This is a genomic window from Flavobacterium sp. F52, assembly GCF_000278705.1.
Lineage (GTDB): Bacteria > Bacteroidota > Bacteroidia > Flavobacteriales > Flavobacteriaceae > Flavobacterium > Flavobacterium anhuiense.
Genome location: NZ_AKZQ01000030.1, coordinates 57672 through 115342, shown reverse-complemented (window position 1 = coordinate 115342; position 57671 = coordinate 57672). Strand labels below are relative to the sequence as shown.

Here is a 57671-nt window from a genome sequence, read left to right as displayed (position 1 = left end):
GTCGGTTCAAAATTTCGTTAAGGACAAAGCCATTGCCTATCTTGAGGGTAAGATTAGAACCAAAGTTTCTCTCGATAAAATTCTAATTAAATTTCCCAAAGATGTAGTTCTGGAAGGTTTTTATTTTGAAGATCAAAAAAAAGATACTTTACTGGCTGGTAAACGATTAGAGGTTGATGTTGATCTTTTTAAACTCGTAAGCAGCGAACTCGAAATCAATTCGGTTTCATTAGAAAATGTAAAAGCCAATATTTCCAGAAACAAAGACGGCGTTTTCAATTTTGATTATATTATAAAAGCATTCGAATCTAAAGAACCAAAAGTAGAAGATCCTGATGCAAAACCGTTTAAAATTTCTGTAGTAAAAGTAAATCTCGATCAGGTTAAATTTAATTTTAAAGATGATTTTTCGAAGAATGATATCAAACTCAATTTGACGCATTTTGATACCAAATTCAAAAGGTTTGATCTTGATAAAATGGACTTTAATATTCCCACAATTAATTTAAATGGATTGAAGGTAGTTTTAGATCAAGATGTTGTAGAGAAAATTGCTGAAGTTTCAGTCAAAACAGTAGATACAGTTTCGAAACGTCCAGATTTTAAATTGGCATTGGATAAAATCACTTTATCTAAAATAGATATTTTATATGATAATAAAGACTCGAAATTAAATTCGGGTATTAGTTTAGGAAATTTAAATTTAGTAGTAAATGAGATCAATCTTAATGAACAGTTTTTGGATTTTAATACTTTTGAAGTTAAAAATCTTAAAGGAAATTTACGTCTTGGTGCAAAAGATAAGCAGATTCAAACCCCTGACTTAGATTCAACAGCCATAAAACAAGCAGGCTGGAAAGTAAAACTCAAAGAAACCAATCTAGAAAACATCGCTTTCAAGTTTGATGATGAACAGTCAAAACCTAAAACAAAAGGAATTGATTATGCACACTTGGATTTGGATAAATTCAATTTTAAAGCAGAGAATTTATATTATGGAAATGATACGATTTCAGGAAATATTAAAACGCTAAACGTAAACGAAAAAAGCGGTTTGCAGATTCAGTCTTTCAAAACCGATTTCTTTTACGGACCGAAAAATGCTTCGCTGGAAAACCTGTATTTAAAAACACCGCAGACTCTCGTTCAGGATAAAGTTAAAGCGCAATATACATCACTTGAATCAATTCAGAAAGATTTAGGAAATCTTGCCCTTGATGCCAATTTGAAACAATCTAAAATTGGTTTTAAAGACATTTTATTGTTTGTTCCCGATCTTCAAAATACAAATCCTTTCAAAAGTAACCCGAACGCTATTTTGTATGTAGATAGCCGTGTGAGCGGAAAAGTAAAAGATTTGAATATTTCGAAGTTTGAAATGAGCGGAATTGGCGCTACAAAAGTTTCCCTTTCGGGGAAAATTGCTGGATTGCCAGATGCACAAAAAGCGTATTACGATTTGGATATCAAAAAAGCTTCGACGACTTCAAAAGACATTAATATGTTTGTGCCACCAGGAACAATTCCGAAGAATATTCAGTTGCCATCTCAATTAAGTTTGCAAGGAAAATTTAAAGGTTCGGTTCAGAATTTTAAAACCAATATGGCTTTGACGAGCAGTTTTGGAAATGCAAAAGTCGATGCTTTATTTGATCAGCGTGTTAAAAAAAGAGAAAAATACGATGCGCAAGTTTACTTGTTGGATTTTGATTTAGGGCGTTTAATTAAAAACGATTCAATCGGAAAAATTACGCTTAAGGCGAAAGTTAAAGGTAACGGCTTAGATCCTAAAACCGCAAATGCAGCGATTGATGGTTTGGTGCAGAAAGCAGTTTTTAATCGATATACTTATAGAGATTTAGCATTAAAAGGAAATATCGAAAACGGTTCTTTTGCAGTAAAATCTGGAATGCAAGATCCAAATTTGAATTTTAATTTAACGGCTTCCGGCGACACAAAAGATAAATATCCGACAATAAAGCTAAAACTGAATTTGGATATTGCCGATTTAGAAAAACTAAATCTGCACGCTGGACCAATGAAGCTTCGCGGAAATGTCGATGCAGATATTGCCAACAGTAATCCTGATTTCTTAAACGGAAAAGTGTTTCTTTCAAACATTCAAATTTTGCAAGAAGCAGAACCAATTGTTTTAGATTCTGTTCGAGTTTTGGCTTTTGCAGATAAAGACAGCAATTCGATCAAAATTTCGTCTCAATTTTTAAAAGCCGAAATGATCGGAAAATATAAATTGACAACTGTGGCAAATTCAGTCCAGAAATCATTATCAAAATATATTGACCTCAAAAATCCAAAAATCAATGCAGAATCAGACGAGCAACGATTGGCTTTTATGCTCAAAGTAGACAATGATCCTGTTCTTTTTAAATTGTTGCCAAAATTAACTGGATTAGAGCCTTTTACTATAAATGGAAATTATAATAATAAAACAGATTCTTTAACTGTAAAAGGAACGATTCCAAGAATTGTTTATGGAGGAAACACCATTTCAGATGGGAAAATCAATATCGAAGCCAAAGAAAATGCGCTGGAATATTTAGTTTCTGTAGCGACAATTGAAAGCGGTTCTTTAAAAATTCCGTTTACAAGTTTGAGCGGAGAAGTTCAAAACAATACTTTGACCTATGCGCTTGAAGTTCAAGATGCAAAACAAAAACAGCAATATTTTATTGGGGGCGAATTTAAAGCTGAAGATTCTAAAAATATTGTAAAACTAGATGCAGACAGCTTTATTTTAAATTATGATAAGTGGAATGTTGATCCTGAAAATGCAATCGAGTTTGGAGAAAAAAGACTTTATGTCAATAAATTCAATTTGAGTAATAATGGAAACGAATTGAAAGTTCAATCGAAAGGAAATCAGGATAATGCGCCTTTACAAGTTGATTTTGTCAACTTCAAAATCGAAACCATTATGAACATGGTTAAAAAAGATGAATTATTGATGCAAGGCTTGATTAACGGAAATGCGTTGGTTGAAAATGTGATGACAAATCCAACTTTTACATCCGATTTGAAAATTGATGATTTTACTTTTAAAGGTTCAAAAGTAGGAGATTTAGAAATAAAAGTTGACAATAAAACTGCCAATACACTTGCCGCAAATGTAGCCTTGAGCGATGAAGGAAATGACTTAAAACTTACGGGAGATTATCAGTTAGATTCAGGAAATTTTGATTTTGATGTAGCCATTAACAAATTGTATATCAAAAGCGTTCAAGGTTTCAGTATGGGAAATATTACTGAAGGACAAGGCTTTCTTTCAGGAAATTTCAAGTTGACAGGAAATACTTCTGCTCCACAAATTAAAGGAGAATTGAATTTTAATGACGCTGGTTTTAGAGTCACACAGCTCAATTCGTACTTTAAAACCAAAAACGAAAAAATCACTTTCAATAACGAAACAATTTCATTTGATAAATTCTCTCTTTTTGATGAAAATGACAATGAACTGTTTGTAAACGGAACCATTCAGTCGCCAGATTTTGTGAAGTATAATTTCAATCTGCTGGTTGAGGCAAACGATTTTAGAGCGATTCACTCGCAAGCAAAAGACAATGATTTATTTTATGGCGATTTGTTTTTAGATACAAAACTAAATATCAAAGGAAATCTAGACAGTCCAGTGGTTGACGGAACGATCAAAATTAATAAAGAAACCAAGTTTACAGTCGTAATGCCGCAGTCAGATCCGTCAATAGCAGACCGAGAAGGAATTGTAGAATTTGTTGACGAAGATAATCTGTACTTGAAGCAAACGGTTGATATGCAGAACAAACTAAATCAGTCGGAATTGAAAGGCATGGATGTAAATGTAGCTATTTCGATTAATAAAGAAGCAGAATTGACCTTGCTGATTGATAAAGGAAATGGCGATTATTTGAATTTGAAAGGAGAAGCAGAATTAGTTGGAGGAATCGATCAATCAGGAAAGACAACTTTGACTGGGAAATATGAATTTTCAGACGGTTCTTATCAAATGAATTTCAACGGAATTAAACGAAAATTTGATATTCAAAAAGGAAGTTTTATCACTTGGAATGGCGAACCGACAATGGCAACTTTAAATATTACAGCGATTTATAAAGTAAACACAGCGCCAATTGATTTATTAGGAAATCAGCTAAAAGGACAGTCTCAAGCGGTGCAAAACACCTACAAGCAAAAGCTTCCTTTTCAGACCTTATTGAAAATGAATGGAGAATTGCTGAAACCAGAAATCTCATTTGGAATAGTACTTCCTGAAGGAAATTATAATGTTTCTACAGATGTCGTAGAAATGACTCAGACAAAACTGAAACAGCTGGAACAAGATCCTGCCGAACTGAACAAACAAGTTTTTGCCCTTTTATTATTGAACAGGTTTGTGGGCGAAAATCCTTTTGCAAGCGAAAGCGGCGGTGTAAGTGCAGAATCTTTTGCCAGACAGAGTGTGAGCAAAATACTTTCGCAACAATTGAATAATCTGGCTGGAGATCTTATTGAAGGATTTGAAGTCAATTTTGATTTAGAATCGACAGAAGATTATACAACAGGAACCATGCAAAACCGAACCGATTTAAATGTCGAAGTTTCTAAAAAATTACTCGATGATCGATTGAAAATTACTGTTGGAAGCAGTTTTGGAGTAGAAGGTCAGGAACGTGCCAATGAAGAATCTACCAATATTGCGGGTGATGTCGCTTTAGATTATCAATTAACAAAAGATGGCCGTTACATGATTCGCGCTTATCGTAAAAATCAATATCAGGTTGCGGTTGAAGGTCAGGTAATCGAAACAGGAGTTGCATTTGTAATTACAATGAGCTACAATAAATTTAGAGAGCTTTTTCATCGCACAGAAGAAGAAAAAGAGTTGATAAAAGAAGAAAAAATTCGCAAGGAAAAAGAAAAGCAAAAAAAGAAAGAGGACAAAGAAAAAGAAAAACTGCAAGAGAACGAAGACGAAAAAACTATTGAAGGAAATGAGCAAAAAACATAATCATAGAAATATATATTTAAAGTATATCGCGCTGCTTTCCTTATTTTTTGTTTTAGGATGCAGCAATACAAAGTATCTTCCTGAAGGCGAGTTGCTTTATACAGGCGGTTCTGTTACCATAAAAGATTCGATTATGAAGAAGAAAGATCGAAAAGCGTTGGAAAATGAACTAGAAGGCCTGCTTCGCCCAAAACCGAACAAACAGTTTTTGGGTCTTCGACCTAAATTATTGATATACAATCTTGCTGGGGAACCTAAAAAAGATAAGGGAACGAGATATTGGCTGCGTAACAAAGTGGGAGAACCGCCGGTACTTTTCAGCCAGGTTGATTTGGATTATAATGCTTCGGTTTTGCGAAATTTTACAGAAAACCGAGGATATTTCAAAACCCGTGTCAGCGCCGATTCAACTGTTCGAAATAAAAGAGTAACCGCAGAATATATTGTGACACCAAGAAAACAGTATATTATAAAAAGCGTAACTTTTCCAGACGATTCTCTTAAAATGTCAAAAATTATTGCGAGAAGCCATAAAAGAAGTCTTCTTAAAGTTGGAAATCCTTACGATTTAGATGTCATAAAGGCAGAAAGAGAAAGAATTGATGCAAGATTAAAAGAAAAAGGCTATTTCTATTTTAATCCAGATTATATTTTGGCAAAAGTAGACAGCAGTAAAGGTGATCACGAAGTACGAATTAGATTGGTAATAAAGGATGATACACCTGTAAAAGCCTTGACCGCTTATAAAATTGATAAGATTTTTGTGTACCCAAATTATTCGCTTACCAATGATAGTACAGTTTATAGAAAAAGAAATATCACGCAATACAAAGATTTTACCATAATTGATACAGCAGATACTTTTAAACCAAGAATTTACGATCGAACAATTTATTTTAAAAGAGGAGATGTTTACAATCGAAAAGACCACAATTTAACCTTAAACCGATTTGTAAATCTTGGAACTTTCAGTTTTGTGAAGAATGAATTCAAACCCTCAGATTCAATTCCTAACGCTCTAGATTCGTACTACTATTTGACTCTTTTGCCTAAGAAGTTTATTCGTGTAGAAGTTATCGGAAAAACCAATTCTGCGAGCTATACCGGTACAGAATTAAATCTAAACTGGAACAACAGAAACTTTTTGCGAGGTGCAGAATTGTTTACCGCTTCTGTTTTTGGTGGCGCCGATTTTCAGTTGGGAGGAGTTAATAAAGGGAAAAACATTTACAAACTGGGAGCAGAAGTTAGTTTGACTTGGCCACGATTTATAACGCCTTTTCATATTGAAGGGAACAGCGAATACGTGCCAAGAACCAAAGCAACGCTCCGTTATGAATATCAAAAACGAACGCAGTTATATGCTTTGAATTCTTTTAATACTTCTTTTGGGTATATGTGGAAAGAAAATATTCGTAAGGAACATCAATTAAATGTTGTTGATGTGACTTATGTGAGTCCGAATCACGTTACACCAGAATATCTCGCAGACATTGACGAAGATCCAGCTTTGGGAAAAGTAATTGAAAAACAGCTGATTTTTGGCCCAACCTATAATTATACGTATACCAATACGATGCAGAAGCGTAAGAAGCATACCATTTATTTTAATGGTGAGTTAGATTTAGCTGGAAATTTAACAGGGTTATTTACTGGAGCAGATTATCCAAATAACGTTAAGACCATATTTGATGTTCCGTTTAGCCAATACGTAAAAATTAGATCCGATTTCAGACATTATTTAAAACTCGGAAAAGAAAGCGAATTAGCCAGCAGATTAATTGTCGGTGCGGGATTTGCTTACGGAAATTCAAACACGCTTCCGGCATCGAAACAATTTGTAGTGGGAGGAACCAATAGTATTCGCGCGTTTAGGGCACGAACTTTAGGGCCAGGAAGTTATGTTATTCCGCCACCAACAAACAATAATTACACTCCCGATCAATCAGCTGATTTGAAACTGGAATTCAATACCGAATACCGTGCAAAGCTTTTCAGCATTGTAAGAGGTGCAATATTTTTAGATGCTGGTAATATCTGGCTTTTACATGCCGATCCAAATAAACCTGGAGCGGAAATTTCAAAAGATTTTATGAAAGAAATCGCCGTTGGAGCCGGAGCTGGTTTACGTTTCGATTTGTCGTTTTTGATTTTAAGAACCGATTTAGCTATTCCGCTACGTAATCCTGCATTGCCAGACGGACAACGTTGGGTGATTGACGATATTAATTTCGGAAGCAGTTCCTGGAGAAAAGACAATCTAATTCTGAATATCGCTATCGGTTATCCGTTCTAATTTTTTAGCCACGAATTCACGAATTATTATAATCTATAGTGTTGCTTATAATTGAATTAAAGGGATTTTTTAATTTGTGAAATTGGAAAAAATAATAGACAAAGAATTAGCGAAAATTCGTGAATTCGTGGCAGGAAAAAAGAATAAAAAGAAGTAAATTGGTCTAAAATATTTTAGAGGAATGCAAAACTTGATTAAAAGAATTATAGGTGTTGGAGTTATTGTTTTAGTAATTGTTCTGGGGTTTAAATATTGTCAGTTCAAAAAAGACGACGATTCAGATATTCAATACAATACCAATTTAATTCAACAGCAGATTCTTAATGTTGGAAAGCTGGTTGTTACCGAAGGACATTTTTCAGAAGTCATTACCTATAAAAATCAGCAGAAGTATTTGATGGATATGATTTCTTTTGAGAAAAAAGCACTCATTGTGGTCAATGCCAACGTAACGGTGGCTTACGATCTCCATCAAATGAAATATGACATTGATGAAAAAAACAAAACCATCACAATTTTAAATATTCCGAAAGAAGAAATTACCATAAATCCAGATATTCAATTTTACGATGTTGAACAAAGCAAACTGAATCCGTTTACGGGAGACGATTACAATAAAATCAATAAATCGGTAAAAGCGAATCTGGCTAAAAAAATCGAAAATTCTACTCTTAAAACCAATGCCCAAAATAGACTTATTAGCGAATTGTCTAAGATTTTAATCATGACCAATTCAATGGGCTGGAAACTGCAATACAACGGAAAAACTATTGAATCTGAAACTGAATTAAGTAAGGATTTGGGATCAAAGTTGTAAAAAAGAATCTCGCAAAGACGCAGAGTCGCAAAGAATTTTTGCCACAGATTAAAGGATTAAAATGATTTAATACCAAATTCTTGGCTAGTTTTCATAAACAGATTTTCCACAATTTTGTCATTTCGACGAAGGAGAAATCTCCACGAGAAGCTCGACAAAGATTGGATTCTCGTTGCGGAGTTACTTGCGGAGATTTCTCCTTCGTCGAAATGACAAATATTATGTTATTTACTTAATAAAAAACTTCGCATTTTAGTCCCGATAGCTATCGGGATTGTGGCAAATTATCAAAAACCAAATCCAGTCCACCAGCAATCAAATGCGCAATTTCAGGACGTTTGATTTTCAATTGATCTAAATGAACTAGAACTTCCTGTAAAAGCTGTTTTTCATCAGAATCTTTTAAAAGCTCAGCAATTTCAACAGACAGTAACCAATCGTTTTGATGATTATTTTTAAGCTTTTCAAAAACATTTTTCAGTTCCGTTTTAGCACCTTTATTCGTTCTAATATCTCTAACAGTTGCGTATAAATGTTCTAATTCGTCACGCTCATCAGTATGTTTGGCTTTGATGGTTTTGGTTGACGGAACAATATTAATTAAGTCAAAACTGTTCACATCGGCTGGACCAGAGAAAGCAGAAATGACTTTTTTGCCAATTGCCATATCATAATTGCCCCATTCAGGTTGGAATAAAACCGTCTCGCCATGAGTAACCGTGCAATTTTTGAAACTAATTAAAATAATTTCTCCGTGAAGATTTCTAGAACCTGTAATAATTTCTCCTTCAACAATAATATTGCCTTCGAATTCTAATTTTATTTTTTCGCCTTCAATGATATTATAAGCCTGTAAATCTTTGGGACTCATATCTTCAATCGCAAGATTAAAACCTTTCAATTTTCCAATCGGACTTCCAAATCCGTGTGGATGCGTTAAAGTTCCATGGCCAACTAATTCTTTTTCACGATAAGCCAAAGCTGTTTTTCCTGTTGTTTGGATGTAAACTGGTTTTCCTTCTTCTTCAATGACATTGGTAAAAACTCCTGAAATTTGCAGACCAGTGCTCAATTCAATAGTTCCCAAAGCATTTGATTGAATTAGTTTTTTAATTCCGGAAAGACCTCCAGTTCTCAGAGCCATTTTATTGGCAAATTCTTCTAAAATCAAACTCAAATGAGAAAAAGTTGGCGTTACATAAAGCTGTGGCTGTAATTGTGTAATATCAAAATTCTGATTGGCTGCCGAAATATCGTAAGGGATTTTCTTCACATTATCAGTCATGCAATGGGCACTTTCGCCAATTGAAGAAAGCAATCCCGCACCATATATTTTCGGATTTTCAACTGTTCCAATCAAGCCATATTCAACTGTCCACCAATGCAGATTTCTAATTTGAGCCATTTCAGACAATTCGCCCATATCATTTTGCAAATCGGCTACTGCTTTTTCGGCTTCATCAATTTTTTCTTGTGGAGTATCTTCAGCTTCTTTTAATATAGAAAGCAAACGAATCGCTTCATACATTTGATAATCTTTGTGAGAAGAAATCGCTTTACAGCCAATTTCGCCAAAACGTCTCAAATATTCAGCATATTCAGGATTGGCAATAATCGGAGCGTGGCCAGCACCTTCGTGAATAATATCTGGAGCAGGGGTATATTCAATATGTTCTAATTGTCTGATATCAGAAGCAATAACCAAAACATTGTACGCTTGGAATTCCATAAACGCATTTGGAGGAATAAATCCGTCAACGGCAACCGCTGCCCAGCCAATTTCGCTAAGAATTCGGTTCATTCCGTACATGCTCGGAATAGAATCAATTTCGATACCAGTTTTACGCAAACCTTCCAGATAAGAATGATGTGCAACTTTAGAAAGGTAATCTACATTTTTGCGCATCACATATCGCCAAACCGCCTGATTGATAGGAGTGTAATCGCTATAATCTTGAGGTTTAATAAATTGCTGTAAATGTTTAGGCAATCGCTCTAATAACGGATTGGTTTCAATATTTGGATTCATTTCGAAAACGTTGTAGATTTAAAATGTAAAATTACGAATTTATGCCTCGATTTTTTACCATCCATCACAAAATTTTTATTCGAAAGTGAGTTTTATTGCATTTTTGTAGATTTTATAAAGATAAAAGAAATGCTGTTTAGCAGTCATTATTTTCATAATTCACCTTTTCCATAGTCTTTTCGAAATTTTCAATTTCTTTTTTAGTCATTGCAGCTTCTTTGAGATCAACTTTTAATTGTTTCTTAGTGTCTGGACTAATCCATAAACCGGTAAATGTATTTCCATTTTTCTGCAAAATTAAAACACCGCTAAAGCCATGTTCTACCATAACAAATTCGTTTTCTTTCTTTTTGCCCTGAGTAATATTCAGCTGAATCCAATTGTTAGATTTATTATAGCGGTACATTGAAGTAAACATTAAATCTGCAGTACAGGGATTTTCTTCTGTTTTAATGTAAACTGTTATGGGAGTTTTTCCGTCAACAGTTCCTTTATATAAATTAGAAACTGAAGTTTGAGATTGTGCTGATAATTGATTTAAAAATGAGAAGCAGATTGCAATAAAGAAAATTACTTTTTTCATAAATAGATTTTGGGTTGATTCATTTAATCAAATATAAAATTCTGCTTTGTATTTGAAAGAAATTCTTTAAGATTTTTTTACTGTATTTCTCATTTCATTTTCTGCATTTCTAAAATATTCAATTTTATGGCTGAACATAAAGGCCATATTCGTAGCACGCATTTTAGCTTCTTCTGTTATTGGTCCCGCAAATTGCGAATCAATTGTTGAATTAAAAATAGCAATCCAGCGGTCAAAGTGTGTTTTGTCTACAGGTAATTGTTTATGCGGCGGAAAAGGTGTTCCAGAATAAGCGCGAACATCAAATAAAATGGTTTGCCAGAAATTGTACATTTTTTGCAGATGAGGTTCCCAGCGATCTTGTAATTTATCATTAAATATTGGCCCGATTAGATCATCCTTTCTAACATTTGCATAAAAGCTATTAACCATTTGCTGGATGTCTTCTATTGTCGAAATATCTTTTAAAGCTGTCATTTTATTGTATTTTAAATAAACTGCAAAAATACAATATATCTTTCTTTTGCTTTCCTGATAATTGTCATATGCCCTTTATTTGCTAGGCAAAATCATGTTTTGTAAGGAATTGTATAGATTTTACATTTTATGATGAGTTATTTCGATTTTGACAAGTAAGTTTTTTATGATTTTTAATTTTCTAAAATATTGTTTTTCAATGTATTGTAGAACAATAAGATGAGTTTTTGTTATATCTGTTTTTTTAATTTGATGTGTATTTGTAAAGTTAAAAAATTGATAATTTTGTAAAAATACTCATAATATTGTGTTGTTTTAGTAAAATAAAACTGAATAAATAAGAAAAAACTAATTATCAAACCAAAACCACAAAAGAATGCACAAAACTACTCAAACACCTACAATTCGGGTACGTAAAGCGTTAAAACTATTATGTTGCAGTACGCTTTTATTCATGAACAGCTTAAATGCTCAGACGGTAACTCCGTGGATGACTACAGGAGATCAAAGTAAATTATTACAGCAGCAGGCAACTGTAAGCTTCGGAACCAATTCGGGAACAAATGCTTCAACCGTAACAGTAAATGCAGGAACGACCTATCAAACCATGGACGGATTCGGTTATACACTTACCGAGGGAAGCTGTGAAGTTATTTCTGGAATGGCAGCGACTCAGCAAAACCAATTGTTGAATGATTTATACAATCCGACAACAGGATTAAATGCAAGCGTTGTTCGTATCAGTATTGGAGCTTCAGATTTAAGCAGTTATTCCTACAGTTATAACGAAACTTCGGGAGATACGAACATGAACAATTTCAGTTTGAATGGACCTGATTTAACCTATTTAGTTCCAATTCTTAAAAAAATCCTGCTAATTAACCCAAACATCAAAATCTTGGCAACACCTTGGTCTGCACCGAGGTGGATGAAAACCAATGGTTCTTGGGTTGGAGGATCTCTACAAACGCAATATTATGCAGCGTATGCAAAATACTTCGTAAAATATTTTGATGCAATGAAAGCACAAGGTATTAATATTTGGGCAATCACACCGCAAAATGAACCAGAAAATCCGCATAATGAGCCAAGTATGCTGATGAATTCTACCGAACAAAAGAATTTCATCAACCAGCAGCTTGGTCCGCAAATGGCTGCCGCTGGTTACGGAAACATTAAAATCATTGCCTTTGACCACAATTGTGATAATACGGCATATCCTATTGATGTTTTAAACAATAGTTCTTATGTAGATGGAGCGGCATTTCACTTATATTTAGGGAATATCTCCGCAATGTCAACAGTAAAAAATGCTACTAATAAAAACGTTTATTTTACGGAACAATACACGGGTTCTGGCGGAAGTTTTAGCGGCGATTTTGGCTGGCATATGCAGAACGTTGTTATTGGAAGTACCAATAACTGGTCTAAAACAGTTTTAGAATGGAATGCTGCCAACAATTCAAGTTTAGGACCACGCACTCCAGGAGGATGCAGCACTTGCTTAGGTGCTATTACAGTAAATAGCAGCACAAGTTATACTAAAAATGTAGCGTATTATATTATTGGTCAGATTTCAAAATTTGTGAAACCGGGTGCTGTGCGAATTGGGGCTTCAAGCACAAACAGCAGTATTCAGTCTGCTGCTTTCAAAAACCCTGACGGGTCAACTGCACTTGTAGTATACAATTCTGGCGGCTCATCAAATACAATAAAAGTGGTTTCAGGATCTTCGGCATTTAATTATGCTGTTCCAGCTTCATCAGCAGTTACTTTTACTTGGAGCTCTGGAGCGCCACCTACTACCGAATTTCCTGGATATTATAACATTATTTCAAGAAACAGTAACAAAGGTTTAGATGTGGCTGACAATGCCACTACGAGCGGAAGTAGAATTCAACAGTATGATGTAACGAATGGTGGAGGAAGTAATCAGCGTTGGAAATTTGTTTCTGACGGAAGCGGTAACTATTACATTATCGTAAAATCGACTGGAATGTATTTGGCTGTTGAAAATAACGGAACAGCTGATGGATTAAAAGTACAGCAGAAAACATTCTCGTCTTCAAATGAATTCAAATGGACGGTAACAAGTCTTGGCACAGGTTATTATAAAATTATAAACGTAAACAGTGGCAAATCGCTTGATGTTGAAAATGTTTCTACAGCAAATGGTGCTAATATTCAGGTTTGGTCTTATACAGGAGGGTTAAATCAGCAGTGGCAGTTGGTGCAGGTTGAATCTTCTACAGCAAAAAGTGCTTTAGCAGCACAAACGACTGTAGTTGAAAATACAAGCTCAAATGATATGACTATTTTTGTGAATGAAACAGATGATTCTCTAAAAATTGATACGAATCATGAAGGAGATGCTGAAGTGCAAGTTTTCAATATTACTGGACAGCCAGTTTTAAAGAAGAATGTAAAATTTGTAAAAGGAAATCAAGCAGAAGTAGAGATTTCTCGATTGCCAAAAGGCGTTTACATTGTGAAAGTTAACGATAGTAAAGGTTCGTATTCGAAAAAAATCTTGAAGCAATAATTACATCCACAATTCAATTAGTAATTTGTATTGAATTTGAAAAGGCTGTCATCCCATCTGACAGCCTTTGTTTTTTATTTTATCCAATTAATTGCGTAAACAAATCCTGATTGTCGTTCAGATATTGAAACTCAAAACCATTTTCGGTCATTTTCAATTTGATTGGCATAATGTCGTTTTTGTTTTTCAATTCTAAACCAACCACAACAGAACCTACTTCGCGACTATTTTTCTTAGCAAACTGGAAATACGTGATGTCGTCATCTGGACCTAAAATATTATTGACAAACTCTTTTAAAGCTCCTGGACGTTGTGGAAACTGAATCATAAAATAGTGCATTAAACCTTCGTAAAGTAAGGAGCGTTCTTTTATTTCTGCAGTTCTTTCAATATCATTATTGCTTCCACTTACGATGCAGACCACATTTTTGTCTTTAATTTTATCTTTATAAAAATCCAAGGCAGCAATTGTTAAAGCCCCAGCAGGTTCAACCACCATGGCTTCTTCATTATACAATCTTAAAATTGTGGTGCAGACTTTTCCTTCTGGAACCAGAATAATATCTTCTAAGTTGTATCGGCAGATTTCAAAAGTCTTGTCTCCAACTTGTTTAACTGCTGCACCATCAACAAATTTATCGATTGTTTTTAATGGCGTATTTTTGTTTTCTTCGATTGATGTTTTCATCGAAGGAGCACCTTTTGGTTCAACACCGATTATTTTGGTATGTGGACTTAAATGTTTAAAAACTTCAGAAAGACCAGAAGCCAGTCCGCCTCCGCCGATAGGAACAAAAACATAATCGATTGGTTCTTTAAAACTTTCTAAGATTTCTAATCCAACAGTTCCTTGTCCAGCGATAACTTTTTCATCGTCAAAAGGATGTATAAATGTTTTATGATTTTTGATGGCATCGGCAGTTGCAGAAGCGTAAGCATCATCAAAAGTATCTCCAGTTAAAACAATTTCAACAAACGATTTTCCGAATAGTTGAACTTGTTTTACTTTTTGTTTTGGAGTTGTTTTTGGCATGTAAATTTTGCCATGGATCTTTAAGAGATTACAGGAATAAGCAACACCTTGAGCATGATTCCCTGCGCTGGCACATACAATTCCGTTTGCTTTTTCTTTTTCGTTTAACGAAGAAATCTTATTATAAGCGCCTCTAATTTTATAGGAACGAACAATTTGTAAATCTTCTCTTTTTAGTAAAATAGTCGATTCAAATTCGTGTGAAAGATTCAAATTTTGCGTTAAAGGCGTTGCGGCCACTACATTTTCAAGATGCTTTTGGGCATTAAGTACTTCTTCAAATAAACTCATGATGTTTTGTTTTTTTGCCACGAATTCCCGAATTATTTTTTATATCCTTTGAACAGATAAATTTTCGAATTCGTGGCGACTTTTTAATTATCCTTAAAATAAAAAACCTCCCAATTGGGAGGTTTCTATAAATTATATTTTACAAACTTATATAGCACCTCGCCATTATTGCTGAATTGCAATAATGCTAATAATAGCGATAATGTTGTTAAAGTTTGTCATTTTTTTTACTGATTGAATGACAAATGTAAAAAATTATTTTTTTACTGGCGGATATTGAGCTAAAATTTTGCCTACAAACTCAGCAATTTTTTCATCTTTTTTGTAGATGTTTCTTGTCAAAGTTCCAATTCCTTCACCTTGCCAAATCATTTCTTTCTTTTTAGCATCGATCAAATCAATGTATAAAGTTCCTTCAGTAGAAGTAGAAACTGTAGTTTGTCCTCCATACATCATGTAAGGATTCCAACCCCAACCCCAGCCATAACCCCAGCCAGCGGTAAATTGGTTTACATCAACTTGCTCTCTTGACTTAGTAAAGATGTTTACTAACAAATCTGGATTATCGCTTTTTGTAAAACCTTTAGCTTGCATTTGATCATCAATTGCACGTAGAATTCTTCTTTTGTCTAAATCTGATATTTCGACCTTGTCAATTCCGGGCTTAAAATAGGCGTACGTTTTATAAGGCGTAAAATCGACAGTTTTGTCATAATCAGAATAAACAGTCACGGTACTGCAAGAAGTAAGTATCAGCAGTAGCAAAAACGGAATTAACTTAAGTGTTTTCATATTTCTAAGAATTAATGTTCTTTTTTAAGTCTGTCAGGCTGAGTAGAGTCGAAGCCCTTTCATTTCTATAAACCTTCGACTTCGCTCAGGATGTTATGTTATTTTAAAGCAAACTTTCATCAACTAAATTAGGCAAAGTTACTTTCAATAGTGGCTCAACTTCCATAGCTCTTTTTATGGCAAAAACAGCACCTTCATTTCTTGCCCAGCTTCGTCTTGAAATTCCGTTGTTAACATCCCAGAAAAGCATTGAAGCTAAACGCTTTGAAGCCTCTGTAGAACCATCAAGAACCATACCAAATCCGCCATTTATAACCTCTCCCCAGCCAACTCCGCCACCATTATGTATTGATACCCAAGTTGCTCCTCTAAAGCTGTCTCCAATCACGTTATGAATTGCCATATCGGCTGTAAAACGAGAACCGTCATATATGTTTGAAGTTTCTCGATAAGGAGAATCTGTTCCAGAAACGTCGTGGTGATCGCGTCCTAAAACCACAGCACCAATTTCGCCTTTTGCAATCGCTTGATTAAAAGCTTCGGCAATTTTAATTCTTCCTTCGGCATCAGCATAAAGAATACGAGCTTGAGAACCTACAACCAATTTATTTTCCTGCGCACCTTTAATCCATTTGATATTATCCTGCATTTGCTGCTGAATTTCATTTGGAGCAGTTTCAGCCATTTTTTCTAAAACTTCGCAAGCAATGGCATCAGTTTTTAATAAATCTTCTGGTTTTCCAGAAGTGCAAACCCAACGGAAAGGGCCAAATCCGTAATCAAAACACATTGGTCCCATAATATCCTGAACGTAACTAGGATATTTAAAATCGATATTATTTTCTGCCATTACATCAGCTCCAGCCCGCGAAGCTTCTAATAAAAAGGCATTTCCGTAATCGAAAAAGTAAGTTCCTTTTGCAGTGTGTTTGTTAATAGCATCTGCGTGACGACGTAAAGTTTCCTGAACTTTTTCTTTGAATAATTCCGGATTATTTGCCATCAAATCATTTGCTTCTTCAAATGAAATTCCAACTGGATAATAACCACCAGCCCACGGATTATGAAGAGAAGTTTGATCTGAACCTAAATCAATTTTGATGTTTTCCTGATCAAAACGTTCCCAAACATCCACCACATTTCCTAAATAAGCGATTGAAACCGTTTCTTTGTTTGCTTTCGCTAAAGCAACTCTGGCAACCAATTCGTCAGTAGAAGTTACCACTTCATTAATCCATTCTTGTTCGTGACGGATTTTAGTGATTTTCGGATTTACCTCTGCACAAACTGTAATACAACCGGCAATATTTCCAGCTTTTGGCTGTGCGCCCGACATTCCGCCAAGACCAGAAGTTACAAATAAACTTCCTTCTGGATTTTGTTTTATTTTTCTGAAACCATTTAAAACTGTAATGGTTGTTCCGTGTACAATTCCTTGAGGACCAATATACATATAACTTCCAGCTGTCATTTGCCCGTATTGCGAAACCCCTAAAGCGTTCATTCTTTCCCAATCGTCAGGTTTTGAATAATTCGGGATTACCATTCCGTTTGTAACCACAACTCTCGGAGCTTCTTTATGTGAAGGAAATAATCCCATCGGGTGGCCAGAATACATCGTTAAAGTTTGCTCATCTGTCATTTCAGACAAATATTGCATTGTCAATAAATATTGTGCCCAATTCTGAAAAACAGCACCGTTTCCGCCATAGGTAATCAATTCGTGCGGATGTTGCGCCACAGCATAATCCAAATTGTTCTGAATCATGTGCATAATGGCTTTTGCCTGCAACGATTTCCCTGGATATTCGTCAATTGGTCTTGCGTACATTCTATAATCTGGACGAAGACGATACATATAAATACGTCCGTATATTTCTAATTCTTTTGAAAATTCAGGAATTAATTCCGCGTGATGTTTTGGATCGAAATAGCGCAAAGCATTTTTAAGAGCCAATTTTTTCTCTTCTGCCGAAAGAATTTCTTTTCGTTTTGGAGCATGATTAATCGCTGGATCGTATTCCTTTTTTGGTGGTAATATATTTGGTATTCCTTGTTGTATTTGTTCTTTGAAAGTCATTTTCTTTTAGAGATGCTAAGTTGCTGAGAATCTAAGATGCTAAGGTATTTTAGCTAGATTAACAACAGATTAATTTTTGTTTTTTTTAATTATGTCGTCTCGCTGAGGCTTTATGTGACAAACGTTTAAATGATTTCTATAAATATTTCGCTCCTCTGGAGCTGATAAAATAAAGCCTTGGAAAGGGGTAATATTAATAGAAAACAATAATCACGCAATACAAAAGCTCCAGCGGAGCGAAATAGGTGCAAATGAATATTATCTGTGATAATTTTCAAATTGTCACATTTTCTAATTAAAAAAAACTAAGGATAACGGATATCCGACCTATGATAGGACTTGTGGATCGTAATCCTGAATTTTCGTGAATGGATATCCATCTTAATATTTTAGGTTGTTGATTTTAGATTTTAGAATTATCTAATTGACACATTTTCAAATTATCTAATTCGCTTTTCTTCTTATTTCTCCTGTTCTTTTATCAAATCCGTACGGGCAATGACGGCAGCCGCTTTTACAGCAATAACCACGTTTTAAATGATGTTTTTCGGTAAAGCACTTATAACCTTCGGGCGTATAGTAAAAATCTTCTCCTTCGATCAATTTATTTTCATTACTTTGCTCTTTCATAAATCTGCTTCGCGTTCTTTTTCGAATAATTAAAATCAAAAATAAAAATATTTGATTATGATTTTATTGAAATCGAACAATTTTATAGCAACAAATTTATAAATTTTACAGCCAATGTTTCTGATTGTTGCCAAATATTTAATTCCGAAAGGTTATCGAGGAATGGCTGTATTTCCGTTTGTTTTGGTAAAATATGATTTTGATAAAGCAAATGGAGTTTTTGTTAATCATGAAAAAATACATTTAAGGCAGCAGTTAGAACTTTTGATCATTCCGTTTTTTGTCTGGTATTTTTTTGAATATCTAATTCGTTTGATTCAATATAAAAACAAAGATTTAGCCTATCGAAATATTAGTTTTGAAAGAGAAGCCTATACAAACGAAACTGATTTGAGTTATCTCAAAAAGCGATCATTTTTTCAGTTTCTGAATTATATCAAATTAAAATGAATCCAGTTTTCAATCAATCCATAAATATTCAATTTCCGAATGATATTTCGTTGACAATAAAGCGTGAAGATTTAATTCATCCGTTTGTTTCGGGAAATAAATTCAGAAAGCTGAAATACAATTTGCTTCAGGCGAAAGCCAATAATAGAGACACTTTATTGACTTTTGGAGGAGCATTTTCCAACCATATTGCTGCTGTCGCTTATGCGGGAAAAGAGCAAGGTTTTAAAACTATCGGAATCATTCGCGGAGACGAACTTTTCGATAAAATAGAAGAAAATCCAACGCTTAAATTTGCTCAAGAAAACGGAATGGAGTTTGAGTTTGTTTCCAGAGAAGAGTATCGATTAAAAAATGAAGCGTCTTTTATTAAGAAAATGAAAGACAAGTTTGGTGATTTTTATTTAGTTCCAGAAGGCGGCACAAATGAACTCGCTGTAAAAGGTTGTGAAGAGATTTTAACAGAAGAAGATTCGGTTTTCAATTACGTTTGCTGTGCGGTTGGAACTGGAGGTACGATTTCTGGATTAATTAATAGTGTGTTGCCAAATCAGAAAATTTTGGGGTTTCCCGCGTTAAAAGGTGACTTTTTAAACGATGAAATTCGTATTTTTGCAAAAAAAGATAACTGGAATTTAATTTCTGACTATCATTTTGGAGGTTATGGCAAGATAAATTTAGAATTAATTGAATTTATTAATGCTTTTTTTGAGAAAACAAAAGTGCCCTTAGATCCAATTTATACAGGAAAGATGGTTTTTGGCGTTATAGATTTAATCAGCAAAAATTATTTTCCTGCCCATTCAAAAATTTTACTCATTCACACAGGCGGATTGCAGGGAATTGACGGAATGAATATAAAGTTGAAGCAGAAGAAATTACCAATACTCAAAACCAATGATTAAAAAAATTGTATTACTTCTCGTAATATTAGCTTTAGCAAGTTGCTCATCTAGTAAGCCTGCCATCGCGACGACTAAAAAAGCGGCAGCAGTTCAGTCTAGAACAGCTGCAACAAAAAGAGGCACTCCTGCTAAACCAATAGGTAAAAATTATCCTTCTACAAATAATACAACTGAAGTTATTCAATCTACATCAAAAACAGTTGTTACAAGCGATTTAATTAATAATTATGTGTTGCAGTATAAAGATATTGCAATGGGAAACATGAAAACTTACGGAATTCCAGCTAGTATTATTTTAGCGCAGGGAATTTTAGAATCTGGTGCAGGAAGAGGAGATTTAGCTGTAGATGCTAATAATCATTTTGGAATAAAGTGCCATAACGATTGGTTGGGAGAAAGTGTTCGCCACGACGATGACTCGGCTCAGGAATGTTTTAGAAAATATCCTCAGGCATCAGAATCGTATAGAGATCATGCTTTATTTTTGGTTGGGAAAAAACGATATGCGACCTTATTCACTTACGAAAAAGACGATTACAAATCTTGGGCAAAAGGTTTGAGAGCAGCAGGTTATGCAACAGATCCGAAATATCCAGATAAATTGATTAGTTATATTGAAAGATACAATCTGCATCAATATGATTGTCAGGTTACAGGAAGAAACTATGTGCCAATAAATACCTCGGCTCCAACAAAAAAATCATCTTATGATGTAGCCTCTGATCCAAAGATCAATATGAATCAATACGATCCGAATTTATATGAAGTTCAAAAAGGAGATACGCTCTATTCCATTTCAAAGAAATTCAATCTATTGGTTGAAGATTTAAAAAGAAAAAATAATCTGACTGATAATGCAATTTCGATCGGACAGAGGTTGAAAGTGAAATAAGTTTTCAGTTTTAGTGTTCAGTCGCAGTTTTCAAACAATCTAAAATCTAATATCAGAAATCTAATATTATAATGTTATATAAAAGAAGTAGTCAGCTTTTTGCTGAAGCAGAAAAAGTAATTCCGGGAGGAGTAAATTCACCAGTAAGAGCGTTTAAAGCGGTTGGCGGAACTCCGATTTTTGTAAAAAGTGCTAAAGGCGCTTATTTATATGATGAAGACGGAAACAAATTAATAGATTATATTAACTCTTGGGGACCAATGGTTTTGGGGCATGCTTATCAGCCAGTTGTTGATGCTGTAATCGAAAAAGCAAAACTAGGAACTTCATTTGGAATGCCAACAGAATTGGAAACTGAAATTGCAGCTTTGGCTGTTTCTATGGTTCCGAATATTGATAAAATTCGTTTTGTAAATTCTGGAACAGAAGCTTGCATGAGTGCGATTCGTTTGGCTCGCGGATTTACAAAAAGAGATAAAATCATCAAATTTGCAGGCTGTTACCACGGACATTCAGATTCATTCTTGATTCAGGCGGGAAGTGGAGCTGTAACTTTTGGTTCGCCAAATAGTCCAGGAGTTACACAAGGAACTGCAAAAGATACTTTGTTGGCAAAATATAATGATTTAGAGAATGTAAAAACTTTAATTGATGCTAATAAAGGAGAAATTGCAGCCATTATTATCGAAGCAGTTGCAGGAAATATGGGTTGTATTCCGCCTGCAAAAGGTTTCCTAGTAGGTTTAAGAGAATTGTGTACAGCAAACGGAATCTTATTGATTTTTGATGAGGTTATGACAGGTTTCCGTTTAGCGCGTGGTGGAGTTCAGGAATTATACGGAATTGATGCAGATATCGTGACTTTCGGAAAAGTTATCGGTGGTGGGCTTCCAGTTGGAGCTTTTGCAGCTCGTGAAGAAATAATGAATTATTTAGCGCCTCTTGGGCCGGTTTACCAAGCGGGAACATTGTCTGGAAATCCGTTGGCAATGGCAGCGGGATTGGCAATGCTGAAAGCACTTGATTCAGACAGAGAAGTTTTTACACGTTTAGAAGAAAAAACGGCTTATTTAGAAGCAGGAATCGATAGAGTGTTAAAAGCTAATAATGTTGTGTTTACAATCAATAGAGTAGGTTCTATGATTTCTGTTCACTTTGATGCAGATCCCGTTACCGATTTCCAAACGGCTGCAAAAGGAGATAACGAAACGTTTAAGAAATTCTTCCATGGATTATTGCAAGAAGGCGTTTATATCGCGCCATCTGCATACGAAACGTGGTTTATTACAGATGCATTGACTTACGAAGATTTAGACTTTACCATCAATGCGATAGATAAAGTATCAAAAACATTTTAAATAGAAAAAGAGGCTTTTAAAAGCCTCTTTTTTTATGCGCCAAATTATATTTTATCTTGTTTGCGCTCTTTCATTTTTTCCCTCATTTTGTCTTTCTTCTCCTCTTGAAGAGCTTTCCATTTTGTGTATTGGTCAGCTTTTAAGATTGATTTCATTTTAGCATCATTTGCTGCGACTTCGTCTTCCATTTGTTTTTTGAAAGCTGCCTTTTCTTCAGCAGTTGGTTTTGTGTTGCTGTCTTTTTTTTCTTTTCTAGCTTCTCTAAATTTTTCGGCTTTTGCGCTTCTATCTGCTAAAAGCTGTTTTACCTGCGATTGCTGGCTAGCATCTAAATTTAATTCTGTAGTCAGTTTTTGAAGCTGTTTCTCATTACGCTGTTCTGGAGTCATTCTCTCTCTTTGCTCACGCGTCGGTTTTTGATCCGTTTCTTGTGCAAAACTTGCTATTCCAACAAATAACATAGCTGCGATAAATAATTTTTTCATATTCAAGTTTTTTAATTGTTTACAGATTAGACTTTATTAATTAAAACAGGTTTAATCAATCATTTGAAATTGTGTTTTATTTAACAGATTGATTACCAGTTTTTAAAAGAATGAATATAAATAAGATTATTATAACGCTAAATATTTGACAGTAAGTACTTTGCTTTGGATTTTTTTTTAACTTTAGTAAACTATTGCTTTTCTGTTGTTTAGGAAAACCAAATTCCATGATTCCCATATTTAGTAATAGATTTTCAAAAACACAATTTAATACTTTATTCTATGGCAGATCTTTCCCAAGCCCACCGCATTCTTTTTTTAAACACTTTGGCATTTGCAATCTGTTTTGCATGCTGGACACTCAACGGAGTACTGGTCACTTTTTTAGTTGATAAGGAAATTTTTAACTGGAGTGTCGTACAGATCGGCTGGCTTTTAGGGATTCCTGTTCTTACAGGATCGATTATGAGATTGCCAATGGGAATTTTAACCGATAAGTTTGGAGGTAAAATTGTGCATTCTGCTTTATTGATTTTAGCATCAATTCCATTGTTTCTTTTGCCCTTCGCTACTTCTTTTACTGTTTTTGCTATTCTAAGTTTCTTATTCGGAATGGTCGGAACTAGTTTTGCTGTAGGTGTAGCATCAACTTCTGTGTGGTATCCAAAAGAATGGCAGGGAAGAGCTTTAGGAATTTTCGGAATGGGAACTGCAGGAGCCTCAATTACACCATTTCTTGCACCTTCTTTATTAAGTACATTTTCAGAAAGCGATCCTGAAAATGGTTGGAAATGGCTTCCTATTCTCTACGGTTCTGCTTTATTATTGATGGGAATTGTATTTCTGATTTTTGCCAAAAACAAAAAAAGTGAAGCACAATCTAAAACAGTAAAACAATTATTGCAACCCTTAAAGAGAGTGCGTGTTTGGCGCTTCGGAACTTATTATTTCTTAGTATTTGGTTCGTTTGTGACTTTCTCGCAATGGCTTCTGCCAAATTTTATGAATGTCTATCACACAACTTTAGTTTTAGGCGGAATCTTTACTTCTTGTTTTAGTTTGCCTGCGGGTGTTGTGCGCGCTTTTGGAGGTTTTTTGTCGGATAAATTCGGGGCTAGAAAAGTGATGTATTGGGTTTTGAGTTCTTCAGTCGTTTTAAGCTTTTTACTATTATTTCCGAAAATGGATATTACAACATCAGGAAGCGGGTTGTTATCTAGCAAAGCAGGAACAGTTACGTCTGTAGCGCCAGATAAAATAGTAATAGATGATAAAGAGTATAACATCGCTCAGAAAGATGAAAGTCAGCCACATTCTAAATTTTTTCCATCCAAAAGAACATGGCAGGAAGTGGTTGTAGAGCAAAACCAAAAAGTGCAAAAGAAGGATTTATTGGCAGAAGGAATTACACAAATTCATTTTGAAGCCAATATGTGGGTGTATTTAGTTTTGGTTATTCTAATAGGAATTTCGTGGGGAATTGGTTCTGCCGCTGTTTACAAACATATACCAGATTATTTTCCTAATGAAGTAGGTGTAATTGGCGGAATGGTTGGACTCTTAGGCGGTTTAGGCGGATTCTTCGGCCCAATTATTTTCGGGTATTTATTATCATTTACCGGATTCTGGACTAGCTCGTGGCTTTTTATTCTGGCATTATCTCTGACTTGTTTAATCTGGATGCATCGTGTAATTGTGAAAATGACAAAAGAAAAACTGCCTGAAATGGCTAAAGATATTGATCGAAAATAATCTGTCATGAAAGAAAAAACATTTAATACAAAAGCTTTATTAATTGCAACAGCAGCTTCGCTTTTTATGGTTACATTGGTTTTCTATGGATCCAGACAACTTCAAAATTTCGATGCAGCTTTGGTTACCTATCTGTTCGGAACTCTGTTTGCATTTTTCGGAGTGGTGTATCGATACACGGTTTGGCTGCAGCGACCTCCAACTTGGATGTATTTCAAACGTGGCATTCATTTTCTCTTTACAGGAAAAGTATTTTCGCATTTGTGGTTTTTAGGAAAAGAATCAGTTCAGAATATAGCTTTTCAGAAATTCATATATCCAAGAGGAAAATACAGATGGCTGGCTCATTTTTGTATTGCAATTGGCTGTTTTTCTGCTTTTGCAATTACTTTTCCGCTCACATTTGGATGGATTCATTTTACCTTGGCACCCAATTCCATTTCCGTTTACGAAGCTCATTTTTTTGGTTTTAAAGTAATGGATTTCAGATTGGATTCTATCATGGCATTTCTGACTTTTCATGCCTTAAACTGGTCTTCTTATCTGGTTATTTTCGGTTCTCTTTATTATTTAAGAAGACGTTTAACCAATCCGGGATTAATTGCCACTCAAACTTTTGAAGGCGATTTGCTGCCACTTCTTTTACTAATTGCAATCTCGGTTACTGGTTTATGCCTGACGTATTCGTATCAGTTTATGAAAGGATTCGCGTATGATTTTCTAGCCGTAATTCATGCCGTAACGGTTATTATGTTTTTGATATGGATTCCCTTTGGAAAATTCTTCCACATCATTCAGAGACCGGCTCAAATTGGTGCACACATTTACAAAAAAGAAGGAATAAAAAAAGGAATGGCCATGTGCAAAGAAACTGGAAAACCATTTACGACTCAGCTTCATATAGATGATTTAAAAATTGTAACCAAACAATTAGGTTTTGATTTTAGTGATGATGAAGGAAATTCACACTTGGATTTAAGTCCCGAAGGAAAACGAGATCGTTTAGCAAAAGCACATTTAAAAGCAAGAATTGAAGGCGGAAATTTATTTGGATAATTTTTAAAGTCACAGTTTTCAGTTTACAGAAGCAAATTGTGTGATAAAATGGAAATATTAAAAAAAGTAATAGTGGCAGTTTTTAGTTTAGAACTGAAAACTGCGACCGAAAACTAAAAACTAAAAAAAATGGCAAAACTACCCGTATCAACTGAAAAAATAATTGAAGCATTTGGTCCGCATCTGAATTATACGCCAAAAGAAGGGTATTCTGGGCGTGATGAACCAGATAAAACGGTAAAAACGCATTGCTGTTTCTGCGGCATGCAGTGCGGTATTCAATTATCTGTGAAAGACAATAAAGTGGTTGGTTTTGAGCCTTGGATGGAATTTCCGTTTAACGAAGGTCGTTTGTGTCCAAAAGGTGTTCAGCGTTATATGCAAAACAATCACCCAGATCGATTATTGCATCCCATAAAAAGGGTAGAGGGCAAAGGATTTGAACAAACCACTTGGGATGAAGCAATGAATAAAACCGTTTCTGAAATCAAAAGAATTCAGGAAAAGTACGGCAAACATGCTTTTTCTATGTTATCAGGGGTTTCGCTTACAAACGAAAAAAGTTATTTGGTTGGGAAGTTTGCTAGAGTGGCTTTAAAAACAAGAAATTTAGATTACAACGGACGCCTTTGCATGGTAAGTGCGGGCGCAGGAAATAAAAAAGCATTTGGTTTAGATCGCGCTTCAAACAATTATTCAGATTTAGAATATGCTGAAGTTATTATAGTTGCTGGAGCCAATATCAGCGAAACGTTTCCCACTTTAACTCATTGGATTTGGAAAGCCAGAGATCGAGGTGCAAAACTGATTGTTGTCGATCCGCGTGTTATTCCGTTAGCAAGAACTGCCGATATTCATTTGGACGTAAGGCCAGGAACCGATTCTGCTTTGTATGGTGCAATGCTGAAATATCTCGTAGATCACGATATGTTAGATCATGATTTTATAGATAATCACACTTCAGGGTTTCAGGAAACAATTGATGCTGTAAAAGAGTATACGTTAGAATGGGCAGAAGAAATTACTGGAATTTCGAAAGAAAAAATTAAAGAAGCGGCTGAATTATGGGGAAAAGCAAAAACTAGCTTTTTACTGCACGCAAGAGGAATTGAACATCACTCAAAAGGAGTAGATAATGTTTTGGGATGTATTAATCTGGTTTTGGCAACTGGAAGAATTGGAAGACCCTATTGCGGTTATGGAACGATTACTGGACAAGGAAATGGTCAGGGCGGAAGAGAGCACGGTCATAAATGTGATCAGCTGCCTGGAAATCGTGATATCGAAAATATGGATCATCGAAAATACATTGCCGATGTCTGGAAAATTAAGGAAGAAGATATGCCGCATAAAGGCATTACAGCTTATGAAATTATAGAAGCGATTCACAGTGGTGAAATAAAAGGATTGATTTCGATTTGTTTTAATCCGTTAGTATCTCTTCCAAACAATAATTATGTGCGTTCTGCTCTAGAAAAATTAGAGTTTTATGTGGCAATAGATTTCTTTTTGAATGAAACTGCCCGTCATGCGGATATTGTTTTAGCGGGTTCATTGCAGGAAGAAGAGGAAGGAACAACAACTTCAGCCGAAGGACGAGTTATCCGAATACGGCAAGCTGTAACACCTCCGGGAGAGGCCAGAACTGATACTTCTATATTATTAGAATTGGCTAAAAGGTTAGGAGAAGAAGATAAGTTTACCTACGCTGACAGTGAAGCTATCTTTAATGAACTGCGTATTGCTTCAAAAGGAAGTACAGCCGATTACAATGGAATTACTTATAAAAAAGTAGAAGATAATATGGGCGTTTTCTGGCCATGTCCAACCGAAGACCATCCTGGAACGCCAAGATTATGGGAAGATAAAAAGTTTGCAACTCCAGATGGAAAAGCACATTTTAATCCTGCTCCATATAAATTGCCAGGAGAAATTACAGATGAAAAATATCCGATAATATTAACTACGGGACGGGTTGTATCTCAGTATTTAAGCGGAACACAAACAAGAAGAATCGGAAAACTGGTAGATCAGTTTCCAGAACCGTTGTTGGAAATTCATCCGGAAATGGCTCATAAATATAATATTCAGCAGAGAGAACTAGTGAAAGTTTCTACGCGAAGAGGTGAAGGAATTTTCCCTGCCAATATTGTAGAAACCATTCGAAAAGATACCGTTTTTATTCCCTATCACTGGCCTGGGAAAAAATCAGCCAATCAGCTAACGCCCGGAACATTAGATCCGATTTCTAAAATTCCAGAATTTAAAGTTTGTGCGTGTAAGTTGGAACCTTTGGGCGAAATCGAAAATTCATCAGACAAATCAAATGCTTATGCAAGTGTTTAATCTATAAAAAGCAACAATTATGAACTTAACTAATTATAATAAAAATGAAGAGTTTTTTGTAGACTTACAAAGATGCATAGGCTGTAAAGCCTGCGAAATGGCCTGTTCGGAATGTGAAACGAATGGACAGGAATCGATGATTCATGTTAATTATGTTGAACGTGCCGTAACAATTCAAACCACCGTTCAGGTTTGTATGCATTGTGAAGATCCTGTTTGTGCGAATGTTTGTCCAGCTGATGCGATTTCGCAAGATGAATTCGGAGTAGTTCATACCGCAAATACAGAACGCTGCATTGGCTGCTCCAATTGTGTAATGGCTTGTCCGTTTGGAGTTCCAAAGAAAATGGAAGAATATGATTTGATGATGAAATGCAATATGTGTTATGATAGAACCAGTGTTGGTAAAAAGCCAATGTGTGCTACGGTTTGCCCGAGTGGCGCCTTGTTTTACGGGACTCGTGAACAAATCGAAGAAATGCGCCCAAACAGTACACCTGTAAATTCGTTTGTATTTGGAAAAGAGCGCGTAAATACAAAAGTAAATATCATGATGCCTAAGGGAAGCAACGAATTACGAATATTCTAAATCTAAAATCCATGTCTAAAGAAGATAATTTAAAAGAAAATTGGAAAAAAGATTTTCCTTATAAAAAGCAGGAATCGACACAGGTCAGCCGACGTGATTTTGCTAAATTCCTTACGCTGGTTTCTGGAGGTTTAATGGTGGGTAGCGGATTGGTAGCAGCAAAAGCGTATTTGCTGCCAGGAGAAGAAGTCGTAGGAGAACATTTTGTTTGCGAAACAAAAGATATTCCGTTAGGCGGGACAAGGGGTTTTGTGATTGAAGGAAGTACCATTCCCTATATTTTGGTACATTTAGAAAGTGGCATGTTTAGAGCTTACGAACAAAAATGTACACATCTTTCTTGTGCGGTTTATTACAAGCCAGGAACAGGAATAATTCATTGTCCTTGTCATGAAGGTTCTTTTGATGCTCTAACAGGAGATGTTATTGCAGGACCTCCGCCAAGAGCTTTGCCTCAGTTGGAAGTAGTTTTAAAAGGAGAAAAAATTTTTGTAAAAGCTTTTGAAAATAAAGCGAGTTAATCGTTTAAGAAATATATTATGAGTACATTTAGAAAAAGCCAAAATCAGGCAAATCCTAATAAGTTGAATGTTATTCTGTCTACTTTAATATTTGTTTTGATCTTAAATGTAAGCATCCAGATTTGGTTATTATATGCTGCTTTAAACAATGCATTAGATAATAATAAAGAAATTTTGATTCCCGCATTTATAGGTTCGCTTATTTTATTTTTAATTGGTTTTGGATGGCTGTATTATCTGCCAAAAGGAAATTTTAAAAAGAATAAATAAGCTTTTAATATTATATTTATAACTTGTTACAAACTTCATTAAGCTTTAAGTTTGTAAAAAAGTATAGATTATGAATCATAAATTTTGGGGAGAAATTCAAGAAGACTGGGCAGGGATTTCAGGTGATAAGCTTTTTAAAATTTCTCATTTTAAAGATGATGAAATTCAAGTTTTTTTAGGAGAAGAATTTGATGAAGATGGAGAAGAAATCGAAGAATTTCCAACAAATGAAGAATTAGATGATTTTGAGAAAACGTATAGTAGTTTTTTAGAAAATATTGAAGATGTTATATTTCAAATAAAAGAAGAAACTTTTCTTCGCTATAAAAAGATTTATGCGAAATATTATGAAGACCCAAAACAATCAGGAGAGGAGCCTTTAAATATTGATACAAAAGAAAAACATTTTGAATATATTAGAGAAGTATTATACATACGAATTTTAAAAAGAAATGAGATAAAAATACCAATTCGTTATGATTTAGATACCGAGCATGGTATTGAAATTAAATTAAGAAATAATAAAGTAGTGGCAGTTGGCGGAATAGCCGAGACGTAATATGAATAAGGAGCTTAATAAGCTCTTTTTTTATGTCTTAAATTTACTTTAAAATAAAATCCGTAATTTTAAGGAACTATTCAAAATCAAATTTATGAAGTCCAATAGCAACAAAATCGCCTTTTTCTCTACTCAGCCTTACGATAAAACGTTTTTCAATAAATACAACGAAGACTTTGGTTTTCAGTTGAACTTTTTTGAAACACAGTTAAATCCGCAGACTGTGGCTTTAATTGAAGAGTGCGAGATTGTTTGTGTTTTTGTAAATGATATTGTAAACGAAACGGTCATTAAACAATTGGTAGAAAAAAAGGTAAAAATAATTGCTTTGCGATGTGCTGGTTTTAATAATGTCGATTTGGAAGCGGCTAAAAAGCACCACATAAAAGTCTGCCGGGTTCCCGCATATTCTCCTCAAGCAGTTGCCGAACATGCCATGGCCATGATTTTAACTTTAAATAGAAAAACACACAAGGCTTATAATAGAGTTCGTGAGCAAAATTTTTCTTTAAACGGTTTATTAGGTTTCGATTTGTTCGGAAAAACAATTGGAATTATTGGAACAGGGAATATAGGAAAAGCATTTTCTAAAATTGCATTAGGTTTTGGCTGTAATGTTTTGGCTTATGATATTGTTGAAAACGAAGAAATGAAAAAAAACGGCGTTTCTTTTGTTGGGTTAGAAGAAATCTTTAAAGCGAGTGATATTATTTCGCTTCATTGTCCACTAAATGAGCAGACTAAACATGTTATCAATACCACTTCTATTTCTTTTATGAAAGATAATGTTATGATTATCAATACAAGTCGTGGTGGCTTGATAGAAACGTCTTCAGTAATTGAAGGTTTAAAAGAAGGAAAAATTGGTTATTTAGGAATTGATGTTTATGAACAGGAGGAAAAACTGTTTTTTAGAGATCTTTCGGCAGATATTATTCAGGATGATGCGATTCAGCGTTTGATGAGTTTTCCGAATGTTTTGGTAACAGCGCATCAGGCGTTTTTTACCAATGAAGCTTTGACACAGATTGCTTTGGTGACTTTCAATAATATAAAATCGTTGCTGTCGCAAAATGATATTGAAAATAAAGCAGCATTGCTGGTGTAAATTATGACGAATTTAAAATTTCAATAATGAAAAATAAGATTTTAATTCTGATCGCAATTCTGGCATTGAGTTCTTGCCAGAATAAAGAAAATTCGAAAAATATTGTAAAAATGGTTGTTCAAGATACATTGTCTAAAACACTTGGTGGAACGGCAAATTTGAGTGAAGTTACTCCAAAAGAAGACAAGGCAACAGAGCTAATACGTAAGCAATTGTTAGTTGTATTAAAGAGTGATATTCCTGCACTGACAAAAGACGATCGTTTCTTTTATTATGATGCTTTCGACTTAAATAATGATAAGAAAAATGAATATTTGGTTGGCTTCTCAAATTCTTATTTCTGTGGAAGCGGAGGCTGTTCAGGTTATATTTTAAATAATAACGGTACTGTAATAAATCGCTTCACGGTAACCGATTTCCCAATTTATGTAACCACTTCATCAACAGAAAAATTTTATGATTTGATATTTCAAAGCGGAGGGAAATTTCATCTTTTAAAAATGAAAGGCGGAAAATATCCATCCAATCCATCAGTTCAAGAAGTTGTAAAAGGCGATGTTTCAAAAGAAAGTACAAAGGTTTTAGATATTCAAGGAGAGAAATTGGAGAAGTATTCGTTTTAATCAGATTATTTTAAATAGAAAACCCGACAGTTAAAAAAATCTGTCGGGTTTATTTTTTATTTTTTTAGAATTTTAGAAAGGATTTTGGGATTTCTTCTGTTATCCCAAAATGCTATAACAATTAATTCTTTTGGAGTTACTTTATAAAAGATATTATAATGGCCTAACGTTGAGGATCTGATATCTGGAAAGCTGGTTTTAACATAAATCTCAGGATTTTCAACTAAGAATTTAGTTCTTTGTGTTATTTCTAAAACTAATTTTCTTGAATACGTTTTTGACTTGTTTCTTCTGTTCCAATAATTCAATATTTTTCTTCTTTGATTAACTGCGGCATTAGTCCAAATTATTCTGACAGCCATTCTAGATCTTCTTTATCTAAATCTTCTTGAGAAATAACCCTTCCATATTTTATATCTTCTTCACTTTCTCTCAGCATATCTAATTCATAGTCTTCAAATTGATAAATATCTGATGTATCTGCATTTTTTAGAAGATTTCTAATTTTCTCCAGAAGACTGACATCTTCAATATTTTTTAGTTTATCAAAAATTTCTAATTTTATTTCTAAAGTGCTCATAATAATGCATTTTAATTAATCAAAGTTATGTAAATAAAACGAAAAACCCGATAAGTTATAAACCTATCGGGCTGTATTTATAATAAAATAGGACAAAATTACCCCACCAATTCTACAAACTTAAACTCACCATCCACAACAACTTTAGTTAAACCGTGTTTAGATAAGTTTTTCATAGAAGCATCCCATTTTTTACCGCTAAGATTAGCTGAAACTTTTAGCTGAGATAAATCCATTTTATTCTCGTTTCCTTTTAATAAAGTCACGATTACTTTTTCTTCTTCTGTCAATTCGATCTGAGCTTGTTTTTTCTCAGGACGCATTTGAGGGAATAATAAAACTTCCTGAATAGAAGCGTTATTCGTCAAATACATAATCAAACGATCCATTCCAATTCCCATTCCAGAAGTTGGAGGCATACCGTACTCAAGAGCTCTTAAGAAATCTTCGTCGATAATTCCATTTGCTTCATCATCACCTTTTTCAGAAAGACGCATTTGATCTTCAAAACGCTCTCTTTGGTCAATTGGGTCATTTAATTCAGAATACGCATTTGCGATTTCTTTTCCGCAAACCATTAATTCAAAACGCTCAGTCAAATCTGGATTATCGCGGTGCTCTTTACAAAGCGGAGACATTTCTTTTGGATAATCTGTAATGAAAGTTGGCTGAATATAATTTCCTTCACATTTTGCTCCGAAAATCTCATCGATTAATTTTCCTTTACCCATTGTTTCGTCAACCTCGATTCCCATTCCTCTCGCAGCTTCAAACAATTCCTGTTCTGTTTTTCCAGAAATATCAAAACCTGTAAAATGTTTGATAGAATCTGTCATGGTAACACGTGCATAAGGTGCTTTAAAGTTGATTTTATGCTCGCCAAAAGTAACTTCGCTAGTTCCGTTAACGGCAATTGCACAATGCTCTAATAATCCCTCTGCAAAATCCATCATCCAGTTGTAGTCTTTGTAAGCTACATATATTTCCATTGCAGTAAATTCAGGATTATGCGTTCTGTCCATACCTTCGTTACGGAAGTTTCTAGAGAACTCATAAACACCTTCAAATCCACCAACAATTAATCTTTTTAAGTATAACTCATTGGCAATACGCATGTAAAGCGGAATATCAAGCGAGTTGTGATGCGTAATAAATGGTCTTGCCGAAGCCCCACCAGGAATTGACTGTAAAACCGGAGTATCTACTTCAAGATATCCTGCATTGTTAAAGTATTCTCTCATAGCAGTGAACAATTTAGTTCTCTTAAGGAAAGTTTCTTTTACTTGCGGATTTACAGTTAAATCTACATAACGCATTCTATAACGTAATTCAGCGTCATTGAAAGCATCGTGCACTTTTCCGTCTTCATCAACTTTTGGTAATGGTAACGGACGTAATGTTTTACTCAAGAAAGTGAAACCAGTTACACGAATACATTTTGCACCCACTTGTGTAGTAAACAATTCACCTTCAATACCAATAAAATCTCCTAAATCGGTTAATTTTTTGAATACTTGGTTGTATAAAGTTTTATCGTCACCTTCGCACAAAACATCACGATTCACGTACAATTGAATACGTCCTTCGCTGTCTTGCAATTCAGCAAAACAAGCTTTACCTTGATCACGAACACTCATCAAACGTCCTGCAACGATAACCTTCTTACCTTCCTCAAAAGTTTCCTTTATCTGCTTTGATGTATGATCTACAGGAAAAAGATTAGCTGGATAAGGATTGATTCCCAGATTGCGTAAGTTTTGAAGTTTTTCTCTTCTGATGATTTCTTGTTCTGATAATGCCATTTTTTGTGCTATTTTTTTAAGTGTGCAAAGATAAAGAAAAGAATGCAGATTTTAGAATGGACTTTTTAGATTTTTTGTGACATCAATTTATTGGCTTTCAACCATCTTTAGCAAACATTGATCGCTATAAGAATAAATTCGTTTTTAACAAATATAAAACATGGTTTAGTGTTAGTTATTTGATTTACATCTATTTGTATGTGGTCATAAATAGCGAATTTGAAGTTGTTTTAAAACACGATTCAAATAATTCTTAAAAGAAAGTATCTTCGCTTGAACAACTTAAACCTCAATTATGAAAAGAATTTTACTTTGCTTTTTTATTGTACTTTGTATTACAAGCTGTACGCTTAAGGAAAAAATGGTTATGAATGAAGATGGATCGGGAACTTTTTCTTACGGCTTTGACATGTCACCGATGTATAAAATGGGTATGAAAAAAACAGATTCGACTAAAGTTAATAAAGTCTTAGACACTACTTTTACCTTCAAAGATGTGCTAGCCAAAATAAAAGACAGTATTTCTAAATTATCAGATGCTAATAAGGAAAAAATTGAGCAGCTCGAGAAAGAAAAAGAGAAACTTGAAATTCTAGAAGATTTTAAAGTAAGCATAAAGGTAAATGACGAAAAAAAGCAATTCGAATATGATATGGCATTTGATTTTCCTGCCGGAACAGATTTTAAAACTATTGCCACACCCACTGAAAGTTTAGAAGCGCTGGCGGCTACTGACAAAAAAAGATTAGGAGCTTTAAGCGCTGCGCCAAAATCTGAAGAAAAGTCAAGTACTACTATTTTTTACGATGGCAAAGTTTTTATTAAATCGGTAACACCTTCTAAAGAAGATAAAAAAGCTAAAAAGAAAAAAGAAGCTAAGAAAGAAAAGAGTGATGATCCATTTTCAAAACAAATAGAAGAAATGATGAAGGAATGTAAATATACAGTCGAATATCATTTTCCTAAAAGGATTAAAACTGTTTCTATCAAAAATGCAGTAGTAGCAGCAGATAGAAAAAGCTTTATTGCCGAAATGCCATTAGGCAATATGCAAGAAAGCAGCGTGGATTTTGGTTTCAAAGTAGAATTTGAATAATAATTGGAGGTTTTTAATAAAGTGTATTTTTAAAAATAGTCTTTGTATCTTTGATAAAAATATACTGCGATGAAATTATATAAATTACTTAGTTTTTCTTTTTTAATAGCAACTTTAACTAGCTGTACTTTTACTGAAAACATTTACATTAATGATAATGGAACCGGGAAATTTTCGGTAGACATGGATGGTTCTGCTTTAATGGAAATGGCTGGAGATCAGATTGCAGGTCAAATGGGAGATGCTAAAAAAGATATCGATACGACTTTTACTTTCAAGCAACTATTTGAAGAAAAAAAAGACAGTATTGCTAAGTTATCACCAGAAACTCAGAAAGAGCTTAAAAAGCTTGAGAATTTTGTGGTTTCAACAAAAATGAGTTCTGAAAAAAAACAGTTTTTAATGAACTTAGGAACAGATTTTAAAAATGTCAATGAGCTTCAGGATATTTTACAAACTTTAAGCACCTTTCAGAAATTAGAAGGAGGAGCAAATGCATCTCCACTTGGAAATGGTTTTGGAGATAATAAAAGTAAATTAAGCTATACTTATGACGGAAAGAAATTTACAAGAAAAGCAGTAATCGATCAGGAGAAACTACAGGCATCTAAGGCTAAAGATACGGCTGCAGATATGACCAAAATGATGTTCGCATCATCTAGCTATATTGTAAACTATCATTTTCCAAAAAAAATTAAGAAAGTTTCTAATCCAAATGCATTGTTTAGCGACGATCGAAAATCAATCACAATTCAATACTCTTTTACGGATTATATGGAGAATCCTGACAAACTGAACTTCGATGTTGAGTTTGAAAAATAATTAAAATGAATAAAAAAATCCAACTTCAGGATCTGGGCAATAGAGATTATAAATCGACCTGGGAATATCAAGAAGAAATCTTTAAAGATATTGTCGATTTAAAAATTAAGAACAGAAGAGAAGAACTAGATCTGCCAACACCAAATTATTTATTGTTTGTTGAGCATCCGCATGTTTATACTTTAGGAAAAAGCGGTGATCTTGAGAACTTATTATTAAACGAAAAACAGTTAGAAGCCAAAGGAGCGACATTTTATAAAATTAATCGTGGCGGTGATATTACCTATCATGGACCAGGACAAATTGTAGGTTATCCGATTTTAGATTTAGAAAATTTCTTTACCGATATCCATAAATACCTTCGTTTGCTAGAAGAATCTATTATTCTGACTTTGGCCGAATATGGTTTAGAATCGGGTAGAAGTGAAGGAGAAACGGGAGTTTGGCTAGGTGCAGGAACTCCGTTTGCCCGTAAGATTTGTGCAATGGGGGTTCGCGCTTCACGTTGGGTTACCATGCACGGTTTTGCCTTAAACGTAAATGTAGATTTGGGTTATTTTGATAATATTATTCCATGCGGTATTCGCGGAAAAGGAGTCACATCTTTAAATGTAGAACTTGGTGTGGAGAAAGTAGATGAAGAAGAAGTAAAATCTAAAATCATCAAACATTTTACCGAACTATTCGAAGCTGAATTTGTTTAAAAGATTCAAAATAATTCGAGTATGGAAAATGAAGACAAAAAATCATTTTTGAAGCATTTAGATCTTCCAGAAAAAGAATTACAGGAGTTATTGAGTATTGCACAATATGGTAAAATAGCTAAGGCAGACTATTTTATTCGTGAAGGTCAAGTGCCTCGTAAAATGGCTTTTGTGGTAAAAGGTTTGTTTCGATATGTTTACACTCACGAAAACGGAAACGAATTCACTAAAAATATTATAGCCGAAGGGAATTTTATAAGTTCTTATTCGGCTATGATTTATAATACTCCTTCCTATTTTTCGATAGAAGCTTTAGAAGATTCCGAAATCTTGGAAATTGATTATTCAAGCTGGATCGAAATAAAAGAAAAAAATCCATTTTGGAATGTCTTTCTTGTTCAAATTCTTGAAAAAGCATTTTCTATAAAAGAAAAACGAGAAAGAGAACTGCTTCTTTTAGATGCTGAAAAGCGATATGAAATTTTTATTGCTGAATTTCCTGATATCGAAAATCGTATTTCTCAGCAAATTATAGCTTCTTATTTAGGTATTCAGCCAGAATCTTTCAGCAGACTAAAGAGAAAAATTAAGACTTAACATAGGTCAATGTAACTCCATAGAAGGAGAACTATTTTTGATTTCTAATTTAAAAAATGAAATTATGGAAATCTCAAATAATACTATTGTTATTACAGGAGGAAGCTCCGGTTTAGGATTTGAAATGTGCCGACAGTTTATAGAAAAGGGCAATAACGTGATAACTTGTTCACGTTCTTTGGAAAAGCTTGAAGAGGCCAAAAAGCGATTGCCCAATTTAGTCATTTACAAGTGTGACATTGCTCGGGAATTAGAATGCGAAGATTTTGCAGAATGGCTTCGAATTAATTATCCTAAGGTCAATGTTTTAATTAATAATGCTGCTATTGCCAATAAAGCTCATTTTGTAGAAGACCGATTTTTGTTAGAAAAAATGAATGAAGAATTCTCGGTTAATCTAAATGCACCAATTCGTTTAATCAAGCTTTTGTATCCGATTTTAATCCAAAATCAAAATCCTAAAATCATAAATATTACCACAGGATTGGTTTATGTTCCAAGAACAATTTACCCGTTTTATAATGCCACAAAATCGGGTCTGCATTCTTTTACTCAAGTTTTAAGAGAACAGTTGAAAAAAGAAAAAATCAAGGTTATAGAAGTGTTATTTCCAGTAGTAGATACTCCTTGGCACAAAGGAAATGTTTCTAAAATTGCAATTTCACCTCAAGATGCAGTCTCAGAAATGCTTGAAAGTATATCTCAAAATCAGACTGAAATAAGAATTGCAAAAGTAAAACTGCTTTATTTTCTTTTTAGAATAGCTCCTCGATTTGCATTCCGTAAAATAAATAGCCTTTAAATATGAGTGTTGTTAAATGCAAATTCAATTTTTCTTGGAATAAATGCATAGTTACATTGTTTTTAAAATCCAAAACAGCACCTTATTTTTAAATATAAAGCGTTTTTTTTCTTAAATTTATATTCAAAAAACAGAAAAACCATTTCTCAAAAGTTAAGATTTTGAAGGGATGGCAAATTCTAAACTCCTTGTAATTCTCTTAGCTATTTATGCTAAATTTGATTTTATACTATTAAATTAAAATTTCATTTTATTTCCAATTGCTTATGAGAAAAATCTACTTATTCTGTTTCGTTTTTGCGCTTAACGGTCTTTTTGCCCAAAAGAAAGATAAATTATATCCAGTTGCAGTTTATGAAAAAGTGTGGCAGGAAAAAAACAGCGATACCAGATTAAAGATGATTAAATCTATTTGGTTAGAAGACAGTACTTTTGAAGATCCTTCGGCTTCTATAAAAGGAATTACGGCATTTAATAATGTAATCAACGAATTTTACAAGAAAAATCCAGATGCGATATTAACATCAGGATCCAAAATTGTAAAAGATAATTATGTAACGTGGGAATGGAAAGTTTTGGATTCCAAAAACAACCTAATAATGGCAGGACGTGATTTTGCACGTTTAAACGATAAAGGACAAGTGAGCAAAATTATTGGTTTCTGGGATAAAGGAGCGACTTTGTCTGAGGCTGATATTCTGAAAAATCTGGAAGCTGATAATTTGAAAGTAGCAGCTAAATATTACGAAAGCCTTTTTAAAACAAGAGATTTTGATGCTGTGGCTACTGTAGTTGCAGACGGTGCAGTTTACAATCAAGCTGTTGGATTACCGTATGGAGGAACTTATACAGGTTTTAGCGAATGGACAAAAATGTTTACAAAATCAACAGAGTTTTTTGATTTGCAAATAGAAAAAGAACCAACCTATTTTAGTGATGCTTCTAAAAATGAAGTGATCATTTATTTTACAATGAGCTGTAAATCAAAAAAATCAGGCAAAACCATGTCGGTTCCAATTTCAGAACATATCGATCTGAAGGACGGAAAAATTACAGCTGTGAGATCTTTTTATTATGATACAAAACAGTTTGCAGAATTCTTAAAAAGCAAAAAATAAAAAAAACGACCTTTTTAGGTCTTTTTTTTTATTCAAAAAAATCAAGTTCTAACTGCTCTGGCAAAAGTCTAAAACTCATTCTATGATATTTTGTAGTTCCAAATTCCTTAATAGCTTCGCGATGTTCTTTAGTTGGATATCCTTTGTTTTGTTTCCAATTGTACATCGGAAATTCTTCGTGAATTTTGTCCATATATTCATCGCGATAGGTTTTTGCTAAAACAGATGCCGCTGCAATGCTAAGATATTTGCCGTCGCCTTTTATAATGCTTTGGTTCGGAATCGATTTTAAAAGAGCAATTTCATCTTTAGAAAACTGCCTTCCAAAAGTGTTTTTAAGTCCGAGTTTAGCATTCAAGGAACGATTTCCGTCAACTATAATATATTCAGGAACATGTTTTAGTTTCAAAATGCATTCCTGCATTCCTTTCATCGAAGCATTTAGAATGTTTATTTCGTCAATTTCATCTGGAAACAAATGTGTTACAGAAAAACATACAGCTTCTTTTTCGAGAATTGGCCTTAATAAGGCTCTCGTTTTTTCAGACAATTGCTTACTGTCATTCAGAATTTTGTTCTCAAAATGTTCGGGTAAAATTATAGCTGCGGCAGTAACCGGCCCGGCTAAACATCCTCTGCCGGCTTCATCAGTTCCAGTTTCTAAAACAAATCCTGAGAAATTTTTTTCGAGCATTTTTTAGGGTTTAAATAACAAATGAAATGAAATTTTCAGCAAAAATATTCGTTTTCGTACTGTCAGCCAAGGCAATTGTATAAAATGAAGTGTTTTTTTATTTATTTGTTTTTATAATTTACCTTTGCTTAGCAAAATTTTGAAAAAATAAATTTATATAAAGCCATCAAATGAGAATATTCATTTTTCTATATCTATTAGTTGTACCAACTTTATTGTTTTCGCAAGAAAAAAAAACTGCTCCTAAAAATAATTTAGATATGAATACGGAATATTCAAGTATTACTGATTCCGTAAAAAAGAAAAAACAAAAAATAGCAACGATAGATCAGTATAAAATTGTGACTTTAGAACATGATACAATTTATGCAGATACTTCGCTAACTATTAAAAGTGCTTATAGACAGAATCATCTTAGAAAAGATCTTTTCGGACTCCAGGAGCTGTCTAATATTGGACAGCCACTAAATATGCTGCAATATAGCTTGACGAGTTTTTCTCCTTATCCAGAAATTGGTTTTAGCGGAAAACATTCTCTTTATATGCAAGCAGATCAAATTAGATATTATTCTGTTGCAACTCCTTTTACAGAATTGTTTTTTAATACAACAATAAAAAAAGGACAGAATGTGGATTCTTTTATCACATTAAATGCTTCTAAAAATCTTAATTTTTCTATTGCTTATAAAGGTCTAAGATCTGAGGGAGATTATAATAATCAATTAGTTAGTGCCGGAAATCTGAGAATTACAACTAGTTATGCTACAACCAATAAGCGTTATGCAATAAACGCGCACTTCACGAATCAGGATATATTGAATGAGGAAAATGGCGGTATTACAAACGATGCTGATTTTGAAAGTGATAATCAAGATTATAAAAATCGACAAAGATTACAGGTTTATTTAACCGACGCAGAATCCTTTTTAAAAGGAAGAAGATTATTTTTTGATCATGCTTTTAGAGTAAATCCAACTGATGGGAGTAATAATTTATATATAACGCATCAGTTTAATTATGAATATAAAGCTTATGAATATAAACAGCCAACTGTAATGTCGATTTTAACTGCTAATGATGGATCAACTACGCGTATACAGCGATTTGGAGACTCGTATGCGGCAAGTAATATTAACGATCAGACTAAATATGAAAGGTTGTATAACAAAGTGGGAGCGGCTTACGAGAATTCGCTTTTAGGAAAATTTATATTCTTTATCGACGACTATAGATCGAATTATAAATATAACCGAATTATTGTTGATGCTGACGGAAATGCAGTTCCAGATAATTTGTTTTTGCAGTTTAACAATTTTGGTGCTCAATATGAATATCAGAAAAACAAATGGAATGGTAGATTTTTATATTCAAGATCAATAACCAACGAATCGCTTTCAGATTTGGATGCTAAACTGCGATATGATATGAGCGAAAAAATCAAATTTGATTTCAGATATCGCAACATTAATAAATTGCCAAACAACAATTATAATTTGTACCAAAGCAGTTGGATTTCGTACAATTGGTCGAATAATTTTAAAAACGAAAAAATTAATTCCTTAAGCGCAGAGATTACAACTCCTTGGTTGACAGGACAAGTTCAGTATACAGTGCTGAAAGATCATTTGTATTTTACTGATATGGCTACAGATGCAGAAAAAGCGGCAAGTCAACAGATTGTGAAACCAATGCAATACGGAAATGTGATTAATTATTTAGAAATAAAAGCAAGCCGGGAGTTTAAATTTGGTCCTTTTGCGCTAGATAATACACTTTTGTATCAGAAAGTAGATCAGTCAGATTTAGTTTTAAATGTGCCTGATTTTGTAACTAGAAATACATTCTATTATTCGAATCATTTCTTTAAAAAAGCATTGTTCATGCAAACAGGGCTTGTATTTAATTATATGACTAAATACTATGGAGATGATTATAACCCTGTTATTGCAGAATTTTTTGTGCAACAGGATAAAAAAATCGGTGGTTTTGCAACATTCGATTTCTTTGTGAATGCCAGAATACGCCAGACCCGTTTTTATTTAAAAGCGGAACATTTTAATGCTTTATTTACGCAAAGCAACTATTATGCAGCGCCTCATAATCCGTATCGTGATTTTGCATTGCGTTTTGGTCTGGTTTGGAACTTCTTCCAATAAAAACTGGCTTACTTTTTATTTAGAACCACTAATAAACTTAAATAAAAATGGACTTTTCAAATAACATTTTAGAAACAATTGGTAATACACCATTGGTAAAACTCAACAAAATTGTTGCTGAAATTGATGCGTTAGTATTGGCAAAAGTCGAAACCTTTAATCCTGGTAATTCTGTAAAAGACAGAATGGCTGTAAAAATGATTGAAGATGCTGAGGCAGATGGCCGACTAAAACCTGGGGGAACTATCATTGAAGGAACTTCCGGAAATACAGGAATGGGACTTGCACTTGTTGCAATTGTAAAAGGATACAAATTAATTTGTGTGATCTCAGACAAACAGTCTAAAGAAAAAATGGATATTCTTCGTGCCGTTGGAGCAAAAGTTGTCGTTTGCCCTACTGATGTTGAGCCTACAGATCCGCGTTCTTACTATTCGGTTTCAAAGCGTTTAGCAGAAGAAACCCCAAATTCTTGGTATGTAAATCAGTATGATAATATGTCAAATTCGCTGGCGCATTATGAACAGACTGGACCTGAAATCTGGAAACAGACAGATGGGAAAATCACGCATTTTGTTGTGGGAGTTGGAACAGGCGGGACTATTTCTGGGGTTGGAAAATACCTTAAAGAGAAAAACCCGAACATCAAAATCTGGGGAATTGATACATATGGTTCTGTCTTTAAAAAATACCACGAAACAGGAATCTTTGATGAAAATGAAATTTACTCTTATATAACAGAAGGTATTGGAGAAGATATTTTGCCTAAAAATGTTGATTTTTCTCTAATTGATGGTTTTACAAAAGTGACCGACAAAGATGCTGCAGTCTATACTAGAAAAATTGCTCTTGAAGAAGGTATTTTTGTTGGAAATTCTGCAGGAGCCTGTATAAAAGGTTTATTGCAGTTGAAAGAGCATTTTAAACCAGATGATGTAGTAGTAGTGTTATTTCACGATTCTGGAAGCCGATATGTAGGTAAAATGTTCAACGATGATTGGATGCGTGAGCGAGGATTCTTAGAAGAAAATGTAACAAAAGCAGAAGACGTTATTAAAGATCATATTGATAAGGAGCTGATTGTAGTACGTACTGAAGAATTAGTTTCGCATGCAATTGAGCGTATGCGTAAATACAAAATTTCGCAGATTCCGGTTGTTGATATTAACGGCTTTGTTGGTTCTGTAGATGAAACTGATTTATTTAGAAGCTATGTTGCTGATAAAAATGTTGCCGAAAAGCCAATAAAAGAAGTAATGGGCAAACCTTTTCCGATTGTAAAATTAGGAACTCCGATCGAAGAAGTTTCAAAACTTTTTACAAAAGAAAATGATGCTGTTTTAGTAGATTTAGGAAACGGACATCATCACATTATCACTAAATATGATATAATTGGCTCAATAAAATAAGCCTTTTATAAATAATTAATAATCCATAAACCGAATTGTTTTTCGATAAGGTTTATGGATTTGTATTTTAAAAAGAGAATATGACTTTTACTGCTATTGATTTTGAAACGGCAACTGGCTATCATCCGTGTTCGGTGGGAATTGTTACGGTCGAAAATGGAGTTATTGTAGACGAGTATGTATCATTAATTAAACCGCCAAACAACGAATACAATCCTTTTACAATTCGTGTTCACGGAATTTACCCGAAAGATACCATTAATGCAAAATCTTTCTTCCAAATCTATCCTGAAATTGAAAAGAGGTTAAAAAACAGAGTTGTAGTAGCACACAATGAAAGTTTTGACCGGAATGTTTTAATAAAAACCATGTTGCTTCATGGCCTAAATTATGATGATTTAAACATTGCTGCAAAATGGGAATGCACGGTTAAAATCTACAAAGCAAAAGGAATAAAGCCAACCAAATTGAGTGATTGCTGCCGCGAAATGAATATTCATCTCAATCACCATGAGGCATTGTCAGATGCAAGAGCCTGTGCTAAATTATATATGCTTCGCTAAATAATTCAAATATTTGTAAGAATAGTATTAAAATTTAATTACTTTTAGATTTTGTAATTACACTATAAAAATCTAAAATGAAAGAAGACTTCCTTCATTATCTCTGGAAATTCAAGAAGTTTGATGGCTTGAATTTAAAATCTGTTCAAGGAGAAGAAATAACCATCATTAAAACAGGCGATTATTTGGAGCTTGCTGGGCCTGATTTTTTTAATGCTCATATAGAAATCGGAAATCAGAAGTGGGCTGGTAATGTAGAGATTCATTTAAAATCTTCAGACTGGTATTTGCATAATCATGAAAAAGATGCCGCTTATAAAAATGTGATTCTTCATGTTGTGTGGGAAAATGACACGGCCATCTTTAGAGAAGACAATACAGAGATACCCGTTCTAGTGCTTAAAGATTATGTTTCAAAAGAAATTATTGATAATTATAATGCTTTGGTTTCTCCAAAAACATGGATTTCTTGTGAAAGGCAATTAAAAGAAATTGACAGGTTTGTGTTTAAGAATTGGCAGGAAAGATTATTTTTTGAACGTTTAGAGCGAAAATCAAAGTTTATAAATCAATTATTAGAAGAAACGAATCAAGATTGGGAAGCTGTCTTGTTTTGTCTTCTAGCGAAAAATTTTGGTTTAAATACCAACGGAAATTCCTTTTTGCAGATAGCAAAAACAATTCCTTTTTCAGTAATTAGAAAAGAAAGTTTTGAAGTCGAAAATCTGGAAGCGCTTCTTTTTGGAACTTCAGGATTATTGGAAACAGAGAAAGAAGATGTTTATTATAAAGATTTAAAGTTTCGCTACTTCTATTTATTGCATAAATATCAAATTGAAAAGATTTATGCAGATCCTCTTCAATTTTTTAAGCTTCGTCCAGATAATTTCCCTACTATTAGACTTTCTCAGTTAGCATCTTTATATCATAGACATCAAAACTTATTTTCAAAAATAATTGATTTGAAATCTATTGGCGAAGTGTATCGTTTGCTGAATATTTCTGCAAGTTCATATTGGCAAAACCATTATCAATTTGATAAAGAAAGTCCAAATAAATCTAAAATGCTTTCTAAGCCATTTATAGATTTAGTGGTAATTAATACTATAATCCCGCTTCAATTTGCTTATTCTAATATAAGGAGCGAATCAATTGCCGAAGATTTGATTGATTTTATAAATGAAGTTGACTCAGAGAAAAACGCGATTATTGACAAGTTTAATTCGTTTGGAATAAAGTCTCAATCCGCATTTGAAAGTCAAGCCTTGCTCGAACTTAAAAATGAATACTGTGAGCGTAAAGCATGCTTAAAATGTGCTATCGGATTAGAACTACTCAAAAATAATTAGATAATTTGTACTTTTGTAATCGCGAACAATCAGAATCTAAAATCTAAAGTCATAAATCTAAAAGAGATGTCAGCAATTTTAAAACTTAAATTCTTTTTTGAAAAATATGGTTTTCATGTTTCTTCAAGATTAGCAGATAAACTCGGAATGCGCGTAACAAGTGTAAGGCTGTTTTTTATCTACATTTCTTTTGTTACAGCTGGTTTGGGCTTTGGAGTCTATTTAACTCTTGCTTTCTGGATTAGACTGAAAGATTTAATCCGTTCAAAAAGAACATCAGTATTTGATTTATAAAAAAAGCTCCAAATTTAATTTGGAGCTTTTTTATGAAGTGATATTTTATTATTCTTCAGTACCATCGTTAAGTCTTGATCTCTTTTTGCTGTATCCAAAATATACAACTATTCCAAGGACAAGCCATCCAAGAGATAATAATTGAGCATCTTTACTCAAATTGAAAATTAAGTAGCTATTAATTGCAATTCCTAATACCGCAATAACTGGTAAAGCAGGAACTCTAAAAGTCCTGTTTAATCCAGGTTGTTTTACTCTTAAAATCCAAACAGCGATACAAACCATTGTAAAGGCGAATAAAGTACCAAAACTTGTCATATCAGCTAATTTATTGATTGGAGTAAAAGCAGCAACAGTTGCAATAACAGCTCCAAGAATCATTAAGTTTGTTTTTGGAGTTCCAGAAATAGGGTTTACTTTAGAGAAAACTTGTGGAATTAAACCGTCTTTAGACATTCCTAAGAAAATTCTAGATTGGCCCATAATCATTACCATTAATACCGAAACTAAACCAATAGTAGCGGCAACAGTAATAATAAAGCCAGCCCAACCCTGTCCAGCGATATCAAAAGCATAAGCAACAGGAGCTTTAATAGCTTCAGGATATTTTCCTAGCGGGTTAAAATCTTGGTAGTTCATCATTCCTGTTAATACTAAAGAAACAAGAATATATAAAGTTGTACAAATCAATAATGAAGCAATAATTGCAAACGGAACGTCTTTTTTAGGATTGATAGCTTCTCCAGCTTGTGTAGAAACGGCATCAAAACCAACATAAGCAAAGAAAATTGCAGCGGCTCCAGAAATGATACCTCCAATTCCGTAAGCATTGTGCGTAGTTTCTTTTTCAACGATCTGAGTTGCTTCAGGAATAAATGGGCTCCAGTTTGCAGTATTGATGAAGAAAAGACCAGCAACAATTACAAAGATTACTGCAGAAACTTTAAGGATAACAATAGCATTGTTTGCTTTTGCGGCACTTTTTGTTCCTTTAATAAGTAATGAGATAACTAAGATAACGATTAAGAAAGCAGGAAGATTCATTGAGAAACCTTCGCCAGTATAACTCGCAGGATCTGTTGTAAGCCATTCAGGGAGTTTTATATGAAATAATTTCAGTAATTTATTAAAGTATCCAGACCAGGAAACTGCTACGGTCATAGACCCCATTGCATATTCGAGAATTAATCCCCACCCAATTATCCAGGCAAAAATTTCTCCTATAGTACCATAAGCATACGCATAAGCAGATCCTTCAACAGGTAAAATAGAAGCAAATTCAGAATAGCAAAGAGCCGCAAAAACACACGCAATACCTGCGATGATAAACGAAATTGCTAATGCTGGACCGGCATGATAATAAGCCCCAGTACCTGTAAGTACAAAAATTCCACCGCCGATAATGGCACCAACACCAATCGCAGTAAGACTCCATTTTCCTAGGACTCTTTTTAAATCACTTTTTTTCATATCGGCCTCAAAGGCTGATATAGGTTTAACTCTCCAAATTGACATATTATTTTATTGGTTTATTTGTTATTAAGTGCCAAATGTATTGTTTTTTGTAAAAAATAAAAACAATTATCATGTTTTAAGTTATAAAATCTTTGTTTTTTTTACAGTTGTCGTAAGAAAGATTCTTTAAGTATTGACATTCATTAAATTAATTGGCCTTTTATAAAAGATTCGATAATTTTTTGAAAACTACTTTTCTTACTAATTTTCTTAATAAATTTGAAGGATTTTTCTTAATTTATTCTTCAAAAGTATTTTTAAATATGAATTTTAAACCTCTAAACAAGTATTTTTATTTTACAAAACAGCAACGCATTGGTATTTTTATTCTCTTTCTTATTATGATAGGATTGCAGATGTTTTATTTATTATCTGATTTTAATATTTTAGAAATTGAGAATGCAGAAAAAGAACAGTGGCTTGCACTTCAATCAGAAATTGATCAGAAGAAATTGATAGATAAAAATGCAAAACCAGCTAATTATCTTTTTAATCCTAATTTTATTTCTGATTATAAAGGATATAAACTAGGGATGTCGGTTGAAGAAATTGATCGTTTAGTGGCATTTAGAAAGGAGAATAAATATGTAAATTCTGCAGAAGAGTTTCAAAAAGTTACTGGGATTTCAGATTCTCTGTTAAATAAAATTTCTCCTTTGTTTAAATTTCCAGATTGGAAACAGAATAAACCTATTTATAGTAGTGAGAAAAAAGATTTCAGTATAAAAAGTTTTCCCAAAAAAGAAAAGATTGCAATTTTAGATATTAATCAGGCTACTCAGGAAGATTTAATGAAAATTTATGGAATAGGAGAAGGGTTGTCGTCCAGAATACTTAAGCAAAAAGAAATTCTAGGCTCCTTTGTTTCTATGGATCAGATGAAAGATATTTGGGGACTTTCGCCTGAAGTTATAAATGAGTTGAATAGCCATTTTAAGGTTGTGATTCCGCCAACTTTGAAGAAAATAAACGTAAACGAGGCATCATTAAAAGAATTATCTCAATTTTCATATTTTAAATATGGACTCGCAAAGCAAATCGTAACGTATAGAAGCATGAATGGAAATTTTAATAATATTGAGGATTTAGCAAAAATTAAAGATTTTCCTGTTGAAAAAGCAAAAATAATTAGTTTATATTTGGAGTTCTAAAAGAAACTAACTCATGAACTTTGATTACAACGAAACGCAGATAATGATTGCACAGTCTATAAAAGACTTTGCAGAAAAAAATATTAGACCTTATATAATGGAATGGGACGAAGAACAAATTTTCCCGATTCCTTTATTTAAAAAACTTGGAGAAATGGGCTTCATGGGAGTTTTGGTTCCTGAAGAATACGGAGGATCAGGTTTGGGTTATCATGAATATGTCACAGTAATTGAAGAAATTTCAAAAGTAGACCCTTCAATTGGATTGTCTGTTGCGGCGCATAATTCTTTATGTACGAATCATATCTTAACTTTCGGAAACGAAGAGCAAAAGAAAAAATGGTTGCCAAAATTGGCTACAGCAGAATATATAGGAGCATGGGGATTGACAGAGCATAACACAGGTTCTGATGCTGGAGGAATGAGTACAACCGCTGTAAAAGATGGCGATCATTGGATTGTCAATGGTGCGAAAAACTTTATTACGCATGGTATATCTGGAGACATTGCCGTTGTGATTGTTCGTACCGGAGAAAAAGGCGATTCTAAAGGAATGACGGCTTTTGTCTTTGAAAAAGGCATGAAAGGGTTTTCGTCTGGTAAAAAAGAAAATAAATTAGGAATGAGAGCAAGTGAAACGGCTGAATTGGTTTTTGATGGCTGTCTTGTTCCTGATGCAAATAGGTTGGGGGAAGTCGGACAAGGTTTCGTGCAGGCTATGAAAATTCTTGACGGAGGAAGAATTTCTATTGGAGCACTGTCTTTAGGAATTGCAAAAGGGGCGTATGAAGCGGCATTGAAATATTCAAAAGAAAGACATCAATTTGGACAGCCAATCAGCAATTTTCAGGGAATCTCCTTTAAGTTAGCAGATATGGCAACAGAAATTGAAGCGTCAGAATTGCTTTTGCATAAAGCGGCCTATTTAAAGCAACAACATAAACCTGTAACAACATTAGGGGCAATGGCAAAAATGTATGCATCAGAAGCATGTGTTAAAATTGCAAATGAAGCCGTTCAGATTCATGGCGGTTATGGCTACACTAAAGATTTTCCAGTAGAAAAATTCTATAGAGATTCTAAATTATGTACTATAGGAGAGGGAACAACAGAAATCCAAAAGCTCGTTATTTCTAGAAACTTATTAAAATAGTAGCTTATTTTGGGCGTGCCCCTAAAAACAAAAGCCATTTTGCAAGCGCAGAGAGGCTTTTGTTTTTAGGGTCGGGCTTTTCATTCCAATCTTTTTGTTTTTAAAGAAAAAACAAAAAGGATTTCCATTGCAATCCCTCACGCATACACAAAATAAGAAATTTTTGAAAATAATTCAAAATTTATAATTCATAATTAATAATTAATACATACATTTGCAGCCTTAACGAAAGGAGGTGTCTATATTATGTTAATTATACCAATTAAAGACGGAGAAAATATCGATAGAGCATTAAAGCGCTATAAAAGAAAATTTGATAAAACAGGAACTGTTCGTCAATTAAGAGCACGTACTGCTTTTATTAAGCCTTCTGTTATCAAAAGAGCTCAAATCCAAAAAGCGGCTTACATTCAAAGCTTGAAAGACAGTTTAGAAAGTTAATATCAGCTTTTCGAAAATAATTACCGTTAGTGGTCAAAATGTTTTAATTTTGATGCTAACGGTTTTTTTATGCTTAAATTTTAGATTTTATGAAAACAAATAAAGAGGCTTTTTCGGATTATCTTTTGTTGGAAAAAAAATATTCTCCGCATACTGTTGGTGCTTATTTGAATGATATAGTTTCTTTTGAGTCTTTTGTAAAAGAATCTTTTGGGCAGGAAAGTATTGATTTGGTAAACTATAGTCAGGTGAGGAGCTGGATCGTTTTTTTAGTGGATCAAAATATTTCAAACGTTTCTATAAATAGAAAAATGGCTTCCTTGAAGGCTTTTTATAAGTTTCTTTTAAAGTCAAAGCAGATTGAGGTTAATCCGATGCTGAAGCATAAGTCTTTGAAAACTCCAAAAGTAGTTCAGATTCCTTTTTCGGAAAAAGAATTAAAGGATTTGCTGGATGTAATGGAAGCTCCTGTCGGTTTTGAAGAGATTCGGGATAGGCTTATTGTAGAGATGTTCTATGTTACAGGAATGCGTCGTGCTGAATTGATTCATTTAATGGTTAGAAATGTTGATCGTTCAAGTAATACAATTAAAGTTTTAGGGAAAAGAAATAAAGAACGCATTATTCCTATTTTGCCGATTATTGGCGGTCAAATTGATTCGTATATAAGGGAAAGAGATGGTTTAGAAAGTTTGGTTGATTCGGACTATTTTTTTGTTTCTAAAAAAGGGTTAAAATTGAGCGAATCTTTTGTTTATCGTTTAATAAATTCATACTTTAGTAGGGTCTCAGAAAAGGTAAAAAAAAGTCCGCATGTGCTACGCCATACTTTTGCAACACACCTTTTAAATAATGGGGCAGATTTGAATTCAGTTAAAGAATTGCTAGGGCATTCTAGTTTGGCATCTACACAGGTTTATACTCATAATAGTCTTGCGGAGCTTAAAAAAGTATATAAAGGTGCACATCCAAGAAGTAAATAGCGGTTCTAAGTGTTAATCCTAAAATTTTTATTATGAAGGTAGATGTTCATGCAGTTAATTTTACTGTCGACAGAAAATTGGTCGATTTTATCCAAGAAAGAATGGGTAAGCTAGAGAAATACTACGATCGTGTGGTTTCATCAGATGTTTTTTTAAAAGTAGAAAGAACAAGTGATAAAGAGAATAAGGTGGTGGAGATAAAGATTAATGTTCCTGGTGATGATTTTTTGGTAAAAAAACAGTGTAAAACATTTGAAGAAGCGGTTGAGCTTTCTGCAGAGTCGTTAGAACGTTTGCTTGTAAAAAGGAAGGAAAAAATAAGAGCGCACATTTAATTGAAATTTTTTTCGAAAAATGTTTTGATTAAAAGATAAAATAGCTACATTTGCAGTCCGTTAGAAATAGCGGACTTTTTTAATGTATTCGCCGATGTAGCTCAGCTGGCTAGAGCAGCTGATTTGTAATCAGCAGGTCGTGGGTTCGAGTCCCTCTATCGGCTCAATAAATTCAAATGCGATTTGGATTGGTTCTTTAAAATATTGGATTTTAAAAATTAGGGGAGATACTCAAGCGGCCAACGAGGGCAGACTGTAAATCTGCTGTGAAAACTTCGCAGGTTCGAATCCTGCTCTCCCCACAAAAAAAGAGGTTAAGGTTTTGGGTTTTAGATTTTTAAAAATCTAAGATCTAAATTCAGGAATCTAAAATCAGAACTCTCTGCCGGTGTAGCTCAGGGGTAGAGTGCTTCCTTGGTAAGGAAGAGGTCTCGGGTTCAAATCCCGACATTGGCTCAAGTAAGTAGGAAATTGAAAATTAATATATAACTAAGATTAAAAATTAAGTAAAATGGCAAAGGAGAATTTTAATCGTTCCAAACCGCACTTAAACATAGGTACAATTGGACACGTAGATCACGGAAAAACTACATTAACTGCTGCAATTACAAAAGTATTGTCAGATGCTGGTTACTGTCAAGCAAAATCGTTTGATCAAATCGATAACGCTCCAGAGGAGAAAGAAAGAGGTATTACTATCAATACATCTCACGTAGAGTATGAAACAGCTAACCGTCACTACGCTCACGTTGACTGTCCAGGTCACGCGGATTACGTAAAGAACATGGTTACTGGAGCTGCTCAAATGGACGGAGCTATCTTAGTAGTTGCTGCTACAGATGGTCCAATGCCACAAACTCGTGAGCACATCCTTTTAGGACGTCAGGTTGGTATTCCAAGAATCGTTGTTTTCATGAACAAAGTGGATATGGTTGATGATGCTGAGTTGTTAGAGCTTGTTGAAATGGAAATTAGAGATTTATTATCTTTCTACGAATATGATGGAGATAATGGTCCTGTAGTTCAAGGTTCTGCTTTAGGAGGATTAAACAATGATCCAAACTGGGTACCTAAAATTATCGAATTAATGGAGGCTGTTGACAACTGGATCGAAGAGCCAGTACGTGACGTAGCTAAACCATTCTTGATGCCAGTTGAGGACGTATTTACAATTACAGGTCGTGGAACTGTTGCTACAGGTCGTATCGAAACTGGAGTTGCTAATACTGGAGATCCTGTTGAAATCATTGGTATGGGAGCTGAAAAATTAACTTCTACTATTACAGGAGTTGAGATGTTCCGTAAAATCCTTGATAGAGGTGAAGCTGGAGATAACGTAGGTTTATTGTTAAGAGGTATTGATAAATCAGACATCAAAAGAGGTATGGTTATCATTAAGCCAGGTTCAGTAAAACCACACTCTAAATTCAAAGCTGAGGTTTATATCTTGAAAAAAGAAGAAGGTGGACGTCACACTCCATTCCACAATAACTACCGTCCACAGTTCTACGTACGTACAACTGACGTAACAGGAGTTATTACTTTACCAGCAGGTGTAGAGATGGTAATGCCAGGTGATAACTTAACTATTGAGGTTGCTTTATTAAGCCCAATCGCTATGAACGTAGGTTTACGTTTCGCTATCCGTGAAGGTGGTAGAACAGTTGGTGCTGGTCAAGTTACTGAAATCGTAGAGTAATTCTATTAAAATAAATAAGAAGCCAGTGATTATTTTTTAATCACTGGCTTTAATTACGGGCGTAGTTCAAGGGTAGAATAGCGGTCTCCAAAACCGTTGATGGGGGTTCGAATCCCTCCGCCCGTGCAATAAAAAATATATCAAATGACAAAAGTTACTAATTATTTATCAGAGGCTTTCGAAGAGTTAAAGTCAAATGTTACTTGGCCAGCTTGGGCTGAAGTACAAAAATTGACAATTGTTGTGGCTGTATTTTCGATTTTATTCGCTTTGGCAACTTGGGGAGTAGACGAATTTTTTGCAAAAGCTTTGGCTGGATTTTTTAACTGGTTAAAAGGATAATTTTTTTGTGATGGCAGATAATAATGTGAAAAAATGGTACGTAGTTAGAGCGGTTAGTGGTCAAGAAAATAAAGTGAAAGCTTATATCGAGACTGAGATTGCGAGATTAGGTATGGAGGATTATGTTTCTCAGGTTTTAGTTCCTACTGAAAAAGTAGTTACTGTAAAAGATGGGAAAAAATCATCTAAGGATAAAGTGTATTTTCCTGGATATGTTATGATCGAAGCTAACTTGGTTGGTGAGATTCCTCATATTATTAAGTCAATTACTAGTGTTATTGGATTTTTAGGAGAGACTAAAGGTGGAGAACCAGTTCCTTTGAGACTTTCTGAAGTAAACCGTATGTTAGGTAAAGTGGATGAATTGGCTGTTAATACAGACACTCGTTCTATTCCATTTAGTGTTGGTGAAACGGTTAAGGTTATTGATGGGCCTTTCAACGGATTTAATGGATCTGTTGAAAAAATCAATGAAGAGAAGCGTAAGCTTGAAGTAATGGTTAAGATTTTCGGAAGAAAAACTCCATTAGAATTAAGCTTTATGCAAGTAGAAAAAGTATAATTTTTTGTTACACTATAATAAACCATTGTAATCGCTTCCATAGATTGCAGTGTTAAATTTTTTAAAAATGGCTAAAGAAATTAGTAAGGTAGTTAAACTACAAGTTAAGGGAGGTGCTGCGAACCCGTCGCCACCGGTTGGACCTGCTTTAGGAGCTGCTGGGGTTAATATCATGGAGTTTTGTAAGCAATTTAATGCTAGAACTCAAGATAAACCTGGCAAAATTTGTCCAGTGCAAATCACTGTGTACAAAGACAAATCATTTGATTTTGTTGTTAAGACTCCTCCAGCAGCAGTTCAGTTAATGGAAGCTGCGAAGCTAAAATCTGGTTCTGGTGAGCCTAATCGTAAAAAAGTAGCTAGCGTTACTTGGGAACAAATTAGAACTATTGCTGAAGACAAAATGCCAGACTTAAACGCTTTCACAATCGAGAAAGCTATGAGTATGGTTGCTGGAACAGCTAGATCTATGGGTATAACTGTATCAGGAGATGCTCCTTTTTAATTAAGAAAAAGAAATGGCAAAATTAACAAAAAAGCAAAAAGAGGCTGCTTCAAAAATTGAAAAGAACAAATTATACTCTTTAAAAGATGCTGCTGCATTAATTAAAGTTGTTGCTTCTGCAAAATTTGATGAGTCTGTTGATATCGCAGTTCGTTTGGGTGTTGATCCAAGAAAAGCGAATCAAATGGTTAGAGGTGTAGTTACTTTACCTCACGGAACAGGAAAAGACGTTAAAGTATTAGCATTGGTTACTCCAGATAAAGAAGCTGAAGCAAGAGAAGCTGGAGCAGATCACGTTGGTCTTGACGATTACTTACAAAAAATTAAAGACGGTTGGACAGATGTTGATGTGATCATTACTATGCCTGCTGTTATGGGTAAATTAGGTCCATTAGGTCGTATTTTAGGACCTAGAGGTTTAATGCCAAACCCTAAAACAGGTACTGTAACTATGGATGTTGCTAAAGCTGTTCAAGAAGTTAAAGCTGGTAAAATTGACTTTAAAGTTGATAAAACTGGTATCGTTCACGCTGGTATTGGTAAAGTTTCTTTCGGAGCTGAGCAAATCGTTGAGAACGCACACGAAATTATTCAAACATTAATAAAACTTAAACCAACTGCTGCTAAAGGTACATACATTAAAGGTATTCACCTTACAAGCACAATGAGTCCTGCTATCGCATTAGACCCAAAAGCAGTATAATTGGTAGTTAAAAATTTTTAGTATGACTAGAGAAGAAAAATCAATCGCGATTGAAAATTTAACTGCGCAGTTAGCTGGTACAAATATCATTTACATTTCTGATATTTCTGGTTTAAACGCAGAGACAACTTCAAGCTTACGTAGAGCTTGTTTCAAAGCAGGTATCAAATTAGAGGTTGTAAAAAACACTTTGCTTGCAAAAGCAATGGAAGCTTCTTCTAATGATTATGGTGATTTACCTACAGTTTTATCAGGTAATAGTGCTATCTTCATTTCTGATGTTGCTAATGCACCTGGAAAAATTATCAAAGATTTCCGTAAGAAATCTGATAAACCAGTTTTAAAGGGAGCTTACATCAATTCTGAAGTATATATTGGGGATAACCAATTAGATACATTAGCTACAATTAAATCTAAGGAAGAGCTTATTGGAGAAATCATTGGATTATTACAATCTCCAGCTCAAAGAATTATTTCTGCTTTACAAAACAAATTCGCTGGAAGCGAAGAAGGAGCAGAGTAATAAATGTAGGGAGGCTTGCTTCCTTGCTGCTTAATTAGCGCACAATAATTAAATTATATTTTTACACAAATCATTTTAAACGATAGAAAAAATGGCAGATTTGAAACAATTCGCAGAACAATTAGTTAACTTAACAGTTAAAGAAGTTAACGAATTAGCAACAATATTAAAAGATGAGTACGGAATCGAGCCTGCTGCTGCTGCTGTAGTAGTTGCTGCTGGTGGAGGAGACGGTGCTGCTGAAGAAGCACAAACTGAATTTACAGTTGTATTGAAAGATGCAGGAGCTTCTAAATTAGCTGTTGTAAAATTAGTTAAAGAATTAACTGGTTTAGGTCTTAAAGAAGCTAAAGATGTAGTAGACGGTGCACCAAGCAACGTTAAAGAAGGTGTTTCTAAAGAAGAGGCTGAAGGTCTTAAAAAATCTTTAGAAGAGGCTGGAGCTACTGTTGAGCTTAAATAATTAAACTCAGTTTAAGAACTAGGTTTAGGTCTTGAGTTAACACTCAAAGGCCTAAACCATTTTTCGTATAATAAAATATTATCAAATTTTATTATCCCATAGTTTAAAATACGAAAAAGTTTTTGATCAATACGAAGAAAGAAAATTGAGCCCATTTTTGCGGTCCTATTTTTAAAGATGTATTGGTTATAATAAGAAAGTATAGATTAAACAGTGTGTATTTACACAAAAATAAATTACTTTTTTTTTAATCAAAATTTTGTCCATTGATGATAACAAATCAGACTGAAAGATTGAATTTTGCCTCTACAAAAAATATCCCTGACTATCCGGACTTCTTGGATGTTCAGGTTAAATCTTTTAAAGATTTCTTTCAATTAGAAACGAAATCTGACGAAAGAGGCAACGAAGGGTTATACAATACCTTCATGGAAAACTTCCCAATTACAGATACAAGAAATAACTTTGTATTGGAATTCCTAGATTATTTTGTTGATCCGCCACGTTATACAATTCAAGAATGTATAGAGAGAGGTCTTACTTATAGTGTGCCTTTAAAAGCTAGGTTAAAACTATACTGTACAGATCCAGAACACGAAGATTTTGAAACAATTGTACAAGACGTTTATCTTGGAACAATTCCTTACATGACTCCTAGTGGTACTTTTGTTATTAATGGTGCCGAGCGTGTTGTAGTGTCTCAATTACACCGTTCTCCAGGGGTTTTCTTTGGACAGTCATTCCACGCAAATGGAACTAAACTTTATTCTGCAAGAGTAATTCCTTTTAAAGGATCTTGGATAGAATTCTCTACTGATATTAACAGCGTAATGTACGCGTATATCGATAGAAAGAAAAAATTACCTGTAACGACTTTATTCCGTGCTATCGGTTTCGAAAGAGATAAGGATATCTTAGAGATTTTCGATTTAGCTGAAGAAATTAAAGTATCTAAAACAGGAATTAAGAAATATATTGGAAGAAGACTTGCTGCGCGTGTTTTGAACACATGGCACGAGGATTTCGTAGATGAGGATACTGGAGAGGTAGTTTCTATCGAGCGTAACGAAATCATCCTTGATCGTGATACTATTATCGACAAAGATAATGTTGAAGAGATCATCGATTCTAATGTAAAATCTATTTTGTTACACAAAGAGGATAATAATCAAGCAGATTATGCTATTATCCACAACACGTTACAAAAAGATCCAACTAACTCTGAAAAAGAAGCTGTAGAGCACATCTATCGTCAGTTGCGTAACGCTGAACCGCCTGATGAGGAAACTGCTCGTGGTATTATAGATAAATTGTTCTTCTCTGATCAACGTTATAACTTAGGTGAAGTTGGTCGTTACAGAATGAACAAAAAATTAGATTTAGATATCCCTATGGATAAGCAAGTGCTTACTAAAGAGGATATCATTACAATCGTTAAATATTTGATCGAGTTGATAAACTCTAAAGCAGAGATTGATGATATTGATCACTTATCAAACCGTCGTGTTAGAACAGTTGGTGAACAATTGTCTCAACAATTCGGTGTTGGTTTAGCACGTATGGCTAGAACTATTCGTGAGAGAATGAACGTTAGAGATAACGAGGTGTTTACACCAATTGATTTGATTAATGCTAAAACATTATCATCAGTTATCAACTCTTTCTTTGGTACTAACCAGTTATCTCAATTTATGGATCAAACCAATCCATTAGCTGAGATTACACACAAAAGAAGACTTTCTGCACTTGGGCCAGGTGGACTTTCGAGAGAAAGAGCTGGTTTCGAGGTTCGTGACGTTCACTATACTCACTATGGTCGTTTAT

General features: G+C 34.1%; 54 protein-coding genes and 4 tRNA genes (2 of these 58 cut by a window edge). 45 read left to right on the top strand and 13 right to left on the bottom strand.

Annotated elements, in window-relative coordinates; translation table 11 throughout:
• From FF52_RS15595 to FF52_RS15585, 3 genes are all read left to right on the top strand, one after another.
• A protein-coding gene (locus FF52_RS15595) for a translocation/assembly module TamB domain-containing protein (protein WP_035691702.1) crosses the window boundary here: on the top strand, window positions 1-5002 show its 3' portion. 110 nt of this gene lie to the left of the window's left edge; the window shows 5002 of its 5112 coding nt (coding positions 111-5112); its start codon lies off the left edge, out of view; its stop codon occupies window positions 5000-5002.
• Entirely contained in the window at window positions 4986-7298 is a 2313-nt protein-coding gene (locus tag FF52_RS15590; RefSeq protein ID WP_008466997.1) for a BamA/TamA family outer membrane protein, read from the top strand. Before FF52_RS15595 ends, FF52_RS15590 begins: the two co-directional genes overlap by 17 nt.
• A gap of 181 nt (window positions 7299-7479) precedes the next feature.
• Entirely contained in the window at window positions 7480-8115 is a 636-nt protein-coding gene (locus FF52_RS15585) for a DUF4230 domain-containing protein (protein WP_008466996.1), read from the top strand.
• Window positions 8116-8380: 265 nt separating this feature from the next.
• On the opposite strand, the gene FF52_RS15580 is transcribed toward FF52_RS15585, so the two are convergent.
• The 3 genes from FF52_RS15580 to FF52_RS15570 form a co-directional block, all read right to left on the bottom strand.
• Window positions 8381-10144, bottom strand: a complete 1764-nt coding sequence (locus FF52_RS15580) for an aromatic amino acid hydroxylase (RefSeq protein ID WP_008466995.1) — start codon at window positions 10142-10144, stop codon at window positions 8381-8383.
• 136 nt (window positions 10145-10280) lie between these two features.
• Complete coding sequence (locus FF52_RS15575) at window positions 10281-10727, bottom strand: hypothetical protein (protein ID WP_008466993.1); 447 nt, start codon at window positions 10725-10727, stop codon at window positions 10281-10283.
• A 66-nt stretch (window positions 10728-10793) separates the two neighbouring features.
• A complete protein-coding gene (locus tag FF52_RS15570; RefSeq protein ID WP_008466991.1) occupies window positions 10794-11204 on the bottom strand; it encodes a group III truncated hemoglobin in 411 nt (136 codons plus the stop codon).
• A gap of 376 nt (window positions 11205-11580) precedes the next feature.
• Here FF52_RS15570 and FF52_RS15565 point away from each other — a divergent pair, with 376 nt between their 5' ends.
• Window positions 11581-13746 (top strand): RICIN domain-containing protein, encoded by a 2166-nt coding sequence (locus tag FF52_RS15565; RefSeq protein ID WP_008466989.1) that lies wholly within the window; start codon window positions 11581-11583, stop codon window positions 13744-13746.
• 79 nt (window positions 13747-13825) lie between these two features.
• Here FF52_RS15565 and ilvA read toward each other — a convergent pair whose 3' ends face one another.
• The 4 genes from ilvA to FF52_RS15545 all read right to left on the bottom strand — a co-directional run bounded on the left by ilvA (window position 13826) and on the right by FF52_RS15545 (window position 18572).
• Window positions 13826-15070 (bottom strand): threonine ammonia-lyase IlvA, encoded by a 1245-nt coding sequence (ilvA, locus tag FF52_RS15560; RefSeq protein WP_008466988.1) that lies wholly within the window; start codon window positions 15068-15070, stop codon window positions 13826-13828.
• A 255-nt stretch (window positions 15071-15325) separates the two neighbouring features.
• Entirely contained in the window at window positions 15326-15862 is a 537-nt protein-coding gene (locus tag FF52_RS15555; protein WP_008466985.1) for a DUF4136 domain-containing protein, read from the bottom strand.
• A gap of 103 nt (window positions 15863-15965) precedes the next feature.
• A complete protein-coding gene (locus tag FF52_RS15550; RefSeq protein WP_008466982.1) occupies window positions 15966-17942 on the bottom strand; it encodes a urocanate hydratase in 1977 nt (658 codons plus the stop codon).
• A 444-nt stretch (window positions 17943-18386) separates the two neighbouring features.
• Window positions 18387-18572: a DUF5522 domain-containing protein gene (locus FF52_RS15545; RefSeq protein ID WP_008466980.1), complete on the bottom strand. Its 186-nt coding sequence runs from the start codon at window positions 18570-18572 to the stop codon at window positions 18387-18389.
• Window positions 18573-18686: 114 nt separating this feature from the next.
• Between FF52_RS15545 and FF52_RS15540 the strand changes: the two genes are divergently transcribed.
• The 4 genes from FF52_RS15540 (at window position 18687) to hemL (ending at window position 22177) form a co-directional block, all read left to right on the top strand.
• On the top strand, window positions 18687-19022 hold the full coding sequence (locus tag FF52_RS15540) for a hypothetical protein (protein ID WP_008466978.1): 336 nt from the start codon (window positions 18687-18689) through the stop codon (window positions 19020-19022).
• A complete protein-coding gene (locus FF52_RS15535) occupies window positions 19019-19927 on the top strand; it encodes a 1-aminocyclopropane-1-carboxylate deaminase/D-cysteine desulfhydrase (RefSeq protein ID WP_008466977.1) in 909 nt (302 codons plus the stop codon). Before FF52_RS15540 ends, FF52_RS15535 begins: the two co-directional genes overlap by 4 nt.
• Window positions 19920-20819 (top strand): glucosaminidase domain-containing protein, encoded by a 900-nt coding sequence (locus FF52_RS15530; RefSeq protein ID WP_008466975.1) that lies wholly within the window; start codon window positions 19920-19922, stop codon window positions 20817-20819. The genes FF52_RS15535 and FF52_RS15530 overlap by 8 nt, the downstream gene beginning before the upstream one ends.
• Window positions 20820-20890: 71 nt before the next feature.
• Window positions 20891-22177, top strand: a complete 1287-nt coding sequence (gene hemL, locus FF52_RS15525) for a glutamate-1-semialdehyde 2,1-aminomutase (protein WP_008466974.1) — start codon at window positions 20891-20893, stop codon at window positions 22175-22177.
• 44 nt (window positions 22178-22221) lie between these two features.
• On the opposite strand, the gene FF52_RS15520 is transcribed toward hemL, so the two are convergent.
• Entirely contained in the window at window positions 22222-22662 is a 441-nt protein-coding gene (locus FF52_RS15520) for a hypothetical protein (RefSeq protein WP_008466973.1), read from the bottom strand.
• Between the two features lie 282 nt (window positions 22663-22944).
• Here FF52_RS15520 and FF52_RS15515 point away from each other — a divergent pair, with 282 nt between their 5' ends.
• The 9 genes from FF52_RS15515 to FF52_RS15475 all read left to right on the top strand — a co-directional run bounded on the left by FF52_RS15515 (window position 22945) and on the right by FF52_RS15475 (window position 31486).
• Window positions 22945-24414 carry an MFS transporter gene (locus FF52_RS15515; RefSeq protein ID WP_008466972.1) on the top strand — a complete coding sequence of 490 codons (1470 nt, stop codon included), beginning with the start codon at window positions 22945-22947 and terminating at the stop codon, window positions 24412-24414.
• Between the two features lie 6 nt (window positions 24415-24420).
• Window positions 24421-25470, top strand: coding sequence for a hypothetical protein (locus FF52_RS15510; protein WP_008466971.1), 1050 nt, complete (start codon window positions 24421-24423; stop codon window positions 25468-25470).
• A gap of 129 nt (window positions 25471-25599) precedes the next feature.
• Window positions 25600-27816 (top strand): molybdopterin oxidoreductase family protein, encoded by a 2217-nt coding sequence (locus tag FF52_RS15505; RefSeq protein ID WP_008466970.1) that lies wholly within the window; start codon window positions 25600-25602, stop codon window positions 27814-27816.
• A 19-nt stretch (window positions 27817-27835) separates the two neighbouring features.
• Window positions 27836-28405: a 4Fe-4S dicluster domain-containing protein gene (locus FF52_RS15500; RefSeq protein ID WP_008466969.1), complete on the top strand. Its 570-nt coding sequence runs from the start codon at window positions 27836-27838 to the stop codon at window positions 28403-28405.
• An 11-nt stretch (window positions 28406-28416) separates the two neighbouring features.
• Window positions 28417-28926 (top strand): ubiquinol-cytochrome c reductase iron-sulfur subunit, encoded by a 510-nt coding sequence (locus tag FF52_RS15495; protein ID WP_008466967.1) that lies wholly within the window; start codon window positions 28417-28419, stop codon window positions 28924-28926.
• Window positions 28927-28944: 18 nt separating this feature from the next.
• Window positions 28945-29196 (top strand): DUF6755 family protein, encoded by a 252-nt coding sequence (locus tag FF52_RS15490; RefSeq protein ID WP_008466966.1) that lies wholly within the window; start codon window positions 28945-28947, stop codon window positions 29194-29196.
• 70 nt (window positions 29197-29266) lie between these two features.
• Window positions 29267-29755, top strand: coding sequence for a DUF6985 domain-containing protein (locus tag FF52_RS15485; RefSeq protein ID WP_008466965.1), 489 nt, complete (start codon window positions 29267-29269; stop codon window positions 29753-29755).
• 94 nt (window positions 29756-29849) lie between these two features.
• Window positions 29850-30863 (top strand): 2-hydroxyacid dehydrogenase, encoded by a 1014-nt coding sequence (locus FF52_RS15480; RefSeq protein ID WP_008466964.1) that lies wholly within the window; start codon window positions 29850-29852, stop codon window positions 30861-30863.
• Window positions 30864-30889: 26 nt separating this feature from the next.
• The gene (locus FF52_RS15475) at window positions 30890-31486 is read left to right on the top strand and encodes a hypothetical protein (protein ID WP_008466962.1); all 597 of its coding nucleotides are present in this window, start codon (window positions 30890-30892) and stop codon (window positions 31484-31486) included.
• A gap of 56 nt (window positions 31487-31542) precedes the next feature.
• On the opposite strand, the gene FF52_RS15470 is transcribed toward FF52_RS15475, so the two are convergent.
• From FF52_RS15470 to lysS, 3 genes are all read right to left on the bottom strand, one after another.
• The gene (locus tag FF52_RS15470; RefSeq protein ID WP_008466960.1) at window positions 31543-31848 is read right to left on the bottom strand and encodes a type II toxin-antitoxin system RelE/ParE family toxin; all 306 of its coding nucleotides are present in this window, start codon (window positions 31846-31848) and stop codon (window positions 31543-31545) included.
• Window positions 31833-32066: a hypothetical protein gene (locus FF52_RS15465; RefSeq protein WP_008466959.1), complete on the bottom strand. Its 234-nt coding sequence runs from the start codon at window positions 32064-32066 to the stop codon at window positions 31833-31835. The genes FF52_RS15470 and FF52_RS15465 overlap by 16 nt, the downstream gene beginning before the upstream one ends.
• Window positions 32067-32164: 98 nt before the next feature.
• The gene (gene lysS / locus FF52_RS15460; protein ID WP_008466958.1) at window positions 32165-33868 is read right to left on the bottom strand and encodes a lysine--tRNA ligase; all 1704 of its coding nucleotides are present in this window, start codon (window positions 33866-33868) and stop codon (window positions 32165-32167) included.
• 295 nt (window positions 33869-34163) lie between these two features.
• Here lysS and FF52_RS15455 point away from each other — a divergent pair, with 295 nt between their 5' ends.
• From FF52_RS15455 to FF52_RS15430, 6 genes are all read left to right on the top strand, one after another.
• A complete protein-coding gene (locus tag FF52_RS15455) occupies window positions 34164-34964 on the top strand; it encodes a hypothetical protein (protein WP_157498623.1) in 801 nt (266 codons plus the stop codon).
• Window positions 34965-35033: 69 nt separating this feature from the next.
• Complete coding sequence (locus FF52_RS15450) at window positions 35034-35786, top strand: hypothetical protein (protein ID WP_008466956.1); 753 nt, start codon at window positions 35034-35036, stop codon at window positions 35784-35786.
• A gap of 5 nt (window positions 35787-35791) precedes the next feature.
• Window positions 35792-36490: a lipoyl(octanoyl) transferase LipB gene (lipB, locus tag FF52_RS15445; RefSeq protein WP_008466955.1), complete on the top strand. Its 699-nt coding sequence runs from the start codon at window positions 35792-35794 to the stop codon at window positions 36488-36490.
• A 21-nt stretch (window positions 36491-36511) separates the two neighbouring features.
• Window positions 36512-37087, top strand: coding sequence for a Crp/Fnr family transcriptional regulator (locus tag FF52_RS15440; protein ID WP_008466954.1), 576 nt, complete (start codon window positions 36512-36514; stop codon window positions 37085-37087).
• A 64-nt stretch (window positions 37088-37151) separates the two neighbouring features.
• Window positions 37152-37889 (top strand): SDR family oxidoreductase, encoded by a 738-nt coding sequence (locus tag FF52_RS15435; RefSeq protein ID WP_008466953.1) that lies wholly within the window; start codon window positions 37152-37154, stop codon window positions 37887-37889.
• Between the two features lie 266 nt (window positions 37890-38155).
• Window positions 38156-39007 carry a nuclear transport factor 2 family protein gene (locus tag FF52_RS15430; RefSeq protein WP_008466951.1) on the top strand — a complete coding sequence of 284 codons (852 nt, stop codon included), beginning with the start codon at window positions 38156-38158 and terminating at the stop codon, window positions 39005-39007.
• A gap of 28 nt (window positions 39008-39035) precedes the next feature.
• On the opposite strand, the gene FF52_RS15425 is transcribed toward FF52_RS15430, so the two are convergent.
• Window positions 39036-39701, bottom strand: a complete 666-nt coding sequence (locus tag FF52_RS15425; RefSeq protein ID WP_008466949.1) for a ribonuclease HII — start codon at window positions 39699-39701, stop codon at window positions 39036-39038.
• A 170-nt stretch (window positions 39702-39871) separates the two neighbouring features.
• Here FF52_RS15425 and FF52_RS15420 point away from each other — a divergent pair, with 170 nt between their 5' ends.
• The 5 genes from FF52_RS15420 (at window position 39872) to FF52_RS15400 (ending at window position 45472) form a co-directional block, all read left to right on the top strand.
• Window positions 39872-41857, top strand: a complete 1986-nt coding sequence (locus FF52_RS15420) for a putative porin (RefSeq protein WP_008466947.1) — start codon at window positions 39872-39874, stop codon at window positions 41855-41857.
• 47 nt (window positions 41858-41904) lie between these two features.
• Complete coding sequence (locus tag FF52_RS15415; RefSeq protein WP_008466945.1) at window positions 41905-43266, top strand: pyridoxal-phosphate dependent enzyme; 1362 nt, start codon at window positions 41905-41907, stop codon at window positions 43264-43266.
• Between the two features lie 80 nt (window positions 43267-43346).
• Window positions 43347-43829: a 3'-5' exonuclease gene (locus FF52_RS15410; protein WP_008466943.1), complete on the top strand. Its 483-nt coding sequence runs from the start codon at window positions 43347-43349 to the stop codon at window positions 43827-43829.
• Between the two features lie 77 nt (window positions 43830-43906).
• Window positions 43907-45178, top strand: coding sequence for a DUF2851 family protein (locus tag FF52_RS15405; protein WP_008466942.1), 1272 nt, complete (start codon window positions 43907-43909; stop codon window positions 45176-45178).
• A 66-nt stretch (window positions 45179-45244) separates the two neighbouring features.
• On the top strand, window positions 45245-45472 hold the full coding sequence (locus FF52_RS15400) for a PspC family transcriptional regulator (RefSeq protein WP_008466940.1): 228 nt from the start codon (window positions 45245-45247) through the stop codon (window positions 45470-45472).
• Between the two features lie 48 nt (window positions 45473-45520).
• Here FF52_RS15400 and FF52_RS15395 read toward each other — a convergent pair whose 3' ends face one another.
• Window positions 45521-46987, bottom strand: coding sequence for an APC family permease (locus FF52_RS15395; protein ID WP_008466939.1), 1467 nt, complete (start codon window positions 46985-46987; stop codon window positions 45521-45523).
• Window positions 46988-47250: 263 nt separating this feature from the next.
• On the opposite strand from FF52_RS15395, the gene FF52_RS15390 reads away from it, so the two are divergent.
• The 17 genes from FF52_RS15390 to rpoB all read left to right on the top strand — a co-directional run.
• Window positions 47251-48138 carry a helix-hairpin-helix domain-containing protein gene (locus FF52_RS15390; protein WP_035691709.1) on the top strand — a complete coding sequence of 296 codons (888 nt, stop codon included), beginning with the start codon at window positions 47251-47253 and terminating at the stop codon, window positions 48136-48138.
• Between the two features lie 13 nt (window positions 48139-48151).
• Complete coding sequence (locus tag FF52_RS15385; protein WP_008466935.1) at window positions 48152-49291, top strand: acyl-CoA dehydrogenase family protein; 1140 nt, start codon at window positions 48152-48154, stop codon at window positions 49289-49291.
• A 246-nt stretch (window positions 49292-49537) separates the two neighbouring features.
• Window positions 49538-49732 carry a 30S ribosomal protein S21 gene (rpsU, locus tag FF52_RS15380; protein ID WP_008466933.1) on the top strand — a complete coding sequence of 65 codons (195 nt, stop codon included), beginning with the start codon at window positions 49538-49540 and terminating at the stop codon, window positions 49730-49732.
• Between the two features lie 89 nt (window positions 49733-49821).
• The gene (locus FF52_RS15375; protein ID WP_008466932.1) at window positions 49822-50715 is read left to right on the top strand and encodes a tyrosine-type recombinase/integrase; all 894 of its coding nucleotides are present in this window, start codon (window positions 49822-49824) and stop codon (window positions 50713-50715) included.
• A gap of 32 nt (window positions 50716-50747) precedes the next feature.
• Window positions 50748-51050, top strand: coding sequence for a ribosome hibernation-promoting factor, HPF/YfiA family (hpf, locus tag FF52_RS15370; protein ID WP_008466930.1), 303 nt, complete (start codon window positions 50748-50750; stop codon window positions 51048-51050).
• 90 nt (window positions 51051-51140) lie between these two features.
• A tRNA-Thr gene (locus FF52_RS15365) sits at window positions 51141-51214 on the top strand.
• Window positions 51215-51271: 57 nt separating this feature from the next.
• Window positions 51272-51352 (top strand) — tRNA-Tyr (locus FF52_RS15360).
• An 82-nt stretch (window positions 51353-51434) separates the two neighbouring features.
• Window positions 51435-51506: transfer RNA gene (locus FF52_RS15355), tRNA-Thr, on the top strand.
• A 55-nt stretch (window positions 51507-51561) separates the two neighbouring features.
• The gene (gene tuf, locus FF52_RS15350) at window positions 51562-52749 is read left to right on the top strand and encodes an elongation factor Tu (protein WP_008466928.1); all 1188 of its coding nucleotides are present in this window, start codon (window positions 51562-51564) and stop codon (window positions 52747-52749) included.
• A gap of 55 nt (window positions 52750-52804) precedes the next feature.
• A tRNA-Trp gene (locus FF52_RS15345) sits at window positions 52805-52875 on the top strand.
• A gap of 18 nt (window positions 52876-52893) precedes the next feature.
• A complete protein-coding gene (secE, locus tag FF52_RS15340; protein WP_008466927.1) occupies window positions 52894-53091 on the top strand; it encodes a preprotein translocase subunit SecE in 198 nt (65 codons plus the stop codon).
• A gap of 10 nt (window positions 53092-53101) precedes the next feature.
• Window positions 53102-53653: a transcription termination/antitermination protein NusG gene (nusG, locus tag FF52_RS15335; protein WP_008466925.1), complete on the top strand. Its 552-nt coding sequence runs from the start codon at window positions 53102-53104 to the stop codon at window positions 53651-53653.
• Between the two features lie 67 nt (window positions 53654-53720).
• Window positions 53721-54158: a 50S ribosomal protein L11 gene (rplK, locus tag FF52_RS15330; RefSeq protein ID WP_008466923.1), complete on the top strand. Its 438-nt coding sequence runs from the start codon at window positions 53721-53723 to the stop codon at window positions 54156-54158.
• Between the two features lie 13 nt (window positions 54159-54171).
• Entirely contained in the window at window positions 54172-54861 is a 690-nt protein-coding gene (gene rplA, locus FF52_RS15325; protein ID WP_008466920.1) for a 50S ribosomal protein L1, read from the top strand.
• Between the two features lie 22 nt (window positions 54862-54883).
• Window positions 54884-55384 (top strand): 50S ribosomal protein L10, encoded by a 501-nt coding sequence (gene rplJ / locus FF52_RS15320; protein ID WP_008466919.1) that lies wholly within the window; start codon window positions 54884-54886, stop codon window positions 55382-55384.
• Window positions 55385-55475: 91 nt separating this feature from the next.
• The gene (gene rplL / locus FF52_RS15315) at window positions 55476-55847 is read left to right on the top strand and encodes a 50S ribosomal protein L7/L12 (RefSeq protein WP_008466917.1); all 372 of its coding nucleotides are present in this window, start codon (window positions 55476-55478) and stop codon (window positions 55845-55847) included.
• Window positions 55848-56116: 269 nt separating this feature from the next.
• Window positions 56117-57671, top strand: the 5' end (the start) of a protein-coding gene (gene rpoB / locus FF52_RS15310) for a DNA-directed RNA polymerase subunit beta (RefSeq protein ID WP_008466915.1). Its footprint extends 2258 nt past the window's final position; only the first 1555 of its 3813 coding nucleotides appear in the window; its start codon is at window positions 56117-56119; the stop codon falls past the right edge of the window.

Coding starts and splice junctions, on each gene's coding strand:
- FF52_RS15590 (WP_008466997.1), top strand. CDS start 4,986: ATGAGCAAAAAACATAATCATAGAAATATATATTTAAAGTATATCGCG.
- FF52_RS15585 (WP_008466996.1), top strand. CDS start 7,480: ATGCAAAACTTGATTAAAAGAATTATAGGTGTTGGAGTTATTGTTTTA.
- FF52_RS15580 (WP_008466995.1), bottom strand. CDS start 10,144: ATGAATCCAAATATTGAAACCAATCCGTTATTAGAGCGATTGCCTAAA.
- FF52_RS15575 (WP_008466993.1), bottom strand. CDS start 10,727: ATGAAAAAAGTAATTTTCTTTATTGCAATCTGCTTCTCATTTTTAAAT.
- FF52_RS15570 (WP_008466991.1), bottom strand. CDS start 11,204: ATGACAGCTTTAAAAGATATTTCGACAATAGAAGACATCCAGCAAATG.
- FF52_RS15565 (WP_008466989.1), top strand. CDS start 11,581: ATGCACAAAACTACTCAAACACCTACAATTCGGGTACGTAAAGCGTTA.
- ilvA (WP_008466988.1), bottom strand. CDS start 15,070: ATGAGTTTATTTGAAGAAGTACTTAATGCCCAAAAGCATCTTGAAAAT.
- FF52_RS15555 (WP_008466985.1), bottom strand. CDS start 15,862: ATGAAAACACTTAAGTTAATTCCGTTTTTGCTACTGCTGATACTTACT.
- FF52_RS15550 (WP_008466982.1), bottom strand. CDS start 17,942: ATGACTTTCAAAGAACAAATACAACAAGGAATACCAAATATATTACCA.
- FF52_RS15545 (WP_008466980.1), bottom strand. CDS start 18,572: ATGAAAGAGCAAAGTAATGAAAATAAATTGATCGAAGGAGAAGATTTT.
- FF52_RS15540 (WP_008466978.1), top strand. CDS start 18,687: ATGTTTCTGATTGTTGCCAAATATTTAATTCCGAAAGGTTATCGAGGA.
- FF52_RS15535 (WP_008466977.1), top strand. CDS start 19,019: ATGAATCCAGTTTTCAATCAATCCATAAATATTCAATTTCCGAATGAT.
- FF52_RS15530 (WP_008466975.1), top strand. CDS start 19,920: ATGATTAAAAAAATTGTATTACTTCTCGTAATATTAGCTTTAGCAAGT.
- hemL (WP_008466974.1), top strand. CDS start 20,891: ATGTTATATAAAAGAAGTAGTCAGCTTTTTGCTGAAGCAGAAAAAGTA.
- FF52_RS15520 (WP_008466973.1), bottom strand. CDS start 22,662: ATGAAAAAATTATTTATCGCAGCTATGTTATTTGTTGGAATAGCAAGT.
- FF52_RS15515 (WP_008466972.1), top strand. CDS start 22,945: ATGGCAGATCTTTCCCAAGCCCACCGCATTCTTTTTTTAAACACTTTG.
- FF52_RS15510 (WP_008466971.1), top strand. CDS start 24,421: ATGAAAGAAAAAACATTTAATACAAAAGCTTTATTAATTGCAACAGCA.
- FF52_RS15505 (WP_008466970.1), top strand. CDS start 25,600: ATGGCAAAACTACCCGTATCAACTGAAAAAATAATTGAAGCATTTGGT.
- FF52_RS15500 (WP_008466969.1), top strand. CDS start 27,836: ATGAACTTAACTAATTATAATAAAAATGAAGAGTTTTTTGTAGACTTA.
- FF52_RS15495 (WP_008466967.1), top strand. CDS start 28,417: ATGTCTAAAGAAGATAATTTAAAAGAAAATTGGAAAAAAGATTTTCCT.
- FF52_RS15490 (WP_008466966.1), top strand. CDS start 28,945: ATGAGTACATTTAGAAAAAGCCAAAATCAGGCAAATCCTAATAAGTTG.
- FF52_RS15485 (WP_008466965.1), top strand. CDS start 29,267: ATGAATCATAAATTTTGGGGAGAAATTCAAGAAGACTGGGCAGGGATT.
- FF52_RS15480 (WP_008466964.1), top strand. CDS start 29,850: ATGAAGTCCAATAGCAACAAAATCGCCTTTTTCTCTACTCAGCCTTAC.
- FF52_RS15475 (WP_008466962.1), top strand. CDS start 30,890: ATGAAAAATAAGATTTTAATTCTGATCGCAATTCTGGCATTGAGTTCT.
- FF52_RS15470 (WP_008466960.1), bottom strand. CDS start 31,848: ATGGCTGTCAGAATAATTTGGACTAATGCCGCAGTTAATCAAAGAAGA.
- FF52_RS15465 (WP_008466959.1), bottom strand. CDS start 32,066: ATGAGCACTTTAGAAATAAAATTAGAAATTTTTGATAAACTAAAAAAT.
- lysS (WP_008466958.1), bottom strand. CDS start 33,868: ATGGCATTATCAGAACAAGAAATCATCAGAAGAGAAAAACTTCAAAAC.
- FF52_RS15455 (WP_157498623.1), top strand. CDS start 34,164: ATGAAAAGAATTTTACTTTGCTTTTTTATTGTACTTTGTATTACAAGC.
- FF52_RS15450 (WP_008466956.1), top strand. CDS start 35,034: ATGAAATTATATAAATTACTTAGTTTTTCTTTTTTAATAGCAACTTTA.
- lipB (WP_008466955.1), top strand. CDS start 35,792: ATGAATAAAAAAATCCAACTTCAGGATCTGGGCAATAGAGATTATAAA.
- FF52_RS15440 (WP_008466954.1), top strand. CDS start 36,512: ATGGAAAATGAAGACAAAAAATCATTTTTGAAGCATTTAGATCTTCCA.
- FF52_RS15435 (WP_008466953.1), top strand. CDS start 37,152: ATGGAAATCTCAAATAATACTATTGTTATTACAGGAGGAAGCTCCGGT.
- FF52_RS15430 (WP_008466951.1), top strand. CDS start 38,156: ATGAGAAAAATCTACTTATTCTGTTTCGTTTTTGCGCTTAACGGTCTT.
- FF52_RS15425 (WP_008466949.1), bottom strand. CDS start 39,701: ATGCTCGAAAAAAATTTCTCAGGATTTGTTTTAGAAACTGGAACTGAT.
- FF52_RS15420 (WP_008466947.1), top strand. CDS start 39,872: ATGAGAATATTCATTTTTCTATATCTATTAGTTGTACCAACTTTATTG.
- FF52_RS15415 (WP_008466945.1), top strand. CDS start 41,905: ATGGACTTTTCAAATAACATTTTAGAAACAATTGGTAATACACCATTG.
- FF52_RS15410 (WP_008466943.1), top strand. CDS start 43,347: ATGACTTTTACTGCTATTGATTTTGAAACGGCAACTGGCTATCATCCG.
- FF52_RS15405 (WP_008466942.1), top strand. CDS start 43,907: ATGAAAGAAGACTTCCTTCATTATCTCTGGAAATTCAAGAAGTTTGAT.
- FF52_RS15400 (WP_008466940.1), top strand. CDS start 45,245: ATGTCAGCAATTTTAAAACTTAAATTCTTTTTTGAAAAATATGGTTTT.
- FF52_RS15395 (WP_008466939.1), bottom strand. CDS start 46,987: ATGTCAATTTGGAGAGTTAAACCTATATCAGCCTTTGAGGCCGATATG.
- FF52_RS15390 (WP_035691709.1), top strand. CDS start 47,251: ATGAATTTTAAACCTCTAAACAAGTATTTTTATTTTACAAAACAGCAA.
- FF52_RS15385 (WP_008466935.1), top strand. CDS start 48,152: ATGAACTTTGATTACAACGAAACGCAGATAATGATTGCACAGTCTATA.
- rpsU (WP_008466933.1), top strand. CDS start 49,538: ATGTTAATTATACCAATTAAAGACGGAGAAAATATCGATAGAGCATTA.
- FF52_RS15375 (WP_008466932.1), top strand. CDS start 49,822: ATGAAAACAAATAAAGAGGCTTTTTCGGATTATCTTTTGTTGGAAAAA.
- hpf (WP_008466930.1), top strand. CDS start 50,748: ATGAAGGTAGATGTTCATGCAGTTAATTTTACTGTCGACAGAAAATTG.
- tuf (WP_008466928.1), top strand. CDS start 51,562: ATGGCAAAGGAGAATTTTAATCGTTCCAAACCGCACTTAAACATAGGT.
- secE (WP_008466927.1), top strand. CDS start 52,894: ATGACAAAAGTTACTAATTATTTATCAGAGGCTTTCGAAGAGTTAAAG.
- nusG (WP_008466925.1), top strand. CDS start 53,102: ATGGCAGATAATAATGTGAAAAAATGGTACGTAGTTAGAGCGGTTAGT.
- rplK (WP_008466923.1), top strand. CDS start 53,721: ATGGCTAAAGAAATTAGTAAGGTAGTTAAACTACAAGTTAAGGGAGGT.
- rplA (WP_008466920.1), top strand. CDS start 54,172: ATGGCAAAATTAACAAAAAAGCAAAAAGAGGCTGCTTCAAAAATTGAA.
- rplJ (WP_008466919.1), top strand. CDS start 54,884: ATGACTAGAGAAGAAAAATCAATCGCGATTGAAAATTTAACTGCGCAG.
- rplL (WP_008466917.1), top strand. CDS start 55,476: ATGGCAGATTTGAAACAATTCGCAGAACAATTAGTTAACTTAACAGTT.